Source organism: Streptomyces sp. NPDC059743, assembly GCF_042732975.1.
Classification (GTDB): Bacteria; Actinomycetota; Actinomycetes; order Streptomycetales; family Streptomycetaceae; genus Streptomyces.
In genome coordinates, this window is sequence record NZ_JBHWGS010000014.1 from 1 (window position 1) to 56,145 (window position 56,145).

The following is a 56,145-nucleotide window of genomic DNA, read 5'->3' on the forward strand; positions in this document are numbered from 1 at the left end:
GTACACGGGCGATCCTCCGCCTTGCGATCGCACGCACCGGACGCCGCGGGGCCCGCCCTGCGGGCGGACGACGCTACTTCTGAAACACGGCCTAGGTCCGAGAACGGAGAACGACCGCCGCGGGCGGGCCCGGCGTCAGCGCCCGCCCGTCCTCGGTATCCGTATCACCGCTGTCCCGCCGTCCAGATCCACCGTGGTCCGGTGCGGCGGGGCACCGTCCTCCTCGTCGTCACGCAGCAGCAGCGCCGACTGCCGCTCCTTGAGCTCGCTCTGCTTGCCCGGCGAGAACGCCGCGTGCAACTGCTCGAATCCGGTCGCCGAGACCTGTCCCTGCCGCGCGCCGTTGCGCCAGGGCAGCATTCCGGCGCGTCCCGCGCGCAGCAGAAGCTGATCGACGAAAGCCACGACGGTCAGCAGGATGACCAGCCCCGGCAGCGTCATGAACACCATCGTCTCCATGCCCTCATTCTCCGGCATCCCGAATCTTCCGGGAACCACCTGTGGACAACGGCCGACTACTCACAAGGAAGTGACAAGGAAGCGGCGATCAGAGAAGAGGGCAGCACGGTTGAAGTGGTACGAGGACGACTCCCTCTGGTCCGACTTCGCGCCCACGATGTTCTCGGCCGCACGCGGCGAGGAGGTCGCCGGCATCGTCGCGGATTCTCCGCTGCTGGACTTCCCTCCCGGCTCCCGGGTGCTGGATCTCTGCTGCGGCCCCGGGCTCTTTCTGGTGCCGCTGGCGCGGCGCGGTTACACCGTCACCGGTGTCGATCTCAATCCGTCCATGCTGGAGCGCGCGGAGACGGCCTGCGCGGAGGCCGGGGCCGATGTGCGCCTGGTCAAGGCGGACATGCTGGACTACGTCGAGCCGGGGTCCTTTGACGTTGTGCTCAATGTCTTCACCTCCTTCGGCTACTTCGACAATCCCCATGACAATCTGCGCGTCCTGCGCAACGCCCGCGAGTCCCTAGCGCCCGGCGGCCGGCTGCTGGTGGATGTGATGGGCAAGGAGGTCCTGGCGGGCTGGATCGGACGACCGCAGGCGGTCGACCTCCCGGACGGCTCGTATGTCGTCCAGCGCGACACGGTGCTCGACAGCTGGCGCCGGCTGCGGACCGACTGGACGCTGGTACGCGGCTCGACCGCGCGTACGGCGTCGATCACCTCGCACCTCTACAGCGCCGCCGAGCTGCACGATCTCTTCACCGCGGCCGGATTCACGGACGTCGAGTGCTTCGGAGGCTTCGACGGCTCCGGCTACGACCAGCGCTCGCGCCGGCTGATCGTACGGGGGACACGGAAATGACGGCGCGTGCAGCGATACACGAGCACATCACCGACGCGATGAAGGCGCCCGATCTGATCCGGCTCGGCGGCGATGTCGTCCTCGCCCGCTTCGAGACGATGAAGGTGTACGCGGCGCTCGGCGCGGTCCGTACGCTGCTGCGGCGCGGCCGTATCGTCCCCGGGCAGACTCTCATCGACAGTTCGAGCGGTATCTACGCGCTGGCGCTCGCCATGGCCTGCCACCGCTACGGACTGCGCTGCCACATCGTGGCGTCGACAACCGTGGACGCTGTGATGCGCGCCCAGTTGGAGGTCCTGGGTGCGACGGTCGACCAGATGCCTCCTTCGGAGAGTCTCCGGCTCGACCAGGAGCGCCGGGTGCGCCATGTCCGTGAACTCCTCGCCCGCAGACCGGACTTCCACTGGATGCGGCAGTACCACGACGCCGTGCACTACGCCGGGTACCGGGAGTTCGCGGCGCTGGTCGCCGAGGCGCTGCCCGACGGCCCGCTGACCGTGGTCGGCGCCGTCGGCACCGGCGCGTCCACGGGCGGTCTGGTGGAGGCACTGCGCGGATCGGGGCGCGCGGTACGGCTGGTGGGAATCCAGCCGTACGGAAGTGTCACCTTCGGCAGCGAGCGGTTCAGCGATCCCGAGGCGATCATCGCGGGCATCGGAAGCTCCATCCCGTTCGACAATGTCCGGCACGAGCTGTACGACACGCTCCACTGGGTGGACTTCCGCCATGCCATGGCGGGCGCGGTCGGTCTGCTCCGTGAACACGCCGTGTTCGCCGGGCTGTCCACGGGAGCCGCGCATCTTGTCGCGGGCTGGGAGGCGGACCGCGATCCCGGACGGCAGCATCTTGTCATCGGCGCGGACACCGGACACCGGTACGCGGAGCGGGTGTTCGCCCGGCACGCCGAGGCACTGGACGTACGCGCCCTGCGGCCACGCCGGATCCACACCCTGGACGAGCTCCGGCCGCCGTGGTCGGTGATGGAGTGGGAGCGCCGCTCCCACAAAGAACTTGTCGTGGCCGACGTGGGACCGGAGAGTGGATCCTCCGTCGTCCGGCCGGAACCGTTGTCGCAGGGAGAGCCGTCATGACGATCGCCGCGCTGGAGTCACTGTCCTTCGGACTGGCCAGGATGGCCGCCGCGTCGGCCGACGCGGGACACGGGCTGACACTGCTGACCGGCGACCGGGCCGTGTACCGCCATGAGCTGGACACACTGCCGGACGGCGCGCTCACCGTCATCGATGTCGACACCTTCGACCGGACGGCGACCCGGCGCGCGCTGGCGGCCCTGCCCGATCTGACCGGTCTCATCAACACCACGGACACCTGGAGCGTTCCGGCCGCCGATCTGGCGGCCGAGTTCGGACTGCCGGGCCCGGATCCGGCGGCGGTACGGGTGCTGCGCGACAAGGCACGCGTACGGGCGCTGCTGCACGGCGCCGGACTGAGCAAGGGCCCTGCCGTACCGGTGCCGTTGGGCGCAGAGCCCTCGGCCACGGAGCCGTCGGCCACGGACACGGCTGCCGCCGAGGTGCTCCGTACGATCGGGCTGCCGGCCGTCCTCAAGGACTCCGCGGGCACCTCGTCCCGCGATGTCTGGGTCGTCAGGGACGAGGAGGCGCTGCGCGCCGCGCTCGCCGAGGCCGGCCGACGCTCCTTCAACGGCAAGCTGTTCGCGGAGCCCTTCCTCGCCGGGCCGCTCTACAGCGCGGAGACTCTGAGCTGGGCCGGGGAGACGCGGCTGCTGGGCGTGCTCAGCCGGCAGACCTCGCGGGAGCCCGCCGTACGGGAGGAGGCCGCCGCCTTCCCGGTCGCGCTGCCTCACGGCGAGTCGGCCGGGATCGAGGAGTGGGTGGGCCGGGTGCTGCATACGGCAGGGCACCACAGCGGTTTCGCCCATGTGGAGTTCATCCTCACCGCCGAAGGTCCCGAACTGGTCGAGATCAACCGGAGGATCGGCGGCGCCCTGGTCGGTGAGGCGCTGTGCCGGTCCCTGCGGACGAATGTGTACGACGCCATGATCGACACCGCGCTCGGCCGCCGTCCCCGGCTGATGGACTCGGCGCTCGAACACACCGGTCCCGCCTGCGGATTCGTCCTGGTCTATCCGGACCGGACCGGTGAACTGGCGGGCTGGCGCGGGCTCGGCGGACTCGGCGCCTATCCGGGCGCGGTGCGCTGGTATCCGGTGCGCGCGCCCGGCGACACGATCGCCACGGTGGCCGATCAGCGCGGCTGCACCGGGATGGTTTTGGCGGAGGCGGCCACCGCGGAGCTGGCGCTGCACCGGGCGGCGAGCGCCGCGGCGGGTGTGCGTCCCATCCTCGTGGACGACGGTGGGCGGTGAGCGCGAGGGCGGCGCACGGGACCGTACCCGTACCGCCACCCGGCAGCGCGGCTCGGGCCGATGGCGGCCGACCGGGCCGCAGTCGTTCCTGCTGGGCTGCTCGTTTCTGATCACGCTGGGCAGCTTCGCCGTACTGCCGTACATGTCGGTGCTGCTGCACCAGCGGCTGGGGCTCGGCCTCGGTACGGTCGGGGCGGTGCTCGCCGTCGCCTCGCTGGTGCAGTTCTCCGGTGGAGTGGTGGGCGCGGTGCTGGCGCGGCGGATCGGGCTGCGGGCCACGATGCTGGTGGCACTGGGCGCACGCACCGCGGGATTCGCGGCGTTCGTTCCGGGGCTCGGCAGTCCGGTGCTCGCCGTCGGCGCGCTGTTCCTGGTCTCGTGCGGCGCGGCGCTCTATCTGCCCGCGAACAAGGCGTACCTGGTGGAGGGCGCGCGGGAGTCGGAGCGGCCCAGGCTGCTGTCGGCGAGTGGTTCGGCGTTCAACGCGGGAATCGCGCTCGGCCCGCCGGCCGCCGCGCCGTTCGTCCTGACGTCGCCGGGCGCGCTGTTCGGTACGGTGACGCTGCTGTTCGCCGCGGTCGGCCTCGGCCACGCGTTACTGCCGTCGGCGCCACGAACGCCGGAACCACCGCGGTCAACGCCGGAGCCGCCGCCGTCCCGGCCCTCGCGTCCGTCCTCGCCCGCCAAGCGCGAGGCGCTGCCCTTCACGGTCACCGTACTGAGCGTGTACGTCTTCATGTTCTTCCAGCACTATCTGGCCCTCTACGCCGTTCCTCGTACCTCGGCGTCGTTCTACGGCGCGGTGCTGATGGGATACGCGTGCCTCCTCGTCGTCGCGCAGCCCTTGCTGTCGGAGTGGATCGCCGGGCTCGCCTATCGCACCGCGATACGGGTGGGCTTCGGCGCGATGGCGGCGGGAACGGCGGTCATCGCGGCCGGTGGTCATCTGGGTATCGGCGCGGGCGCGGCGCTGATCTGTCTGGGCGAGATCGTTCTCTTCCTGAAGAACGATCTGGAGGCGCTGGCCCGGTCGTCCGCCGAGCCCGCCACGGTCTTCGGCCGCCAGCGACTGGCCGCCGGGATCGGCGCGTTCGCCAGCGGAGTGGCGGGCGGTCAGCTCTACGGGATCGCGGAGGGCGCGCAAATGGTCCCGGGCTTCTGGCTCGCGGTGTCGCTCCAGTGTCTGGTCCTGCCGCTGCTGCCGGCCCTGATGGCAGAGGTGAGGCGCCGCCGGTCCTGACGACCGGTCCGGCGGCGCTGACGGCGCGCGGTCACCACGCGCGGTTACGAGAGGACCGCCGAGGCGGGCTGCCAGACCGAGGTGAGATCACGTCTGGCGCGCGCCACACGGGAGCGGACCGTACCGACCGGACAGCCCGCGGCGCTGGCGGCCTCCGCGTACGAGAGCCCGAGTAACTGCGTCAGCACGAAGGCCTCCCGCCGCGACGGATCCATCGCGTCCAGGGCGTCGAACACCGCGACGGTCTCGTCAAAACCGGGCAGATGGCGCGGCTGCGCGCGCTCGGCCGCGGTCTGCCAGTCGGTGGTGTCGGCGACCCGTGGCCGGGCGGCGGCGCTGCGGTAGCGGTCGATGACCACGCACCGCGCGATCGACAGCAGCCAGGTGCGCGCGCAGGACCGGCCCGCGAACTTCGCCAGGCTGGTCAGGGCCCGCAGATAGGTCTCCTGGGCCAGATCGTCGGCGCCTGGTACATCGGCGCTGAGATGCGCGACGAACCGCCGTACGTCGTCGTAGGTCGCGCGCACGAAACGCTCGGCCGCCTCGCGGTCGCCGGTACCGGCGGCCAGTGCCCACGCGGTGATCTCCACGTCGCGGTGGGCGGATCTGACGGTGCGTGGATGGGTCGGTGGGGCAGGGAACATCTCACTCGGTCCTTCGCGTCCTCGCGGCGCCGCACCGCGCCGGGCAGAGCAAGGCAGGGCAGGGCGCGGCGCCATCGGTGGCCGGCTTCCGCGGTGGCGCGGCGGTGTACCGGCAGGCCTGTGAACAGGCACGCGTGCGTGCCTGAGAGACCCTCGGCCGCGGTGTACGGGCACGCTGACGGCCCGGCTCGGTCGCCGGAGTCGCAGAGCACGCGGAGCACCGGAGCCCGGAACGGGCGGCGGCGAAGGGTCAGTCGAAGGACGGAACGAAGGGCGGGCCACGGCGGGAGATGCCGTACAGCACCACGAGCCGGCGCGGACGGCGGTGGCGCCGGTGGAGCACCACGGTCCGTGTACGCGGCAGCGGGGCCACGGCGCCGGACAGCACCCGCCAGGCCCGCCGCAGCGGAGCGCAGACGAACAGCGCGAGCGAGCGCCCGAGTTGGCGGACCGCCGCTTCGCCGCGCCACAACCACCAGCCGCAGAGCAGCCCGGCCACCAGATGGGCCAGGGCCATACCGGACGTCAGGGAGTGACCGTCGTAGGCCAGGACGAGGGCCAGTAGATCCGTCGGCCCTTCGGCCATCCCGGAGTGCGCGTGCGCCGCCGTCTCCGAACGGCCCATCCCCGGCATCTCCATGGCCCGCCCGGCACCGGCCCCGGCGCCCGGCAGAAGGACATGGGTCCAGCTGAACAGGGCGTGCAGTGTCACCTGTCCGGCCGCGCTCGCGCCCACGATCGCGGGCGCGCCGCGCTCACGCCCGGCCAGCCACCAGCCCGCGGCGCCCGTGGCGATCAGCGCGAGGGCGAGGGCGGGCCACGGCAGCGGGATGTCGGACTGGAGCGCGTGGCCGAGTCCGGACACCGCGACGCACACGGCCGCGAACACCACGGCACGTGTGAGTCGGAGTGCGGGCCCGGCTCTCATGGCCGTCATCGTGTCACCCGTGACGGAGCCTCGGAAAAGGGCTGCTGATCCGGATACGTCGATGGTTCGGCCGCTTTAGGAGGACACTTAGACGATGTGATCCATGTCACATGAACTTGTCGGGAACTTTCCCGGGCCGGGACCCGACTGCTCCGGTAACCCGCCGAAGCCGTCGAGAAAGCCGCCCAGATGAAGCCGTCCTCCACGCCCGCCGTCCCCGAGCCGGCCGACCCGCCCGGCACTACACGTACAACCGATACGAACACCACGGACCGGTCGCAGCCCAGAGTCACTCTGAGATCGGATCTCAGAGCGTCGATACCGGACGGTCTGATCGCCCTGGTGGTGACCGCCGCCGTCTTCGCCCTGCTCTACGCCCGTATCAAGGCGAAGACCTCCTCCACCGTGACCGTCATGCCCTTCATGGCCGACGCGGGCGGCTTCTGGATGTACTTCCTCAGCCAGGCCTTCGGCTGGTCGGCTCTGCTCTGGGCATGGACCACCGTCGTACTGGGCCTGCTGCTCTCCGGGCCCCGGCCGGGCCGGCTGCCGCTGTCGGCACAGCGCCTGGAACGGCTGCACCGTACGACCAGTCTCAACACCATCGCGCTGATCCTCGCCCACGCGCTGCTGTTCGCCGCGGAGTTGGTACGGCACGACACCACGCGCTGGTACTCCCGGCTCTACACGGCCTTCGTGGAGTCGTTCGTGCCGGGCGGCTACGACTCGGGCACGGGCCAACTCGCCATACCTCTCGGCCAGGCCGCGCTGTATCTGGCCGTCCCGCTCGGGCTGCTCTTCTACATCCGGCACCGCATCGGCCCCAAGACCTGGCGTGTTCTGCACCGGTTCGTGATCGTCGTCTATGTCCTGAGCGTGTGGCACACGCTGCTGTACGGCACGAACGTCTGGTACGACGGCTGGTTCCGCACCACGGTCTGGCTGCTGCAACTGCCCATCGCCGCGCTGCTGCTCGCGCGCCTGCTGCGTCCCGCGCGCCGCTCCGAGCGGCTGTCGAGCCCCGGCGCCCACACCGGCTCGCGCGCGGGCTGGGGCCTGCGCCTCGGCGGACGCCTCGCCGCGGCGGGAGCCGTCATCGCCCTTCTCGCCGTCATCATCAGCGGAAACGACGGCGGGCGTACGGTCCCTCCGGACGACACCTCGTCCACCCACAACCACGACTGAGCGCCGGGCGGTCCCGATCAGCGGGACGGGAGCCGGCTCAAGGAACCGTGGCCGCCCTCCACGACGTTCCCTCAGCAGCGCCGCGCGAAGCCGGCGCTGCTGAAGATGCTCCTGAAGATACGGAACAGAACGGAACGGGCGGTGGCGATGATCGAGCTGGTTCCCGGAGGGAATCTGGCCCTGCCGGACACGGCGCTGACAATCGATGTGCCGGGGCCCTTCGACCTGTCCGTACTCATCACCGACGACAGCGGGAAGGTGGGCGGCGACGGCGACTTCGTCTTCTACAACCAGCCGTCGGCACCGGGCGCCCGGCTGTACGACGGCGGTGTCGGTGTGGATCCGCGGCGGCTGCGGGCGGGCGCGAGCCGGGTCACGGTGGTCATCAGCCCGGCCGATCCCGGCATCGCGCTGGGCCGGCTGCCGGTGCCGACGCTGACCGTACATGGCAGTGGCGGCCGAGGCGTGCTCGCCCGGTTCACTCCCGCGCGTCCGGCGCACGAGACGGTACTGCTGCTGGCGGAGATCTACCGGCGCGGCGCCGGCTGGAAGCTGCGCGCGCTCGGTCAGGGATACGCGGACGGGCTGGCGGGCATCGCCCGGGACTTCGGTGTGGAGGTGACCGAGGAGGCCGCCGGAGAAGCCACCGCGGCCACCGCAGCCGTCGGATCCACCGCGCCCGTCGGACCTCCACCGCCGCCGGCCGTCCGCGCGAACGGCGGGCCGACGAGGTACAGCAGCGGCATGTCCGCCGAGTCGGCCGAGGCGACGGAATTCGCGGCGCTCGTCCGGGCCGAACGGCTCAGGGCGGGCGTACCGGCCGTCGCCCTGGACGGCAGACTCTCGGCCGCGGCCCAGGCCCACGCGGCGGCGATGGCGGGACAGCGACGGCTCGGCGCGGAGAGCGCCGACGGGATCTCCGTCTTCCAGCGGATCACCGCGGGCGGCTACCACTATCTCCGTATCGACCAGCATCTTGTCTCCGGACCGCGTACGCCGCGCGCCTTCGTGGAGTACTGCCTCGGCGGTGAGGCGATCCGTGGGCCGCTGTTCGATCCGGCGCTGACCGACGCGGGGCTCGGCCGCGCCGTCGACGCCCGCTCGGGCGAGGTCTACTGGACGGCCCTCTGGGCCCGCCCTTTCACCTCCGACGGACTGATACGGACCGCCGCCGAGGTCGTCGCCCTCACCAACGCGGAGCGGACGGCGGCCGGCTTGCGGCCTCTGGCCGACGATCCGCGTCTGGCCGCGGCGGCGCAAACCTACAGCGCCGACATGGCGGCGCGCGCCTTCTACTCGCACACCTCGCCCGAGGGACTCGCGCCCTGGGACCGCGCAGCCGCCGCGGGCGCCACGCACCGGGGCATCGGCGAGAACATCGCCTGCGGCCAGCGCAGCCCGCGCGAGGTGGTCACGGGATGGATGAACAGTCCGGGCCACCGGGCCAATATCCTCAAACCGGACTTCACCCATCTCGGTATCGGCTTCGCGGGCGGCGGCCCGGCCGGCACCTACTGGACGCAGCTCTTCGGCCAGATCTGACCATCGGCCCAGGCGGTGTCCGGCCGGGCGGAACCGCTCCGGTGGTGTGAAACTGCCAGTGAGGAGGTCCGGCGATGGCGACTGATTCCCCCGCACCCCCGTGCGAACGCCTGCTCGAAGAGCTGCTCGCCGAGGCCCATGCCGTGGCCCCGATGGATCTGCCTCTGGTGGTGAACCGGTGCGCGCTCGCGATCGGTGTCGAGGAGCTCGTCGTCTATCTCGTAGACATCCAGCAGCGCCATCTCGTCCCGCTCACCGACGGGCTGCCCGCCATCGATCTGGAGACCGCCGTCGCCGGTTCCACCTACCGCGCGCTGGAGCTGCGGGTCGAGGAATCCGCGGACGGCTCTCTGATCGCCTGGCTGCCGCTGGTCGACGGAGCGGAGCGGCTCGGCGTCATCGGCGCGCGGACGAAAACGCTGGACAGCGCGCGGCTGCGGCGGTGCCGCATGCTCGCCTCCGTACTCGCCATGGCGATCACCTCGAAGCGCGCGTTCAGCGACGCCTTCGCGCGCCATGCCCGTACCGAGCCCATGGATCTGCCGACGGAGATGCTGCGCTCCCTGCTGCCTCCGCGCACCATCGGCAACAGCCAGGCCATCTCGACTGCGGTGGTGGAACCGGCGTACCACGTCGGCGGCGACGCCTTCGACCACTCCCTGACCCGGACGACCCTTTATGCCGCGATCTTCGACTCCATGGGCCACAATCTGGCCTCCGGTCTGACCAGCGCGGTCGCCATGGCGGGCTGCCGCAACGCCCGTCGCGCCGGTGCCGAGCTGCCCGAGCTGGTCCGCACCATCGACGAGGCGCTGGGCCGCTGGCTGCCGGAGCAGTACTGCACCGGTGTCGTCGCCCAGCTCGATCTGGCGGACGGGACCTTCCGCTGGTGCAACTGCGGACATCCGCCGCCGCTGCTCATCCGTGATCAGCGGGTGCTGGACCGGGCGCTCGAACGGACACCGCAGCCTCCGATGGGAATGCCCGCCGAGCTGGCCGGGACACCTCGCGAGGCCCATGAGGTGACGCTCGAACCGGGCGACCGCGTGCTTCTCTACACGGACGGAGTGACGGAGGCGCGGATCGAGGGCGGCAGTGAGTTCGGGCTCGACCGCTTCACCGACTCGATCATCCGGGGAGCCGCGGCGGGCGAGCCGGCCCCGGAGGCGCTGCGCCGGATCATCCACTCGATCCTCGACCACAAGAAGAACCAACTGCGTGACGACGCCACACTGCTGCTCATCGAATGGCGCCCGCCCCGCCCGTGAGTCCGCCGGTGACCTCTCCCTCTGTCTCTCTCCTGGCTTCCGTCTCGTCGTCTCCGTCGGCCGCGTCATCGGGCTGCCTCCGGGCCACTCCCCCGGCCTTCTCGCCGGCCACGGCGCTCGCCTCCGGCAGCGGACGGTTCTGCGGCGACAGCCGTACGAACAGCAGGCCGAGCGTGATCCATACATAGGCGTTCGCACCGAGGAAGGCGCCGAGACCGGTCGAGTTCCAGCGCCAGAGCCAGACCACACTGCTGCACAGGATCACATACAGCACGGCACACACCGCCAACAGCGCCCGGCGCTCACGGCGTTCGCCGCGCAGGGCGGTGTCCGTCAGTACGACGAGGGCGGGAATCACCCAGACCAGATGGTGGACCCAGGTCACGGGACTGACCAGACAGGCTGCCAGCGCGGTCAGGGCGAACCCGGCCCGGTCGTCCCCGTCACGGACGGCCGCGCGGGCCCGGTACGCCCAGAGCGCGAGGACGGCGAGGACGCACACCAGCCACACCACGCGGCTGGGATGATCCGGCTGGAGACGGGCCAGTACGCCTTGCAGCGACTGGTTGGAGACATAGCTGAGGGAGCCGACGCGGTCGGTGTTCCACAGGGCGTCGGTCCAGAAGGCACGGCTGGCGCCGGGATCGATCAGAGCGGCGAGCAGCGTCGCGGCGCACGCGGTGCCCGCCGCCACGCCCGCCTGCCGCCGGCGCCCGGTGATCAGCAGATAGAGGATGAAGAGCGCGGGCGTGAGCTTGATCGCGGAGGCGAGGCCTATGCCGATGCCCGCGTACCGGCCGCGGCCGGTGGCCAGCAGCCAGGCGTCGGTGAAGACCAGCGCGACGAGCAGCAGATTCACCTGGCCGAAGCTGAAGGTGTCACGGACCGGTTCGAACAGCGCGAACAGACAGCCGGCCACGGTGAAGGCGAACCACCGGCTCCGGCAGGTGCGCCGGATGAGCGGGCCCACCAGCCAGTGCAGCAGCAGCGCCGACGCGGCGACACTCAGCGCGATGCTGATGCCCACGGCGACCGGCCAGGAGACCAGTGCCATCGGCAGCATGGAGACCGCGGCGAAGGGCGGATAGGTGAAGCCGTAGTGCGTGCCGGGCTTGAGATAGTCGTAGATCCGGCCGTCGCCGTGGATCCAGTCGTCGACGGTGCCGTAGTAGACACCGACGTCGAAGAAGTCCCGGTGCAGAGGGACGGTCGCGAGAAAGACCGCCGTGGCCACGACCAGGCAGACCGCAGTGGTGATCCGCCCGGCGGGTCTCGCCAGGACGGAGTTGGGCCACCTCATGACACCACCCGGGGCCGGGAGGCGACGCCGCTCGGGGCCGACATCTCGAACATCCACCAGAGCGCGAGCAGCGCGAGCGCGCCTCCGCCCACGGCGAGCGTCAGTTGCATGCCGTCCGGTGGATAGCCGCTGGGCAGCAGTCCGAGGGCGAGTACGCCGCTGCCGGCCGCGGCCCAGCGCCGTACCCGGCCGTCGGGCGCGGCGGCGGCGATCAGGAACAGGCCCCACAGCGCGTACCACGGCCGGAAGGCCGGGCCCAGCGCGAAGACCGCGAGCAGGCTCAGCGCCAGCGCGTAGACCGGGCCCAGCCGCACCCGGCGCAGCCACAGGACCACTACGACCACGGCGGTGGCCAAGAGGCCGAGCCACCGCCACGCCGGTACGGCCAGATCGGCGAGCCCGCTGCCCACGGAGTCCAGCAGCGCACCGCAGAGCCGGCCGAGTCCGCTGGTCAGCGACCAGTTGTCGGGCGACACGGGCGTGCTGAGCGCACCGAGCCAGCCATAGCCGGTACCGGTCACGGCCGTGACGACCACAGTGGTGGCGAGGGCGATGGCACAGGTCAGCGCGGCGGCTCTGAACGTACGGGCCCGTCCGGTGAAGTGGCCGGACCAGAGCGCGGCGACCGCGAGCAGACCGAGCGCCGCGGGCGCCTTGACCAGTGCGGCGAGCGAGACGAGAAAGGCAGCTCTGACGGGCCAGCCGCCCAGTGCCGCCACCAGTCCGGCCGCGAGCAGCCCCAGCATGAGGGCGTCGTTGTGGGCGCCCGCGACCAGATGGAGCAGCACCAGCGGATTGAGCGCGCCGAGCCAGAGCGCGGCGGAGCGCTCCACACCGCAGCGGTCGGCGAGCAGCGGCAGAAAGGCGATCATCAGCCCGACGCCGAGCAGCGCGACCAGCCGCATCCCGAGGATCCCGGCGTTCATGTCGACATGGGCCAGGTCGGCCGCCTTGGCCGCGGCGGCGAGGAACACGGGACCGTACGGCGCCGGTGTGTGCTGCCAGACGGGCGGCACCTCGGTGGCGAGCGGGCCGCCCAACTGCGCGGGCCCGTAGGTGTATACGTCGATCCGCGCGTCGACCATGGCGCCCTGCGCCAGATAGCTGTACACGTCCCGGCTGAACAGTGGCGGTCCGAGCAGCAGCGGCGCCGCCCAGGTTCCGAGTGTCACCAGCAGCGAGCGTGGCGTGGGCGGCCGGGGCCCGCGTACGGCGCGGCCCAGCCACCACCAGGCCGCGATCAGCAGGACGAGTCCGAAGTACGCGCAGAGCACGCCCAGCGCGGCACGGCCGGAGGTGGGCAGAAGCTCCTCGCGTACCGGCAGCGCGCCCGCGGTCAGACCGCCGGCGGTGAGCGCGACGGAACCCGCGAGCCCCAGCGTCCGGCATCGGTTCGGGTCCACATCCGCGTTCAGGGCGAGCATCTGTGGAGGCTCCCAGGAGGTGGTGGCCGGAAGGCGACGCCGCCACCACGGGCCGGTGGCCTACGCATATCCACCGTGTTAAGCCCGGACGGGAACGGGCGCCGGATACAGGACGGAACGGGCACCGGAGCGCGCCCGCACACGAATACGGAACCGGATACGGGGACGGGCCCCGGGTTTCCCCGGGGCCCGTCCGTGTGCATGGCCGTTGGCCGTTGGCCGTTTTCCTATTTCCTCGCGTCGGTGATCAGCGCACGCGGCGCGTGGCGAACTGGCCGACCCAGTACTTCGTCCGGTCGAGATAGGCGTTCTCGGCGTCCGCACCGGTCTTGCCGTACGCGCCCGAGAAGGTCTGGTAGCCGAAGCCACCGGGCGGCGCGGACGAGGCCGGTTCGATCGAGCTGCCTTCGTGCCACTCGTTGAAGGAGGTGACGGAGACCCAGGTGGGCGATCCGCCGATGGCGGGGTCGAGCGCGTTGTTCCACTCCTTGTCGTAGGTCGCGCCGTTGTCCCTGCCGAGGGTCGGGGTGGTGTTGCCCGGTACCGCGCGGTCGTCGATATAGCCGGGAGCGACCGAGGGCGCCCAGATCAGCCCGTTCGCGCGCGCGTAGTCCCCGGCCTGCTTCCAGCCGGGTGCCGTGGCGCCCGCGATGCCGTCATAGGTGTAGAGCCCCGAGAAGTGCGCGATCTTGGTGGTGTCGGTGGTCTGTGCCAGGACGGTGTTGTTCTGCGTGACCTGGTCGAGGGCGGCCCAGTCGGTGGTCCTGAGGCTCTCGAAGATGTAGAAGGCCGCGCGGTTGTTGTGCTCGGCGTCCCGGTAGAAGGCGGGATGGCTGCCGTAGGTGGTGTTGATGTACTGGATGTCGGACACCACGGAGGCCGCGGTGCGGCCCGCGTAGGGCTCGATGTGCCAGGCCACCTTCACGCCCTCCCGCTGGGCCGCGTCCAGCACACCCTTGGCCAGGGTGTCCTCGTAACCGCCCTTGCCCCACCAGCTGTAGACGATGACTCCGGCGCCCGACTGCTTAACCCACTTCATGTGCTGCGCGACGGCTCCGGTGTAGTCACCGGAGTCGTACGCCCCGAGCTTCGGGTAGAGATCGGCGCCAATGTCCTGCGGCGGCGTACGGCCGCCCTGCTGCCAGTGGCGGTAGCTGCCGTACTTGGCGGGGCTGCCGTACCACGGGTAGTAGAAGAGGTGGACATTCGCCGACGTGGCCTCTAAGGACGCCTGCTTCTCCAGCGTGAAGGTGTCGATGTCGAACAGGGAGCCCGCCCCGCCGGTGAAGGTGAGGAAGACCGGTCCGGTCGGAGTGCCGGTCAGCGGCGTGGAGACGGTACGGAAATTCTCCCAGCCGCCGGTGTTGGGTACGGCCACCGAGCCGAGCAGTGGTCCGGTCGCCGATCCGGAGCGGACCTGGAGCGTGCCGCCCGAACCGCCCGAGGAGACCTTCGCGCTGAAGCCGGTGGTCCCGGTGAGCGAGGCCTGGGAGTAGCCGGCCCAGTCGCCGTTCTCGATGTAGCCGAGCGTCCTGCCGCCGCTGGCCGACGCGTGGTCGGCGGGCTGGACACCCGCCGAGGAGGTGTACGACTCGCCCTCGAAGGTCGAGGGCGTGGGGTCGGGGCCGGGACCGCTGCCGCCCAGCTCCTTGATCCGGATATTGCGGAAGGACACATCGTCGCCGGTGCCGTGGTTCTGGATGCCGATGTATCCCTGCTGCAAGGACCGTACCGGGTCGGTGTTGGTGAAGTCATTGATCTTCACACCGTTGAGGAAGACCTGGAGCCGCTCTCCCTCCACCCGGATCTCGTAGGTGTTCCAGGCGCCCGGCGGATTGAGCGCACCGTCGCGCGCGGCGATGTCGGCCGACTTGAAGCCGTAGATGGAGCCGGTGGTCTTGTCGGCCGTGTCGGTGGCGTCGATCTGGATCTCGTATCCCTGGTTCACCGCCGAGTTGGGATCGGTGGAGGCCGGGAAGCCCACGAACACACCGGAGTTGTCGTCCCCGGGCATCTGCCAGTCCAGCTTCAGGGAGTACGAGGTGTACTGCTTGGCCTGGTACCAGTACAGGCCCATGCCGCCCGTGGAGGTGAGGGTGGCGTTGGTGTTGGTGAAGCTGCCCGGGCCCGCCTGTGCCCAGCCGGTGGTCGAGCCGTTGTAGATCGGTGTGTAGCCCGTCTCCGCACGGCAGTCGGCCTTGGCGAAGCCGGCCGCGTAGCGGATACCGCCGAGCAGCAGATTGCGGAAGGCCGGGTCGGCGTAGGACTCGGCGGTGTGGCCGAGTCCGGTGTAGAAGGACCGGCCGTTGCCCTGCGGGTGGCACCAGGTGATCGGGTGGTCACCGCTCATCTCGCCACCGCTGTAGCTGGATTCGTCCAGGCTCTGGAGCACCCGGACATTGCCGCGCGGATTGGCGCGGTAGTTGTACCACTCGTCGCTGCGCGACCAGGTCTGGCCGAGATGCGCGGTGGCCGCGTGGGCCCGGTCCTCGTTCTTCAGCGTGGCCTGCTGGATCGCCGGGTGGCTCTTGAACCAGGCGCCGACGATCTGTTCGTACTGCGGCCAGCCGTACTCGGTGTCGGCCGCGGCGTGCACTCCGACATAGCCGCCGCCACCGTCGAGGTACGACTGGAGCGCCGACTGCTGGGTGTCGTTGAGGACATCGCCGGTGGTGCTGAGGAACACCACCGTCTTGAACTGGGCCAGATTGGCCGTGGTGAAGGCCGTGCTGTCCTCGGTGGCCGTGACGGTGAAGTTGTTGGCCGCGCCGAGGTCACGGACGGCCTGCGTACCGGCCGGGATGGAGTCGTGGCGGAAGCCCGCCGTCTTGGAGAAGACGAGCACCTTGTAGGCCGGATCGGCCGCCTGCGCGGTCACGGCCGGTGTCAGGAACGCCCCCACGAGTGCGAGGGCGACGACAAAGGCCGAGGCAGCGGCCGACGGAAGCCGACTTAGCTGACGAAGCATCACTGTCCCTTTCCCGTACGTCACTTGGTGAGGGTGAGGGTGTCGATGTCGAACAGGGAGCCGGCGCCGCCGGTGAAGGTCAGGAACAGAGCTCCCGAACCGGCCGTGCCGGTCAGGGGGGTGGTGACCGTGGTGAAGGTCTCCCAGCCACCGGTCACCGGTACGGCCACGGAACCGAGCACCGCTCCGGTGGCTGATCCGGAACGGACCTGGATGGTGCCGCCGGCCCCGGCCGAGGAGACCTTCGCGCTGAAGGCCGTGGCCCCGGCGGTGGGAACGGAGGCATAGCCCGCCCAGTCACCATTCTCTATGTAGCCGAGCGTCTTGCCACCGCTGGCCGCGGCGTGGTCGGCGGCCTGGACGCCCAGGGACGAGGAGAACGACTCGCCCTCCACGGTCTGGCTCGTCGGCGTGCTGCCGGTGGCGAAGGTGAAGGCGTCGAGGTCGAACAGGTTGCCCTGGCCCGTCGGTCCCTTGAAGACGAGGAAGAGCTCCGTGGAGGCCGTCGGGGCGTTGGCCAGATTGGCCGAGACATCGGTGAAGGTCTCCCAGCCGCCTGTCACCGGTACGGTCACCGTACCGAGCAGGGTGCCGGTGGCCGAGCCGGCCCGTACCTCGATGGTGCCGCCGGTGCCGCCGGACGAGACGCGGGCGGTGATGCGGTTGGCGTTGCCCAGGGCGTAGGGCTTGAAGGAGATCCAGTCGCCGTTGTCGGTGAAGCCGACCGTGTTGCCGCCCTCGGCGGTGCCGTGCGCGGCCACCTGGATGCCGGACTGCGCGGAGAAGTGCTCGGCCTGCCGGTGGCGGGGCTGGAGGACACGGGCGCTGTGCGTGGTCAGTCCGGCGCCGTCGGTGTACTCGGCGTCGAAGACACCGTAGATATTGGCGGCACTGTCGTGCTCACCGTCGGTCGGGACGGCGATCGTACCGGTGCAGCCGTTCTTCGAGGTGATCGCGTGACGGTGCTCGTCATGGCCGAGGAGATAGGTCACCTTGACCTTGGCACAGTCGATGGCGCCGTCCTCCGGGTCGCTGACGGTGACCGAGAAGGGCACGGTGTCACCGAAGGAGAACAGTTCACCGTCCTTGGGACCGGTGAGATTGACGGTGGGCGCCGTGTTGCCCGCCGTCACCACCAGACTCGCCGTGCCGGTGAGGCCCTCCGGGTCCCTGACGGTCAGAGTCGGACGGAAGGTGCCCGCGGTGGTGTAGGTGTGCGACGGGTTGGCGGCGGTGGAGGTGGTGCCGTCGCCGAAGTTCCAGGAGTACGTCAGGGCCTTGCCCTCGGGGTCGGAGCTGCCCGCCGAGGAGAACGCGACGGTGAGCGGGACCGCTCCCGAGGTCTTGTCGGCCGCCGCGGCGGCGATCGGGTTGCGGTTGCTGCCGCCGATGTACTCGATCCGGTACAGGGCCTGGTTGTTGGCGCCGGTGCCGTAGTCGAGCACGTACAGCGCGCCGTCCGGGCCGAAGGCCTGGTCCATGACCTGGGTGCCGGTCCACGGGAAGCTCTCGATGACACCGGGGGTGCCGTCGGCCTTCACCTCGATGGGCTTGATCCACTTCCGGCCGTACTCGGCGGCGAAGAAGTAACCGTTGAGCGACTGCGGGAACTTCACATTGGAGTTCAGGTTCGGGTCGTAGCGGTAGACCGGTCCGCCCATGGGCGACTCGGAGCCGCCGCCGAACTCGGGCGGGGAGCCGGCGTCGCCGCCGTACTTGATCCAGCTCGGCTTGGCCGGAGGCAGAGTGGCCTGACCGGTGTTGCGGAAGGAGTTGTTGGTCGGGCCGCCGGCGCAGTTGTACTTCGCTCCGGAGGGACCGTTCGGGAAGGTGTACTCACCGTAGGTCTCGGCGGCGGTGTTCGTGCCGGTGCAGTACGGCCAGCCGTAGTTCCCCGGCGCGGTGATGCGGTTGAACTCGACCTGGCCGCTGGGGCCGCGCCCGCCGCCGTCGGTGCCTCCGGCGTCGGGGCCGTAGTCGCCGAGGTAGACGATGCCGGTGGCCTTGTCGACGGACATCCGGAACGGGTTGCGGAAGCCCATCGCGTAGATCTCGGGCCGGGTGTTGGCCGTACCGGGAGCGAAGAGGTTGCCGGCCGGGACGGTGTAGCCGCCGGCGGCCGTCGGCTTGATCCTGAGGACCTTGCCGCGCAGGTCGTTGGTGTTGCCCGAGGAGCGCTGGGCGTCGAACTGCGGGTTACGCTCGGTCCGTTCGTCGATCGGCGAGTAGCCGGCCGACTCGAACGGGTTGGTGTCGTCACCGGTGGTGAGGTACAGGTTCCCGGCGGCGTCGAAGTCGATGTCACCGCCCACGTGGCAGCACTGCCCGCGGTCGTTGGGCACTTCGAGGACGACCTTCTCGCTCGCCATGTCGAGCGTGCCGTCCGTCTTCAGCGTGAACCGCGAGAGGTTGAGGTGGCCCTTCCACGGCTCGAAGGAGGCGGCGTTGCCGGTGACCGGCGCGTCGCCGCCCGGAGTGGTCAGCTTGGGCGAGTAGTACAGGTAGAGATAGCGGTTCGAGGCGAAGCCCGGGTCGGCCGCTATGCCCTGGAGCCCTTCCTCGTCATGCGTGTAGACGTCCAGCTTGCCGGCCGTCTTCGTGTTGCCCGCGGCGTCCGTGTACCGGACCGTGCCATCGCGGGCCGTGTGGACGACCGCGCGGTCCGGCAGGACCGCGAGGGACATTGCCTCGCCCAACTCGGCGCCACCGAGGGCGAGTTGTACCTGCTGATAGTCGCCGGGCGGAATGACGGCGGGCGCTGCGGGCGCTGCGACGGCCGCCGGGGCGCCGGCCGCGGGCACCGCGACGGCGCCACCGCCGACGATCAGCGCCAACGCGGTGAGCCATCGTGACCAGAGGCGTCTCGGCCTCTGTCCTGACAGTCGTGACGGTCCTGACATGGAGCATCCTTCCTGACCTTGCGGGGGGTGTGAGCAAGGCATGGGCGCGCGACATCGCGCTGCCGTGTCACTGAGGGAAGAACCTGCGCTCGGGTGATGTCCCGTCACCCGTGCAACAGCCGTACCGGTCTGGCGAAGTGGATTCGATGCGGCGTCAACGTAATTGCGAGAACTCGCTAAGGTTTTGCAGCCTGGCAATGGGATCTTAATTTGTCAAGGCAATGTCAAAATTCCGGAACCGGCTCCCCGGACACGGCTGACGGCCCGTCGGCACGGTTCGGGGCATCACGGTCCACACATCGCACACGGCACACAGGCCTCATAGGGCGCACTCGGGTGCCAAGAGGCTGATCCACTCATCCTTTGGGAGGAAGCACCCGGAGTCCCCACAGCGCCTGTCGGCGGGGTACCGGCCGCTGCGCTTGGATGAGGCGAATGGACCACATCACCTTTCTTGTGGGCGTGGTGATCCTGACCGCCCTGGCGTTCGACTTCACCAACGGATTCCACGACACCGCGAACGCCATGGCGACCTCGATCGCCACCGGGGCGTTGCGTCCCAAGGTCGCGGTCCTCATCAGCGGCGTACTCAATCTCGTGGGGGCGTTCCTCTCCACCCAGGTCGCCAGAACGATCTCCGGCGGCATCGTGAACGACAGCCTGGTCACTCCGGGCATGGTCTTCGCCGGGCTGATCGGTGCGACCCTGTGGAATCTGCTGACCTGGCTGGTGGGCCTGCCGTCCAGCTCCTCGCACGCCCTGTTCGGAGGGCTGATCGGTGCCGTATGGGTGGGCGCGGGCCGGCACGGTGTGCACTTCGATGTGGTGCTTGAGAAGATCATCCTTCCGGCCGTCGCGTCCCCGCTGGTCGCCGGTCTCGCCGCGCTGCTGGCGACCTATCTCGTCTACCGGATCACCGCCCGGGGCCGGGAGACCTCCGTCAACCGCGGATTCCGGCTCGGCCAGGTCGCCTCCGCCTCGCTGGTCTCCATCGCGCACGGCACCAACGACGCCCAGAAGACCATGGGCGTCATCACGCTCACGCTGATCTCCGCGGGCGCGCTCGCGCCGGGCTCGGGACCGCCGCTGTGGGTCATCGCCTCGGCCGGCCTGGCGATCGCCCTCGGTACCTATCTCGGCGGCTGGCGGATCATCAGAACCATGGGCAGAGGTCTCACCGACATCCGCGCCCCGCAGGGCTTCACCGCCGAGTCCTCCGCCACGACCGTGATCCTGACCTCCGCGCACCTCGGCTTCGCCCTCTCCACCACCCAGGTCTGCTCCGGCGCCATCCTCGGCGCGGGACTCGGCAGAAGGCTGGCGGAGGTGCGCTGGGGAATCGCGGGACGTATGGCCATCGGCTGGTGTGTCACGCTTCCCGCGGCCGCGGCCGTGGGCGCGCTCGCCGCCACCATGGTCGTATACGGCGGCACCGTCGGCACGATCGTCGTCGCCCTGGCCGCCGCCGCCGTGGCGGCCTTCATCGTGATCGTCTCCCGCCGCAATCCGGTGCATTCGGGCAATGTCAACGACGAGAACACCGTCACGATCCGCTCCCGGGCCGCCAAGGCGAATGTCTGATGGAAGAGGACCACATGGCCCCGCAGAACCGCATGGCGCCGCAGATCCATTTGGCCCCGCAGAACCGTTCGGCGCTGGACTGGAGCGGGCTGGGCGAGGTGGCCCTCGTCAGCATCGGCGCCACCGTGGGAGTCGTCTTCGTCTTCGCGCTCGGTGTGCGCCTCCTCTCGCAGCGGGACGAGCCCGACGGCCGCCCGCGCCTCGCCGGAGGCCGCCGACGGCCTTCTCCGCTGGCGAGGGCCGTCGCCGGGCTGTGCTTTCTCGCCTGCGCGGCGGCCGTCGCGTACGGCCTGTATCTGATCGTTCCGCAGTTCCACTGAGCCGTCACCGGCCCGCAGTGTCACTGAGCGGCGTCACTGCGCCGCGTCACCGGCGCAGATGGTCTGTCCCTTCGGTGACGAGCACGGCAGATGGCCATGTGCGCGGACCACATCCTGACCGCTGCCGCGCAGCAGATAGTTGAGAAAGCTGGCCACGAGGGAGTCGGCGGGCGGGTTGCCGTAGGTGTACGCGTACTCGACCTCCCGGAACGGGTAGTCGCCGTCGGCGATGGTGTCCGAGGACGCGGCCTCTCCGTTCAGGCTCAGCGTGTGCAGTCCCTTCGGCAGGGCGCCGGAGCGCAGCTCGGCGTATCCGATGGCTCCGTCGGTGCCGGCGACGGTGGCGAGGACCCGGTCGGTGCTGTCGAGTTCGCAGCGGAAGACCTTGGCGGACGTGTCGTCCTTGCTGCCGCAGTCGGCCGAGGAGTAGGCCGGTTCGTAGACGCCGCCGAGCACACGGTCGCGGAAGATGTCACGGGTGCCGGAGCCCGATTTCCGGCTGGCGAGGATGATGGGCAGGCCCTTCGGACCGCCCAGCCGCTCGTCGTCCCACTCGCTGATGTCGCCTCGGTAGATGGCACGGACCTGCTCGGTCGTCAGGTCGCGCAGCGTCACCTTGTCGTTGGCGACAAGGGTGTAGACGGAGACGGCGACCGGATTCTCGCTCAGCTCGGGAAAGCGGCCGTCACCCTTGGGCACGTCGGACAGTGCGATCAGTGCGGGGGTGCCGCCCTTCGCCGCGGCGCCGCGCTCGTCCAGCTCCTGGAGGCCCTCCTCGCTGCTGCGCGCGTCGACGGTGACGGTGGAGCCGGCGCAGTCCCGCATGTACTTGGCCGCCAGGTCCTCGGCGACCGGCTCGAACGCCGTGGAGCCGGTGATGGTCAGCTCGCCCTTCGCGCAGCCCATCGGCGGCCTGACGTCGTCCCGTACGACGATGATCGAGGCCAGTACGACCACACAGGCCGTGAGCAGTACGGTGATCATCCGGGTGGCCCTGCTGAACACGGGCGGAGTGTCGTCGGGCGTCGTGCTGCGGTTCGGATAGACCCCGCCGTCCCTGATCCCTCCGCTGACCCGGATCGCGTCACCGACCGCTCCACCGGTGAGCAGGACGAGCAGCTTGAAGTGCTGGCCGTGGTTGAGCGGCACACGTGGCAGATACACGGTGCCGTCGGCGTAGCGCAGCCCGGCCGCCGGTGAGAAGTGGTCCAGCAGATGGTCGGCGCCCAGCGTCGTGGTGACCGCGATGCCCCGGACCGTACGGCCGGTGAACTCCGCCATCAGACCGTGGAGTTCGCGCCCGGTGTAGTCGGAGTCGGCGATGCTCGTGGAGCCGTCGTTCTCGATCCGCAGCAGGACGAGAGTGGCGTCGGAGAGCTGTGGATTGTCCTGGAAGAGGCCCAGCCGTACGCCGGCCCTGCCGGTGCGCTCCGCGCTGCTCACCGGAGTGTCGAGCTGGACCCGGTATCCGATACGGGTACGGCGCGGCACCCGGCGTTCGTACCAGAGCACACCCAGTGAGGCGATGATGCCCAGGGCCGCGGTGACCACGGCGATGACATTCTCCGCGCTGAGCCATTCCATGGCGGAGCGCCCCCCTCCGAACCCGAAGCCCCGAACCGAATCCAAAGCTCGAACATGCGACCGACGAAGAATCGTCCGGTCACCGTACGGTCGCCCTGGCCGGTGAACCGCCCACTTCGCCGTCCGGTGCGCTGTTGTTCGCCGAAGGTTCACGGGAGTTCGTTCATGGAAGCCCAGTTCGCGGAAGTTCATAGGACCGTCCCGCACTTACCCAGCCCGCCCGATTCGGTTATCCAGGGAGGGACGCTCTTCACCGATGAGGAGGGCATGATGGATACCGCCGCATCAGTTGCCAAGGATGGCGCGACACCCGCCGGATCGAACGCGGAAGAACTTCCCACCGTCCATATCCTCTGGATCAACGCCGGTCTGAGCTGCGACGGAGACTCCGTCTCGCTCACCGCGGCCAGTCAGCCGAGTATCGAGGAAATCGCCCTCGGCGCCCTTCCCGGACTGCCCAAGGTGGCCGTGCACTGGCCTCTGATCGATTTCGAATGCGGGCCCGTCCAGGGCGCGGACAATTTCATCGAATGGTTCTTCAAGGCGGACCGCGGAGAGATCGAGCCATTCGTTCTGGTCATCGAGGGATCCATTCCGAATGAGGCGGTCAAGAGCGAGGGTTACTGGTGCGGATTCGGGGACGATCCCGAGACCGGCCAGCCCATCACCACGAGTGAGTGGATCGACCGGCTCGCGCCCAAGGCACTGGCCGTCGTGGCGATCGGCACCTGTGCCACCTACGGCGGTATCCACGCCATGGAGGGCAATCCCACCGGAGCGATGGGCGTGCCCGACTATCTGGGCTGGGACTGGAAGTCGGGAGCGGGCATTCCGATCGTCTGTATCCCCGGCTGCCCGGTGCACCCGGACAATGCCTCGGAGACACTGCTCTATCTCCTCTACCAGGCCGCCGGATCCGCGCCGATGATCCCGCTCGACGAGCAGCTCCGCCCGACCTGGCTGTTCGGCGCGACCGTCCACGAGGGATGCGACCGGGCCGGCTACTACGAGCAGGGCCAGTTCGCCACCGAGTACGGCTCACCGCAGTGTCTGGTGAAGCTGGGCTGCTGGGGTCCCGTGGTCAAGTGCAATGTCCCCAAGCGCGGCTGGATCAACGGGGTCGGCGGCTGTCCCAATGTGGGCGGCATCTGTATCGCCTGCACGATGCCCGGATTCCCGGACAAGTTCATGCCCTTCATGGATGAACCTCCGGGCGGTCATGTCTCCGCGGCGGCCAGCGGCGCGTACGGCAAGGTCATCCGCCGGCTGCGCGGTGTCACGGCCAGGACCGTCGACAAGGAACCGAAGTGGCGCCGCAAGGGCGAAAAGGTCCTGACCGGCTACCACCCTCCGTGGTGATCCGCCCGGCATCCGAAGCCCGACGCCTGACATCCGATCACCCGACGCCTGAGAGAGCGAGCCCCTCCCCACCGCCCGGAAAGGTGCGCAGCCCATGGTGCCGACGACCAAGCAAGCCGAGGACGGCAGCGGCCTGACGGAGATGTCCTGGGATCCGATCACCCGGATCGTGGGCAGCCTCGGTATCCACACGAAGATCGACTTCCAGCGCAAGCGGGTGGCGGAGTGCTACAGCACCTCCTCCGTCTTCCGCGGCTACAGCGTCTTCATGCGCGGCAAGGACCCGCGTGACGCGCACTTCATCACCAGCCGTATCTGCGGTATCTGCGGCGACAATCACGCGACCTGTTCGGTGTATACGCAGAACATGGCGTACGGCGTGAAGCCTCCGCACCTCGGCGAGTGGATCATGAATCTCGGCGAAGCCGCGGAGTACATGTTCGACCACAACATCTTCCAGGAGAATCTGGTGGGTGTGGACTACTGCGAGAAGATGGTCCGCGAGACCAATCCCGGTGTCCTGGAGCTGGCCGAACGAACCGAGGCGCCGCACGCGGGCGACCACGGCTACCGCACCATCGCCGACATCATGCGCTCGCTCAATCCGCTGGAGGGCGAGTTCTACCGTGAGGCGCTGCATGTCAGCCGCTACACACGGGAGATGTTCTGTCTGATGGAGGGCCGCCATGTGCATCCCTCCACGCTCTACCCGGGCGGCGTCGGCACCGTGGCGACCATCCAGCTCTTCACGGACTATCTGACGCGCCTGACGCGGTACGTGGAGTTCATGAAGCGGGTCGTCCCGCTCCACGACGACCTGTTCGACTTCTTCTACGAGGCGCTGCCCGGGTACGAGGAGGTCGGCCGGCGCCGGGTACTGCTCGGCTGCTGGGGCGCGCTCAACGACCCGGCGCACTGCGACTTCACCTACCGGAACATGTCCGAGTGGGGCCGGCGGATGTTTGTCACACCGGGCGTGATCGTCGACGGCAGACTGGTCACCAACGATCTGGTCGACATCAATCTCGGTATCCGGATCCTGCTCGGCAGTTCGTACTACGACGACTGGGCGGGCCAGGAGACCTTCGTGGACCGCGATCCGCTGGGCAATCCCGTGGACCCGCGCCATCCGTGGAACCAGCACACTCTCCCGGCGCCGCAGAAGCGGGACTTCGCGGACAAGTACAGCTGGGTGATGTCCCCGCGCTGGTTCGACGGCACGGACCATCTCGCGCTGGACACCGGCGGCGGGCCGCTCGCCCGGCTGTGGTCCACGGCCCTGTCCGGACTGGTCGACTTCGGCTATGTCCGGGCCACCGGCCACAGCGTCGAGATCAATCTGCCGCGCACCATGACCAAGCCGGAGACCACCTTCGAATGGCGGATCCCCCGGTGGAGCAACGCCCTGGAGCGCAACCGCGCGCGGACATACTTCCAGGCGTACGCGGCGGCCTGCGCCCTGCACTTCGCCGAGCAGGCGATGGAGGAGGTCCGCGCCGGCCGCACCCAGACCTGGGAGAGCTTCGAGGTCCCGGACGAGTCCATCGGTGTCGGTTTCACGGAGGCGGTACGCGGTGTGCTCTCCCACCACATGGTGATCAGGGACGGCAAGATCGCCAACTACCATCCGTATCCGCCCACTCCGTGGAACGCCAGCGTGCGCGACTCGTACGGCACGCCGGGACCGTACGAGGACGCGGTGCAGAACACACCGATCTTCGAGGAGAACCCGCCGGACAGCTTCAAGGGCATCGACATCATGCGGACGGTGCGGAGCTTTGATCCCTGTCTGCCGTGCGGCGTGCATATGTACGTCGGCGGCGGCAGGACCGTCCGGGAGACCCATCTGCCCACCGGGCTCAGCGGTTTGGGCGGCTGACACCGGTCCTGGTCCTGGTCCCGAGGTCCTGACCGAGGTCTCCCACCGGAGGAAAGGCACCGTGACATGGCAGCAACGGCCAAGGAGCAGCGGGCCGGTGAACACATCGGCGCGCTCCTTGATGAACTGGGCAGATCGGTGGGTCCGTCGGGCCGCGATCTCGCGGACGAACTCGTGCGGAGCATTGTCGAGTTCTACGGTTCGGGCCTGGCCCGTATCGTCGAGCTGCTGGGCGACCGGCCGGACGGCACCGATCCGCTGGCTCTGCTCGGCGGCGACGAACTCGTCGGCGGGCTGCTGATCCTGCACGATCTGCACCCGGACAACACGCTCACCCGGGTGGAGCGGGCGCTGGAGGAGGTCCGTCCATATCTCGGCTCGCACGCCGGTGATGTGGAGATCGCCGGAATCGGCGCGGAGGCGGACGACGACGGGACCGAGGGCCGGACCTTGCGGCTGCGGCTGCGCGGGAGTTGCGACGGCTGTCCTTCCTCCGCCCAGACCGTGCGCTGGACGATCGAGGAGGCCGTGGCGCGCCACGCGCCCGAGATCGGGTGCGTGGAGGTCGACGGTGTAGCGGAGGAAAAGCCGCAGCCGAAGCTCCTCCAGATCATGTCCCGGCCGCCGGACGCGACGGCGGGCGCTGTCCCTTCGGGCGGGACCGCCACCGGAACCACCACCGGGGACGCTCCGGCCGAGTGGCATCCACTGCCGGATCCGCCCGCCACCGAAGGCAGGACCAGAGTGTGCGAGGTGGCGGGCACGGCGCTGCTGCTGGTCCGGCTGCCCGGCAATCTCTACGCCTACCGCGACCACTGTCCGGTCTGTGCGGGCGGGCTGGGCGGCGCGGCGCTGGTGGACGGCGAGCGGCTGCGCTGTCCGGACTGCGCCGAGGAGTACGAGATCCGTGGCGCGGGACGAGGCGCACGGGGCCGGCTGGAGCCCGTACCTCTGCTGGAGGAGAACGGCTCCGTACGGGTCGCCCTGCCGGGCACGCTGCTGACGGCAAAGCCATGAGCACCCGCCCTGCCCGTATCCCGGGCATACCTCCCGGGCTGCGCGGATTCACCCGTCGACCACCGCGCGCCGAGGAGCGGTGCGAGCTGTGCGCCGAGTCGCTGGCCGGGGAACACCGGCATCTCGTGGACATCGGGAAACGCTCGCTGATGTGCGCCTGCGCGGGCTGCTATCTGCTCTTCACCCGGCCGGGCGCGGGCGCGGGACGCTTCCGGGCGGTGCCCGACCGGTATCTGTCCGACCCGGACTTCACCCTGGACGAGGAGAGCTGGAACCGGCTCCAGATCCCGGTGGGACTCGCGTTCTTCTTCCGTAACTCGGAGTTGGACCGGCTGGCCGCGTTCTATCCGAGCCCCGCGGGCGCCACGGAGAGCGAGCTGGATCCGGACACCTGGCGGGAGGTCCTCGGCTCCGGCCGGCTGGCGGCCCTGCTCCAGCCCGACACGGAGGCGCTGCTGGTCCGGCGGGAGCGCGGCGCGGACGGAATCGGCGCGGGCGAGTGCTATCTGGTGCCCGTCGACGCCTGTTACGAGCTGGTGGGCCGGATGCGGCTGCACTGGCAGGGATTCGACGGCGGCGCCGAGGCCCGCGCGGATCTGACGGACTTCTTCACCCGGGTCAGGGCGAAGGCCCGGCCACCGACCGGACGGGAGGACGGCCGATGACCGATCTCACGTTCACCTGTGCGGACGTACGGCCGGAACCGTACGGCACGGGCCCGACGCTGCTGTTCCGGCTGCGGATCGAGGCGGACGATCCGGCGGCACGGATCCATGCGGTCGCCCTGCGCTGTCAGATGCGGATCGAGCCCGTCCAACGGCGGTACACACCGGCCGAGATGGAGATGCTGGGCGATCTCTTCGGTGAGCCGGAGCGCTGGAGCACCACTCTCAAGCCGCTCCAGTTCGCGCATGCCTCGGTGACGGTGCCCGGCTTCACGGGCGCCATTGAGATCGAACTGCCGGTGGTCTGTACGTACGACATGGAGGTGGCCTCGGCCAAGTACTTCCGCGCGCTCGCGGACGGCGAGGTACCGCTGCTCCTGCTGTTCTCGGGCACGGTCTTCTCCGGTGACCGTGGCTTTGTGGCTGAGCCGGTCGCCTGGCACAAGGAGACCGCGTTCCGTATGCCGGTGAAGGTCTGGCAGAACATGATCGAGCAGTACTTCCCGGGCTCCGGCTGGCTGCGTGTCCGCGACGACTGTCTCGACGCGCTGCGCCGGTTCCGTTCGGAGCGTGCCCTGCCGTCCTGGGAGCGGACCTTCGAGGAACTGCTGCGCACGGCCGGTGCCACGGACACCGGTGCCACGGACGCCGACGGCACAGACGCCGGCGGCACCGGTCGAGGAGACCGGTCATGACGGCGGGCTTCGAGGAGGCGCGCCGGGTCGCCGACGCCCTGCTGTTCGAGGGATATGTGCTCTATCCCTACCGGGCGTCGGCCCGCAAGAACCAACTGCGCTGGCAGTTCGGCGTACTGGTACCGCCCTCCTGGGCCGAGGCGCACGGCGAGCACGCGGAGCAGCGTACGGAGTGTCTCCTCGAACCTCGCCGGGCCGACCGTCTCGATGTCGAGCTGCGCTTCCTCCAGGTGCGCCGCCGCACGGTGGAGCGTCGCGTACCGGGCGGCGACGGCTGGAGCGAGGTGCCGCGACTCGACCTGGCCGACCGGGTGCTGGTCCCCTGGGACGAGGGCGAGGAGGAACGGGTCGAGCACCGGATACCGCTCGGTCAACTCGCCGGAGAAGGATGGACGTTGCGCTTCGACCGTCCGTGCGGTGTGGCGCGCGAGCCGGTCCGCGACCACGACGGTACGGGACGGACCGTCGGACGGCTGGTACGGCGCAGCCGGGCGCTGGCGGGCGAGATCCGGCTGGCCACCGAGCCGTTGCCGGGCCCGTACGGCGCGCTGCGGCTGACCGCGACCGTACGCAACATGTCGGAGTGGGCGCCGGAAGGGCGCGAGAGCGACGATCGCGAAGCCGCCCTGCCGTACAGCCTGATCGGCGCGCATCTGCTGCTCGGGCTGCCCGGAGGGCGGTTCCTGTCGATGACGGACCCGCCGGAGTGGGCCAGGACCGCCGCGCGGAGCTGCCGGAATGAACACACCTGGCCGGTACTGGCCGGTGGTGCGGGACGTGATGATGTCCTGCTCTCCTCGCCGATCATCCTGGACGACCATCCCGAGATCGCCGCCGAGAGCCCTGGGCCGCTCTACGACGCCACCGAGATCGACGAGATCCTCTCGCTGCGGACCGCCGCGCTGACCGAGCAGGAGAAACGGGAGGCGCGTGGGACGGACGCGCGGGCGGCCGAGGTGATCGATCTGGTGGACGGTATGCCGGCCGAGGTGATGGAGCGTCTGCACGGCGCGATCCGCGGTCTGCGCGAGGTCACCGGCGAGCGACCGGCTCCGGGGACGCGCGGTCCGGGCACGCCCGATCCGGGGACACGTGGTCCGGGAACACCGGCCGTGCCTCCGGCCGGACTTGAGCTGCCGACCGGTCCGGGGCTGCCCTGGTGGGATCCGGCCCAGGATGTGTACGACCGGCCGGGACAGGACACCGTGACGGTCGGCGGGCGGCTGATCGGCACGGGCAGCAGAGTCGTTCTACGGCCCGGGCTGCGCAGATCCGACGCCCAGGACATCTTTCTGGCGGGCCGTGGCGCGACGGTCGAGGCGGTGCTCCAGGATCTCGACGGCGAGACGCATGTCGCGGTCACCGTCGACGGCGATCCCGGCAGCGACATACGCCGGCAGCAGGGCCGGTTCCTGTACTTCCGCCCGGACGAGCTCGATCCCGATCCCGCCTGCGACGAACCGGCCCGGGAAGGAGGCGGCTGACATGGAGTCCGTACCCCTCCCCGAGGCCTCGGACGCCTCGTACGGCTCGGACGACGCATACGCCTCGTACGGCCGGACCCTGGTCGCCGGGATCGGCAATATCTTCCTCGGTGACGACGGCTTCGGCGTCGAGACACTGCGCCGGCTGAGCGGACGCCAACTGCCTCCGGACGTCGACCTGATGGACACGGGCATCCGAGGCGTCCATCTCGCCTACCGGCTTCTCGACGGCTATCGCAGGCTCATCCTCGTCGACACCGTCGACCGCGGCGCTGCGCCGGGCACCGTCCATGTACTCGAAGTCGACCCGGCCGACCCGGGAACGGCCCCAGCAGCAGCCCCGAACGCGGCCCGGCTGGACGGACACGGTATGGACCCGGCGTCGGTCCTGCGGTTGGTCCATGAGCTGCGCGCGGGAGCCGGCGGCACGCTCCCCGAGCGGATCCTGGTGGTCGGGTGCCAGCCGCTCACCGCCGAGGAGGGCATCGGGCTCAGTGCGCCGGTGGCCGCCGCCGTGGGACCCGCGGCGGAACTGGTCCTCGATCTGGTAGGAGGAGATGAACGTGATCCACGCGATGCACGAGATACGGGCGAGAAAAGGGATGAACCACGCCAAGGAGCCGGATCTGACCTGGCTGTGGGTCTGCGCCGGCGCGGTCATGGCCGCGGTGGCGTACGAGACGGCGAGGTCCGTCCCGGACCTGCGCCGCTATCTGCGGATCCGCCGGATGTGAGCGCTGCGCGCGGTACGAAGGGCGCGAGCGGTACGAGCGGAGGCGCGGACCGGTGAGCCGGGCCCGTGTCCGGCGTTCAGACGGAGCCCGTCCTGCCGGTCGTCGGCGGATGCCCGGACAGCGGATGCCCGGCCGTCGGCCGTGCCTCACCGCCGACGGGACCGGAACCGGGACCGCTCAGTTGCACATAGCGCTCCAGGAACAGATGGAGCGTGCTGTGCAGTTCGCCCAGCCGGACGAACCAGAGCGACAGACTCATCGAGCCCGCCGGAGTGATCTCGTACTCACGGCGGGCGGGCCCGGAGACGGACGCCCGCCACTGGGAGGAGATCTGACCGCCTTTCTCCATGCCGCGCAGCAGCCGGTACACATGCGCGGACTCGGCCTCGGCCCAGCCGAAGGCGCCCAGGCGCTGGGTCAGCTCATATCCGTGGCCCGGCCGCTCGGCGAGCAGCAGCAGGATGACGGGATTCATCAGCGCCCGTCGTTCGGTGTCGTGCGTCGTCATGGCTGCGCTCTCCTGATATGGCCGTGCGACATATGGCCTTTCGACATGTGGCCTTGCACCATGTGGCCGTGGCACACGAGGCCCTGCGACATATGGCCGTGCAACGGTGCCGCTCACCCCGGTCCCACGCTAACCACGCCCGACCACACCGGCCAGCCGTCGTCCGCCGACGCGGCGGCGAGCGCCCGGGCCTCGGAAGCAAGGTGAGACCCGTGCATGAACTGTCCATCGCGACCGCCGTGGTCGCCCAGGTGGAGGAAGCCGTCCGTACCAATGGCGGCGGGCAGGTCACCTCGCTGCGGCTGCGGATCGGTGAACTGGCGGGCGTGGTGCCGGAGGCCCTGCGGTTCTCGTTCGGTCTGGCGAGCGAGGGCACCGTACTCGCCGGTGCCCGGCTGGAGATGGACACCGTTCCCGGTGTGGCCCGCTGTGCCGGCTGTGGCCGGGAGAGCGAGGTGGGAGTGCCACCACTGCTCTGGTGCGCCGACTGCGCGCGGCCTCTGGGCGAGCTGCTCTCGGGCCGGGAACTGGAGATCGCCGAGGTCGTCCTCGCGGATTCCTCGGATGCGCGCCGCCCGGACAGCGGTGACGATCGAGGTACGCCCGAGGAGGCCCCCCATGTGCCGAGTCGTTGATCTGCGCCAGGCCGTACTGGCCGAGAACGACGCCAGTGCCCTGGCGCTGCGCGAGCATCTCGCCGCCCAGGGCACCGTCGAGGTGAATCTGCTGTCCAGCCCGGGCAGCGGCAAGACGGCCCTGCTGGAAGGGCTGCTCTCCCGGGCCGTCGCGGCGGGCACCGCCGTGGCCGCGATCACCGCCGATCTGGCCACCGAGAACGACGCCCGGCGGCTGGCGCGGGCGGGCGCTCCCGTCAAGCAGGTGCTCACGGACGGACTCTGTCATCTGGAGGCGGGCATGCTCCGCGGGCATCTCGACGGCTGGCTGCCTCAGGGCACCCGGGTGCTCTTCGTGGAGAACGTCGGCAATCTGGTCTGTCCCGCCTCGTACGACATCGGGGAGAGCCTGCGGATCGTGCTGGGCTCGGTGACCGAGGGCGAGGACAAGCCGCTCAAGTACCCCACGGCGTTCGGCCTCGCCCAGCTCGTGGTCATCACCAAGACGGACATCGCGGAGGCCGTCGAGTTCGACGGGACGGCGTTCCACCGGAATGTCCGCCAGGTGAATCCGGGAGTGCCGGTGCTGGAGACCTCGGCCCGGACCGGCGCCGGTGTCGACGAGTTGCTCGCGTTCATCCTCGGCTGCGCGGCCGGTGTCCCCGTACACCGGCCGGTACTGGCCCGTCAGCACCACAGCCACGCCGAGGACCCACACCACGGCCACGCCGGCGGCCTCGACCACAGCCACAGCCGTCCCGCACCGTCCGCCGTCCGCGGCACGGCAGAGGCGCCATGAGCGGACGCGTCACCACCGGCACCACCGTCCTCACCTCATCTTCCGCTCCTCGCGAGCGCCGCCATGTCCTCGTGCGCGGAGTGGTGCAGGGCGTCGGCTTCCGCCCGTTCGTCTATACGCTCGCCACCGAACTCGGGCTGACGGGCTGGGTCACCAACAGCGCCGAAGGCGTCAGTACGGAGGTCGAGGGACCGCCTCAGGACGTGGCGGCGTTCTGCGAGCGGCTGGCCACCTGCGCGCCGCCGCTCGCGGTCGTCGAGTCCGTACGCCACAGGCCCGTACCGGCCGTCGGCGGCAGCGGGTTCACCATCCGTCCCTCGTCCGGCGGCCCGGGACGCACCCTGGTCTCTCCCGACATGGCGACCTGCGACGACTGTCTCGCCGAGCTGGCCGATCCCGCCGACCGCCGCTACCGTCATCCCTTCATCTGCTGCACACACTGCGGCCCGCGCTTCACGGTCGTCACCGGACTGCCGTACGACCGGAGCCGGACCACCATGGCCGGCTTTCCGCTCTGCGCCGACTGCGCGCGTGAGTACGAGGATCCCGCCGACCGGCGCTTCCACGCCCAGCCGGTCGCCTGTCACGCCTGCGGGCCACGGCTCTCGCTGATCACGGGAGGGCCCGGCTCGGCCGCCGCGCCCCGGCTGTTCGGCGAGGAGGCGCTGGCCAGGGCCCGTCGGCTGCTGGCCGCGGGAGCGGTTGTCGCGGTGAAGGGACTCGGCGGCTACCACCTCGCCTGTGACGCCTCGGACGCCACCGCCGTACGCCTGCTGCGCGCCCGTAAGAACCGAGGCAGCAAGCCGTTCGCCGTGATGGCCCGTTCGCTGGAGACGGCCGAGCGGCTCGCGTGCGTCGGTCCGGCCGAACGCGCGCTGCTGACCGGCCGGCGCCGGCCCGTCGTACTGCTGCGGCGCCGTGAGGGCGGTGGCTCTCTGGTGGCGGACGGTGTGGCGCCCGGCAGTCCCGATCTCGGTGTGCTGCTGCCGTACACGCCGCTGCACCATCTGCTGCTGGGCCTGCCCGGCGATCCGGCGGGCCCGTCCGTCCTGGTGATGACCAGTGGCAACCGGTCGGGCGAGCCCATCGTGACCGACGACAAGGACGCCCTGACCAGGCTCGGCGCGCTCGCGGACGCCTGGCTCACGCACGACCGGCCGGTGCATGTGCCGTGCGACGACTCGGTGGTACGGATCTGCGCGGGCCAGGAGCTGCCCGTACGCCGCTCCCGCGGCTATGCGCCGCTGCCGATCGCGCTGCCCGTGCCCGTGGAGCCGGCGCTCGCCGTCGGCGGAGATCTGAAGAACGCCTTCTGTGTCGCGGAGGGCGGTTACGCGTGGCTGTCCGCCCATGTCGGCGACATGGACGACCTCGCCACGCTCACCGCCTTCGAGGCGGCCGTCGGCCATCTGACGGAGCTGACCTCGGTGGCGCCCGAAGTGCTGATCGCGGACCGGCATCCGGGCTACCGCTCGGGACAGTGGGCCGAGCGGCACGCCCGGGGCCGTCCGGTCCGCCGTGTACAGCACCACCACGCGCATGTCGCCGCCACGATGGCCGAGCACGGTCTGGACGGCTCGGCTCCGGTGATCGGGGTGGCCTTCGACGGTACGGGGTACGGGGACGACGGCGCGGTGTGGGGCGGCGAGGTGCTGCTCGCGGACTACGACGGCTTCCGGCGCTTCGGCCGGCTGGCGTACGTACCGCTGCCGGGCGGCGACGCCGCCGTACGGAATCCGTACCGTATGGCGCTCTCCCATCTGCGGGCGGCGGGCGTGCGCTGGTCCGAGGCGCTGCCGTGCGTCGCCGCGTGCGCTCCCGGTGAACGGCGGCTGCTGGAGCGGCTGCTGGACCGGAGCGTCGCCTGTGTGCCGACGTCCAGCATGGGACGGCTCTTCGACGCTGTCGCCTCGCTCGCCGGGCTCTGCCACCGCGTGGAGTACGAGGCCCAGGCGGCGATGGCGCTGGAGAGCGCGGCGGTGGCGGCCGGCGGCCCGGCCGACGGCTACCGGTTCGCGCTGCTCCCGGGCCGTCCGGCCGACGGCGCCGAGGTGGTGGCCGATCCGGCTCCGGTCCTGGCCGCGGCGGCACATGACATACGGGCCGGTGCGGACGCGCCGACGGTGGCCGCGCGCTTCCATGGCGCGGTGATCGGTCTGGTGCGTGATCTGTGCCGCGCGGCCCGTGACCGTACGGGCCTGACCACCGTCGCGCTGAGCGGCGGCGTGTTCTGCAACGCCCTGCTGACCGCCGGCTGTACGAAGCGGCTGGAGCGTGACGGCTTCACCGTACTGCGGCACCGCGCGGTGCCACCGAACGACGGCGGGCTGGCACTGGGCCAGTTGATGGTCGCCGCCCGGATCACGACAGGCTGAGACGGCAGACGGCACGACAACGGCTGAGGCAGCACAGGACCGGCCGGGACAGGCCGAGCGGCAGGCGGAACAACCGATGTGTGAGGAGGAAGCAATGTGCCTTGCTGTGCCCGGCAGAGTGCTGGACATCGAGGAGCGCGACGGAACCCGGATGGCCCATGTCGACTTCGGCGGCGTGGTCAAGGACGTCTGTCTGGAGTATGTGCCGGAGATGAACGTCGGTGACTACGCGATCGTCCATGTCGGCTTCGCGCTCCAGCGGCTCGACGAGGAGTCCGCGAAACAGACGCTCAGGCTGTTCGAGAATCTCGGCGTGCTGGAGGAGGAGTTCGGGGACGCGTGGGGGCGGGCCGCGAAGGAGGCCGGAGCCGAACGGCCGCGTGGCGCGGGGAAATCCGGCCGCCGTACGCCACAACCCCCACAGGAGGACCTTCGATGAAATATCTCGACGAGTTCAGCGATCCCGATCTCGCCGCCCGGCTGTTCGACGACATCCGGACCACCGTCACCCGGCCCTGGGCCCTGATGGAGGTCTGCGGCGGCCAGACCCACTCGATCATCCGCCATGGCATCGACCAGCTCCTCCCGGAGGAGGTCGAACTCATCCACGGTCCCGGCTGTCCGGTCTGTGTGACACCGCTGGAGACCATCGACCAGGCGCTGGAGATCGCCTCCCGTCCCGGGGTGATCTTCTGCTCCTTCGGCGACATGCTCCGGGTGCCGGGCAGCGGCCGGGATCTGTTCAAGGTCAAGAGCGAGGGAGCGGATGTACGGGTGGTCTACTCGCCGCTCGACGCGCTCAGGATCGCCCAGGAGAATCCGGACCGTCAGGTGGTCTTCTTCGGGATCGGATTCGAGACGACGGCACCGCCGAACGCGATGACCGTCCATCAGGCCAAGAAGCTCGGCATCGAGAACTTCAGCCTGCTGGTCTCGCACGTCCGGGTCCCTCCGGCGATCGACGCCATCATGAACGCGCCCGGCTGCCGGGTCCAGGCGTTCCTGGCCGCAGGCCATGTCTGTACGGTCATGGGGACCGGCGAGTATCCCGAACTGGCCGCGCGGCACCGGGTGCCCATCGTCGTCACCGGCTTCGAACCGCTGGACATCCTGGAGGGCATCCGGCGCGCCGTACGCCAGCTGGAGGCCGGCGAGCACACCGTCGAGAACGCTTATCCGCGTGCGGTACGGCCCGAGGGCAGTCCGGCCGCGCGGGCCATGCTGAAGGATGTCTTCGAGGTCACCGACCGGGCCTGGCGCGGTATCGGCATGATCCCGGCCAGCGGCTGGCGGCTGTCTCCCGCCTACCGTGCGTACGACGCGGAGCACCGCTTCTCGGTGACCGGTATCCGCACCCGGGAGTCCACGGACTGCCGCAGCGGCGAGGTGCTCCAGGGACTGATCAAGCCGCACGAGTGCGAGGCGTTCGGCACGGTCTGTACGCCGCGTAATCCGCTCGGCGCCACCATGGTCTCCAGCGAGGGCGCCTGCGCCGCGTACTACCTGTACCGCAGGCTGGCGACACCGGACGCGGCGGGCACCGCCGGTCCCCAGGAAGAGGTGACCTCCGTTGGCTGAGCCGACATCGACCGGGATCCGTGAGGTGGACGGTGTCCGGCCCCGGGTACGGTCTGCCGCCGCCGTACCGGACTTCTCCGGCTGGACCTGTCCCGCTCCGCTCCGTGACCACCGGAAGGTCGTGATGGGACACGGCGGCGGCGGTCAGCTCTCCGCCGAACTCGTCGAACATCTCTTCGCGCCGGCCTTCGGCGGTGAGGTCCTCGCGGAGCTGGGCGACTCAGCGACGGTCACCTTGGGCGGCGCGCGGCTGGCGTTCTCCACCGACTCGTATGTGGTGCGCCCGCTCTTCTTCCCGGGCGGCAGCATCGGCGATCTCGCGGTCAACGGAACGGTCAACGATCTGGCGATGATGGGCGCCAGGCCCGCCTATCTGTCCTGCGGTTTCATTCTGGAGGAGGGCGTCGAACTCGCCACGGTGGGCAGGGTGGCCGAGGCACTGGGCGCCGCCGCCCGGGCGGCCGGAGTGACGGTCGTCACAGGCGACACCAAGGTGGTGGACGCCGGGCACGGCGACGGCGTGTTCATCAACACGGCCGGGATCGGGCTGATCCCGGACGGCGTGGACATCCGGCCCCGGCGTGCCGCGCCGGGCGATGTGGTCATCGTCAGCGGTGCGATCGGTGAGCACGGTGTGGCCATCATGAGTGTCCGCGAGGGCCTGGAGTTCGGTGTGGAGATCGAGAGCGACACCGCGCCGCTGGCCTCGCTCGTCCGGGCGATGCTGGATGTCTGCCCCGATCTGCACGTACTGCGGGATCCGACCCGTGGCGGACTGGCGACCTCGCTCAACGAGATCGCGTCGGCGTCCGGTGTGGGGATCACTCTCAGGGAGCGTGCGCTCCCGGTGCCGGACGCCGTCGCCAACGCGTGTGCCTTCCTCGGTCTCGATCCGCTGTATGTGGCCAACGAGGGCAAGCTCGTGGCGTTCGTACCGCCCGCGCACGCCGAGAAGGTGCTCGCGGCGATGCGCGCGCATCCGCGGGGCGCGGGTGCGGTGGTGATCGGTACGTGTACGACGGACCATCCCGGCATGGTGGTGGCATCCACCGGACTGGGCGGGACCCGGGTGGTGGACATGCCGCTGGGTGAGCAACTGCCGCGTATCTGCTGAGGTGTGAGCGGGTGGTTACGAGACGGCCGGCGCGAGGGCCCGGGCGGAGGCTACTCCGGTGGTGGCACCGTGTTCGTACGGGTCACGCGGGCGTACCAGTGGGCGCTGGACTTGAGGGTGCGGCGCTGGGTCGGGTAGTCGACATGGACCGTGCCGAAGCGTTTGCCGTAGCCGTACGACCATTCGAAATTGTCGAGCAGCGACCAGAGGAAGTAGCCACGGATGTCGGCGCCCGAGGCGATGGCCCGGTGGACCGCCGCGAGATGGTCCCGGAGATAGGCGATCCGCTCCGGATCACGGACCTCGCCGTCGGGAGCCGCGTAGTCGTCGAAGGCCGCGCCGTTCTCGGTGATCATGACGGGCAGTTCCGGGTGGTCCCGCCGTACCCGCATCAGCAGTTCGTACAGACCGCTCGGGTCGATCGTCCAGCCCATGGCGGTCCGGTCGCCGGGAGTCTGGTGGAAGGCCACCTGATCGGCGCCGGGCCAGGGACTGTGGTCGCTCGCACCATGTCCGTCGGACCCATGTGCGGCGGGTCCTGTGTGGTGGGAGACCAGGGTCGGTGAGTAGTAGTTGACACCGAGGAAGTCGAGCGGCTGGTGGATCAGCGCGGTGTCGCCGTCCCGGACGAACGACCAGTCGGTGATCTCCGCGGTGTCCGCCAGGACATCGGCCGGATAGGCCCCGGACAGCATGGGGCCGGTGAAGACGCGGTTGGCCACACCGTCGATCCGGCGGACCGCGTCCCTGTCCGGCTCGCTGTCGGTCAGCGGCCGTACCTGGTGCAGATTGAGCGTGACGGACACCTTGGCGCCGGCCGGCAGCCGCTCGCGCAGCGCCCGGACCGCGAGCCCATGGCCGAGATTGAGATGGTGTGCCGCCCGCAGGGCGTCGGCGGCGGCGGTACGGCCCGGGGCGTGGACACCGGAACCGTAGCCGAGGAAGGCGCTGCACCACGGCTCGTTGAGGGTGGTCCAGGTCCGTACCCGGTCGCCCAGGGCGTCGGCGACGATCGCCGCGTACTCGGCGAACCGGAGGGCGGTGTCGCGCTCGGGCCAGCCGCCCGCGTCCTCAAGATGCTGGGGCAGATCCCAGTGGTAGAGGGTGGCGACCGGCTCGATGCCCTTCTCCAGCAGTCCGTCGGTCAGCCGCCGGTAGAAGTCGAGGCCCTTCTCGGACGCGGGTCCGCTGCCGGTGGGCTGGACACGGGGCCAGGAGACCGAGAAGCGGTACGCGCCGACACCGAGGCCGGACATGATCGCGATGTCCTCGGGCCAGCGGTGGTAGTGGTCGGTGGCGACATCACCGGTGTCGCCGTTGCGTACCCGGCCCGGAGTGCGGGAGTAGACGTCCCAGATGGACGGTGTACGGCCGTCCTCCTGGGCGGCGCCCTCGATCTGGTACGCGGCGGTCGCGGTGCCCCACAGAAAGCCGGGCGGGAAGCTCAGAGGTGCCGCGGGTGCCGCGGGGTCCAGGGCGCGCCCGGGAGTGGGTGCTGAGGTGGCCACAGAGGTCCTTCCGCAGAGTGGTTCGAACGCCCCTGGGAGCGCTCCCATGGATTGTGGAAGACTCTCCGCTGACACCCGGCTCTGTCAAGAGCCATATGTGGTTCCGGCGCCCGAACGGGCCCGGCGCCGCCCCCGGGCCGCCGGTTCTCCGGCGACCCCGCACAATTTCCTGGTGGGCGCCGTGCTGCGGCACCAGGAAAGCACAAGTCAGGAGACGTGATGAGCAGCGCCGAACGGGCGGCCCGCAGGCCGACCCTGGAAGCCGTCGCCCGGCTCGCGGGCGTCGGCAGAGGTACGGTCTCCCGGGTCGTCAACGGCCTCCCGGGCGTCAGCGCGAAGGCCCGCACCGCCGTCGAGGCGGCCATCGCGGAACTCAACTACGTACCGAATCCCGCCGCCCGCAGTCTGGTCACCAGCAGGACCGACAGCATCGCGCTGGTGATCCCCGAGTCGGAGAGCCGGCTGGCCACCGAGCCGTACTTCTCGGCCGTCATCCGCGGGGTGAGTACCGAACTCGCCGACACCGAGATGCAGTTGCTGCTGATCCTGGTACGTGATCAGCGCGAGCTGGACCGGCTGATCCGGTTCGTGGAGGCGCGCAGGGTCGACGGAGTGCTGCTGGTGTCGGTCCATCGCGACGATCCGCTGCCGGCGTTCCTGGAGAAGACGCGGATACCGACGGTCCTGGTGGGACGGCGCTCACCGGACGAGCCACTGAGCCATGTCCACTCCGACAATGTGGGCGGGGCTGCGCTGGCCGTACGGCATCTCCTCGGCCTGGGACGTATCACCGTCGCCACCATCGCGGGACCGCTCGACATGGATGTCGGCCACGGCCGTCTCCAGGGCTGGCGCGATGCCCATGCCGAGCAGGGCGTTGAGCCGGACGCGTCGCTGATCGCACCGGCCGACTTCACCGAGGAGGGCGGTCGCGCCGCCATGCGGGCACTGCTCGACCGGCGCCCGGACATCGACGCCGTGTTCGCCGCGTCCGACGTCATGGCCGCGGGCGCGCTGACCGAGCTGCGCGAGCGAGGGCTGCGGGTCCCGGAGGATGTGGCGGTCATCGGGTTCGACGACTCGATCGTCGCCCGCCATACGGTGCCGCCGCTGACCAGCGTCAGCCAGCCGACCGAGGAGATGGGACGCGCCATCACCCGGCTGCTCCTCGACGAGATCAATGATCCGGCAGGGCCGCGCCGGCAGCTCACGCTGCCCACGACTCTTGTCGAACGCCGGACCACCTGAGCGGCGTCAGGTGCGGATGGCCGGGTGGCGTCAGGTGCGGATCCAGAAACAGAAAGGGTGTCCTGCCGGGTCGAGACAGACCCGTACATCGTCCTGGGGCTGAAAGCCGTGGAGTGTCGCGCCCAGCTCCGTGGCGTATGCGACGGCGGGATCCAGATCGTCCACCTCGATGTCGAGGTGGATTATCATCTGCTGCCGGCCGGGCTCCGACGGCCAGACGGGCCGGATGTACCCGGGCTCGCTCTGGAACGCCAGACCCGCGCCACCGCCCGGTGGGACGAGCTTGACCCAGTCGGACTCCTCCGCCGCCACCGTCCAGTCGAGCAGCCGCCTGTAGAACGCGGCCAGCTCGCCCGCGCTCGGCCCGTCGAGCACCGCGCCGGTGAGCGTCATCCGTGGTCGTTCCGTCATCGGGCCACCTCCCGGCCCGGTGGGCCGCGATCGATCGTGCCGGTCGGCGCTCCGGCCACCGTGCCGTAACGCCCTCGTCCCAAGTCTTACGGGTCCCAAGGGCCGACGGATGGTCCGGCACACGGACGGGCGAGCCGCTGGACCGCCCGACCGGCCGCATGGCCCGGCCACTCGGACGAGGGCGTTCAGACGGTGGGCGCGAATGCGTCGACGCCGGTCAGCTCGGCCGAGAGCCGCCACAGCCGCGCGGCCTGCTCCGGGTCAGTCGCCCAGTCGCGTACACCGCCGGGCACCGACGGGTCGGCAGACGCCGGCTCCGCGATGTCGCAGTCCTCACAGAAGACTCCGCCCGCCTCCGCCAGCTGAGGTGAGGTCGCCGCCCACACCTGGGTGGCCGCACCCTGCTCCGGCGACTTGAAGGAGGGATGCACGGCGTTGCCGTCCTCGTCGATCCAGCCGGCCGCGACCATCTCCTCCTTGGGCAGATGGCGCTGGAGCGGTGTGAGGATGCCGCCGGGATGCAGCGAGAACGCCCGTACGCCGGTGTCACGACCGAGCGCGTCGAGGTGCACGGCGAAGAGCGCGTTGGCCGTCTTCGCCTGGCCGTAGGCCTTCCACTTGTCGTAACCGGTCCCGAACCACATGTCGTCCCAGCGGATGGGCGAGTTGCGGTGTCCTGACGAGGACACGGAGATCACCCGTGCGCCGCCCGGCTCGATCGCCGGCCAGAGCCGGTTGACGAGCGCGAAGTGGCCGAGGTGGTTGGTCGCGAACTGCGCCTCCCAGCCGGGACCGACCCGGGTCTCCGGGCAGGCCATGACGGCGGCGTTGTTGATGACGATGTCGATGGTGCGGCCCGAGGCGAGGAAGCGCTCGGCGAACGCGCGGACGCTGTCGAGATCGGCGAGGTCGAGTTCATCGATCTCGACGCCCTCGATGCCCGCGAGCGCCTCCTCGGCGGTCGCCCGCCGCCGGGCGGGCACGACGACCCGGGCACCGGCTCCGGCGAGCGCGCGGGTCGTCTCCAGTCCCAGGCCCGAGTAACCGCCGGTGACGACGGCGAGCTTTCCGGTGAGGTCGATACCGCGCAGAACGTCCGCCGCGGTGCTCCGGGCTCCGAACCCTGATCCGATCTTGCGCTGAGGCGTGGTCATGTCCCGAAGGCTACGAATTGGAGCGCGCTCGAAGTCAAATGCGCCGACGAGACCGCGGCCGGGTTCACCCTCGCCGAAAGGGCGACTGGCGAGCGAGGTTCGAATCCACCAGCGGGCCGCGGCGCGCGAACCGCCCACGATCGGGTAAGCGATACGTGGTCCGGACGGATCAACTGCTAGGCAGGGACGTTGTTGTCCCTTCCGGAGCTCTGGAGTCACCCATGTCCATCGACGCCGTCCTCGCCCAGGACCAGGAATCGCCCAGTGCTCGCCCGTTGATCCCGGGGCAGGAGGCCGACGAGGGAACGGGCGCGGGAGGGACGACGGCAGGGCAGGTGGAGGAACGGGACCTCATGTTCGACGGGTTCCGCTACACCTGCCGTGTCGTGCGCCACGACCGGCGGCTGACCGAACCACTGCTGGTGCTGGGCGGCTCGTCCCAGGACCGCAACTCCTGGGTACGGCACGAGAAGTGGCTCAGCCAATTGGGTCAGGTCATCACGGTGGACCTGCCGGGTTACGGCACCGCGGACTTCCTGCCCGCGTCGTACGGCGTGGATTTCCTCGCCGCGGCCGTCCGGCAGCTGCTCGACGAACTCGCCGTACCGCGCGTCAACTTGGTCGCCGCGTGCTACGGCGGCGCCGTCGGGCTGCGCTTCGCCCAGCACTACCCGGGGATGCTCGCCCGTCTTCTGCTGGTCGGTATGACCACCCGGATTCCGGCGGACTACGCGGCGGCGATGGAGCGCTGGTCCGTCATGATCGACCGTGGCGAGACGGAGTCCATCGCCCGTGAGCTGGCCGACCGCTTCATGTCGCCGCCCGGCACGGGCCGGGTCCGTAAGCACGCGGCCGTCTCCCGGCTCGTGTACCAGCAGATCGCCGGGCAGGATCCCGAGCAGCTCCGGAAGTCCGCAGAGCACAACACCCGGCTGATGCGGCACGAGTGGTACCGGCCCGAGCCGGTGCCCGCGGTGCCGAGCCTGGTGGTCACCGGCGAGCACGACACCCTGTGCACGCCCATGATGGGACGCGAGGTGGCCGCGCAGCTTCCGCGGGCCCGGTTCATGACCATCGACGAGACCGACCATCTCGCCCCGGTGGAGCGGATCGCGGACTTCGCGGATCTCGTGGCCCGCTTCTGCACCGACCGTCCACTGGACGATCTGCCCTATTGCAGCAGGCCCGAGACGCTGGGAACGGCCGTCACCGACTCGGTCTGACCTCGGCCGGCCGGTGCCGTCAGCCGACCGGTGTCGTCAGCCGCCCAGCAGACGCAGCGCCTTCAACTGCCCGGCGCGGCGCTCTCCCACTTCCCGGGCGAGACCTGTCGCGGCGGGCGCGGCGCCCGAGTCCTCCTCACCGCGTGAGACCAGAATGCCCTGTTCCAGATGCTCGCGGAGATAGGTCATGGCGAGGGCGTCGAAGGCCTTGCCCCGGCTCTCGGCCACACTCCGCAGTTCGTCGTCGGTGACCATTCCTTTCATGTCGTGGCCCTCGTGCGGATTGGTTCCCGCCGCTCCCGTCTCCCGCAGAAGCCCGCGCAGCCGCGTCAGCTCGTCCCGGTGTGTCACTTCCGTACGCCGCGCGAGATCCGACAGACCTTGGTCGGCCGCGCGTTCCGCGACCAGATCGAGCAGGAGCAGGGTCCGTTCGTTCATGGGTGCCATGAGCTGGGCCCAGCCACGGTCGGTGGCGTTGTAGCCACCAGGCTCGGTGGTGTCGGTGGTGTCGGTGGTGGGGGCGGAGAGGGACGGCGTACCGCTCCTCGCCGCGGGCCCGGCGCCGGGGACGGTACCGTCACCGCCGCAGCCCGCAGAGCCGAGCAGGGCCACCACCAGCAGCGTGGCCGGCAGCGCGCCCGACAGTATCTTCCGAATCTTCATCTTCCGAACCGGACGGGGCGGCGGCCCGCCCTTGCGCGGCCGGCCGCCGCCCCACACCATCACGGATTCCCGTTGGCGCCGCATTTGATGATCGGGTTGATGCAGTTACGGACGCGACGCTCCATCTCGCCCGCCGGCCAGGCGTTGAAGAAGTCACCGTGCATCGTGTAACCGGGTCCCGAGGCGAGCCGGAATCCCGACGGGTCCCCGTTCACCGGGTACCGCAGGACCTGGCGCAGCTTGGGCACCGGGACCGGGTGGCTCGCCGGGCACGCGTTGTTGACCGGGTAGGACATATGGCTCTTGTGGTCCGCCGAGTCGAGGTCCCTGCCGTTCCAGCACTGCGGGAAGTCGAGGTACGACTCCAGCATCGTGCCGGCCGGGCAGTTGACGAAGTCCTTCGACGGGTTGACCTGGCCGGCGTGCAGGCACGACCAGCGCGAACGGGTGTCGCCGTCGTTCGGTCCTGTCGCCTTGGCGTTGCCCGCCACGATCTTCAGGCCCTCGGGTATGGGCTGGGTACGGGCGATGATGTCGTCCGACACGCCCTCACCGAGGTAGTAGAACGTGGTGCCGGTCGGTTCGACGGGCTGGTTGTTCACATAGAGGGTCGGCACCCAGTACGCGGAGAGGTCGACGACCGGGTCACAGGTGGTCCCGGCTCCCTTCAGATCGCCGAGGTTGGTGTACGCGTTGGTCGCGTGGCTGCCGAAGAAGCTGTGCATGTGGGAACCGCCGGGCAGGCCAGGGACCACGATCGGGTCGTCCGGCAGCCGGTGGCTGAACTTGCACTCGGCCAGGAACTCGGCCACACGCACGACCTCGGGCGCCGCGGCGGCCTTGGCCGGAGCGGCTTGCCGGGTGACTTCACTCTCCACCTGGGCGACGGCCCCGGTGGAACCGAAGACGAGCTGAGCGGCGACGGCACACACCGCCACCAGACCGGCGAGAAGCGCTCGCACGCGTCCCCTGCTGACGCGGCGGCCGTTCTCGGACCGCGGTGTTCTCATGGGTACTCCAAACGGAGTCGAGGATTCCGCACACTGTTCACGCCGGCCCGGGGCCGGTGCGCCGGTGGTGCGGATGTCCGAGGGTGGGGGGCGGGGAGCTCCGGAATCGGGACTCCCCTCGACTGCCGGACGCTAGAGTCGCCCCCAGGTGCCGTCAAGGTGTTGCGTCAAGTTCCGGAACTGACACTTCGTCAGAAAAGAAGCATGCCGACGAGGTTGACGCTCCCTCGGTGATCCGGTGGCAAGGCCGGCCGGGCTGTTCGTACCAGGTGGCCCGAACCGTCGGGTCGGGCCGGCCGCCGTCATCGGTACGGTGTGGGCCGGCGACCCACCGTGCCCGCCCCTTCAGTTGGTGAACGTTTCCGGCCACCGTGTTGGACCGTACCTTCGACAAACGAATCAGGGCGAAGGCGACATGGAACGACCGAGCCCCCGCCGGCAACGGCGGGGGCTCGGAGGCGCGCTCAGTGCGGGTCGGGTCCGGGTTCCGGTTCCGGTTCGGCTTTGGATTCCGGTTGTCCGAGCGGTGATCCGGACCTGAGGGAGATCACTCCTCGGTGTGCGGAGGAAGGCGTACGGGCGTGGCGAAGGCACCGTCGTGGTGGACCAGGGCGGGTCCTTTGCCATGGCCACCGCCCGCTTCGACCTCGCCGACGACAAGGACATGGTCGCCGATCCGCTGACGCAGCGTCACCCGGGCGGTGAGCCAGGCCGGTACGCCGTCCAGCAGCGGCAGACCGTCCTGGCCCCCGGTCCACGACAGTCCCGCGAACCGGTCTGTGCCGCTGCGCGCGAACTGCCGGGCCAGCGCCGCGTTCCCGGATCCCAGCACATGGACGGCGAACCGGTCGGCGGCCTGTACCGCGGGGAGCGTCGAGGCCGTGACACCGAGGCAGAAGGAGACCAGCGCGGGTTCCAGCGAGACCGAGGTGAACGAGGTCGCGGTGAATCCGGCGGGTCCCGGCACGGTGATCACGGTGACGCCTGCCGCGTGCCGGCGCAGCGTGCGGCGCAGTATCTCGTCGGCCGGGACGGCGGTGGAGCCGGCGGTGGGGCCGGCCGAGGTGCCGGCCGAGGTGCCGGCCGAGGTGCCGGCCGAGGTGCCGGCCGAGGTGCCGGCCGAGGTGCCGGCCGCGGTGCCGGCCGCGGTGCCGGCCGCGGTGCGTTCGGTGGACACGGTCATACCGCTTCCCTTCCACTGGGTGATGGTGACGGTCACAGGACGGCGCCCTGCTCGACGGTGAGGATCGGGGCCGGTCCCGGGTCGGCACGGAGCCTTTCCAGCCACAGCACGAGCACAGCCGCCGTGGTCCGGTGCGATGCGTCGTTGAGTACGTCGTGCAGCCCTTCGCGCACCACACCGAGGGTGGCGCGCGGCAGCCGGGCCGCCAGTGCGCGTGCCTGCTCGGGCGGAGTGACCGGGTCGGTCCCGCCGTGCAGGACCAGAGCGGGTACGTCGGGCCGGGCATCGGCGAGCAGATGGGCGGGCACGGCGTCGGTGAGCCGTCCCCGTACGAAGCCCTCGTCCTCGGTGAGCCGCTTACGGTGGGCCGGGCACGCGGTGCGCGCCGCGAGCTCGTCGTCCCACGCGGTGGCTGAGCCGCGTTGTGGCTCGGCCACTTCCGACGTCGGAGCGGCCCCGGCGACGACGATGCCTCCGACCGGGAGCCGTGGGCCGGCCGTCACGGCGGTATGCAGGGCCTGGAGGGCTCCCGTATCGCTGCCGACAAGGACAACGGGCCCGACGGGTTCGGGACCGGCGGCATCGGCCGCTCGTTCCAGAATCTCTTCGGCGTTGTCGTCCGGGGTGGTAGCGAGCGCGTGCACGACATATCCATCGGCGGACAGCCGACGCCCGAAACGCTCATAGACGAAAGGGTGTTCGCCACGGCCGGGCAGCAGAAGCAGAGTGCCGCGCGGAGCGATCCCGGCGGGCGGCTGCCAACTGCGGGCATCCGCCGCGCCGATGGGAGCAGGTGCGCTGTACAGGTCGGTCATCGCAGGCTGCCCAGCGCATCGAGGGCGGCGACGGGGGCGGGGGCAGCGGTCGCGGCGCGGTGGGCGAGTTCCTGGCGGACGAGCGGGATCAGCTCGCGTCCGTAGTCGATGGCGTCTTCGAGCGGGTCGTATCCGCGGATGAGCAGCGTGGTCGCGCCGATGTCGACATAGTCGAGCAGCGCACACGCCACCGTCTCCGGCGTACCGACCAGCGCGGTCGTGTTGCCGCCCGCTCCGGTGGCGGTGGCGGTGGGCGTCCACAGGGCACGGTCGTGCAGATCGCCCTTGGCGGCTGCCGCGAGCAGCCGCCGCGAGCCGGTGTTCTGCGGTCCGCTCTGCCCAGGCTGATGACGGGCCTGGTCGAAGAAGGCCCGTCCGGCGCCGGACTTGATGGTGTCCAGAATGCGATGGGCGCGTTCCCAGGCGAGTTCTTCGGTCGCGCCGAGGATCGGGCGGAAGGAGACGCTGATACCGGGCGGTTCGGTACGTCCCGCCGCCGTGGCGGCGGCGCGTACGGAGGCGATCTGCTCGGCGGTCCCGGCGAGCGGCTCGCCCCACAGCGCGAAGGTGTCGGCGTGCCGTCCGCCCACCCGGTACGCGGCCTCGGAGGAGCCGCCGAAGTAGAGCGGAATGCCCGACTCACGCACCGGCAGAACGCCGGAGGCGTACTCCTCGAAGCGGTAGTGGCGGCCCTCGTGGCTGAAGGGCTCGGCGGAGGACCAGGCACGGCGCAGGATGGACAGATACTCGTCGGTGCGGTCGTAACGCTCCTCCTTCTCCAGGTAGTCGCCGTCCCTGCGCTGTTCGGTGTCGCTGCCGCCGGTGATGGTGTGGACGGCGACACGGCCTCCGCTGAACTGGTCGAGCGTGGCGAAGGAACGGGCCGCGAGCGTGGGCGCGATGAAGCCCGGACGGTGGGCGACGAGCAGACCGAGCCGTTCGGTGTGCCCGGCGACATACGCGGCCACTTGGACGCCGTCGGGCCTGCTGGAGCTGTAGCCGATGAGGATCCGGTCGAATCCCGCGTCCTCGTGGGCACGGGCGAAGCGGGCCGTGTACGCCGGATCGACGGCCGGACCGCTGGGCGGCCTGGTCTCCGAGGCGTCCTGGGTGCCGATCATGCCGATGAATTCGACGCTCATGAGTCAGTTGCCTTTCGGTGCGGACGTGCGGTCGAGCGCGCGGTCGAGGGCGGCGCGGCCGGTGGTGAGGAGTACGGAGTCGTCCTGCGGTGTGTGCACACGGGCGCACAGCACATCGCGGTAGTGCCGCTGGAGCGGATTGGCCCGGGTGAGACCGTGATTGCCGATCAGGGCGACGGCCTGTTCGACGGCCGTGATGGCGGCGCGGGTGCCGAGCACCTTGGCGGTGCCGGCCCGGTCGGCGGCCTCCTGGTCGCCGGTGTCGATACGGGCGGCCAGGGTGTCGACGAGTGTGTCCGCGCCGAAGAGCGCCGTCTCGATCTCGCCGACGGCCATCTGGAACCGGGACAGCGTCGCCAGAGGCGCGCCGAGGGCAGTCGGGACCCGTTCGTGCAGAAAGTGGACGAGCCAGTCGCGGGCCGCGCCCGCCACGCCGAGATAGAGGGCGGTCAGACCGAGGGCGTTCCAGGCGCCGGTTTCCGGATCGGGCCGGGCACCGGGGATGTCTCCGGCCTCGTCCAGTGCGATGACATCGCCGGCCGGTACCGGAACGGAGTCGAGCACGACATCGTCGCTGCGGCTGGCCCGCAGCCCGACATGGTCCCAGGTGGGTTCGACGGTCAGCCCTGGGCTGCCCGCGCGCACGATGAAGGAGCCGACGCGTACCGGGTCCTCGTCGGTCCGCGCGAAGACCAGCATCCGGCTGAGACCCACCGCGCCGGTGGAGTAGATCTTGCGGCCGGTCAGCAGCCAGTGGTCGCCGTCGCGCCGTGCGGTGGTGGCGGGAAGTCCGCCGCGGACCGGGCTGCCCAGTTCGGGTTCCACCCGCAGCGCGTTGACCAGTGCGGGACCGGTGGCCGACGCGTCGAGGAGTGCGGCGTACGCGGCGGGCGGCCAGCCGGGCGTACGGGCCTCGGCGGCGTGGGTGAACAGCGTCATGGCGGTGACGAGCGCCACGGCCGGATCTCCGGCGCCGAGGGCGCGCAGGATACGGACGGTGTCGGCGAGTCCGGCGCCGGGACCGCCGTAGCGGGTCGCCACGGTGGCGGTGAGCAGCCCGGCCTCGTGGGCGAGCACAAAGCCCTCGGCCGGGAAGGACGCGTCGTGGTCATGTTCGGCCGCGCGGGCTGCGAGCGCCTCGGTGACGGCCGGAAGCCGGGCGAGGTCCGGAGTCGGCAGCGCGGTGGCGCCTGGGCGGTGTTCGGTGGACAGCGCGGTACGGGTCACGAGATCTCCGGCCGGTCGGCATGGTGGGCGAGTCGCGGACTGGGAGAACTCATACCGGGACCACGGCCTCTCCGGCGGGCTCCGCGGTCCCGGTCCGCTCGGCCTCGGCGCGTACGAGACCGATCAGCGTGCCGTAGTCGCGGGCATCGGCCAGCGGCGCGAAGCCGCGGATCAGCAGGGTGCTCACGCCGAGGGCCACATAGTCGAGCAGGGATTCGGCGACCTGCTCGTAACTGCCCACCAGCGCGGTGGAGTTGCCCGCCGCTCCGGTGGTCTTGGCTATCTCGGTCCAGAGCCGCTTGTCATGGATCTCGCCCTGGGCCGCGTACTCCAGCAGCCGCTGGGAGCCGCGCTGTTCGGCGTGGTCGAGATGGAACGCCTTGCGCACCTCGCCCACTCGTTCCTTGGTCAGCCGCAGGATCTCCTTCGCCCGCTCCCATGCCTCGGCCTCGGTGGCGGCGGGGATGGGACGCAGACTGACACTGAACCGTGGGTCGCGGCCGTACGGCGCGGCGGCGGCCCGTACCTCACGGATACGCTCGGCGATCCCGGCGAGCGGTTCGCCCCAGAAGGCATAGACATCGGCGTGCCTGCCGCCGACGCGCACGGCGTCCTCGGAGGCGCCGCCGAAGTAGACAGGGATGGGAGCGGCGGGCCGTACGGCGGAGAAGCCGCCGCGTACCCGGTAGAACTCGCCGTCGTGGTCGAAAGGTTGGGCGGAGCTCCACTCCTTGCGGACCACATCGAGGAAGTCGTCGGTGCGCCGGTAGCGCGTCGGCTTGTCGCTGAAGTCGCCGTCACGGGCCTGGTCCGCGTCATCGCCGCCGGTGATGACATGCAGAGCGATCCGGCCGGGATGGAAGGCGTCCAGCGTCGCGTACTTCCGGGCGGCGAGCGTCGGCGAGACAAAGCCGGGACGGTGGGCGAGCAGGACGCCCAGCCGGTCGGTGTGGGTCAGGATCTGGTCGGCGACGGTGAAGCCGTCCGGGCTCGCGGAGGAGTGCGCGACCAGTACGCGGTCGAAGCCCGACTCCTCATGGGCACGGGCCAGTTCCCGCAGATAGCCGGGCTGGACGACCGGCCCACTGGCGTGACCGGTTTCGGTCCGGGTGGAGATGCCGTCGCGGCCGGACACGGGAGTGGCCGAGCCGCTTTCGCTGATCTCCTGGGTGGCGGCGATACCGATGAACTCGATGGGCATGGCGGTGGTTCTCCTGTGGGTGCGAAGCGGGTCCTATGGGCGCGAAGTGGGGAAAGAGCGGTCGTCAGCCGATCAGGTCGCGCCAGGTGGCGGTGTGGTGGCAGGCGACGGTGTGGGACGCTCCGGTGTCGTCGGAGAGCGCGGTACGGCGCGGCTCGTCCCGGCACTCGGGCCCGGCGAACCGGCAGCGTGGTGCGAAGACACAGCCCTCGTCGTCCGGCCACGGCGGACGGTCCGCGTCCGGGCGCAACTGGGCGGGCAGCAGCCGGTGTTCACGGCGTACGCTCGGCGCGGAGGCGGTGAGCAGCGCGGTGTACGGATGCCGTGGATGCTCCAGGACCTCGCCGATCGGCCCTTGTTCGACCAGTCGGCCCCGGTAGAGGACGGCGACCCGGTCGGCGATACCGGCCAGCGAGCTGAGGTCGTGGGAGATGACGACGACAGCGAGGCCGAGTTCACGGCGGAGCCGGTCGAGCAGGCTCAGTACGAGATTGCGGTTGGAGGCGTCCAGAGCGCTGACCGGCTCGTCGCTGAGGAGCAGCCGAGGCCGGGTGACGATGGCGCGGGCCAGCGACACCCGCTGGCGCTGGCCACCGGAGAGCTGTGCTGATGTACGGGCTCCGAGCGCGTCGGCGTCCAGACCCACCAAGGTCAGTGCCTCGTCTGCCCGCTCCGCGCGCTCACGCCGGCTCGCCGCGCCGACGGCGGCGAGTGGCTCAGCCACTGTCTGACGGGCCGTCAGTTCAGGATCCTGTGAGCGCAGCGGATCCTGGAACATGTACTGCACACGTCCCGAGCGCCGGAAGTCCCGCAGTTCACGGCGGTTCAGCCGGGTGAGATCCCGGCCCTCGAAGCCGATGGCGCCGCTGTCGGGCCGTACCAGACCGACCGTGGCACGGGCCAGGGTGGTCTTGCCCGAACCGGTCTCACCGATGATCCCGACGATCTCGCCCGCCCGTACGGTGAGATCGACGCCCGAGAGCACCCGGGTGCGTCCGGCGCGGCGCAGCGAGGTGGCCCGTCGGCCGTACGACACGGTGAGTCCGCTGATCTCCAGCAGCGCGTCCTGGTCGGGCCCGATGGCCGCCGCCTCGCCCTGCCGGGCCGCGAGGACAGGTCCTTGGACGGTGGTCATACCGAGGCTCCTTCCGTGACGGGCGCGGTCGCTTCGCCGAGCAGTCCGGCCGGGCGCAGGCAGCGCGCCCGGCGTCCGCCGTCCACGGAGTGCAGAGCGACGGGCCCTTCGGTGCAGCGCGCGGCGGCGTGGGCGCAGCGGTCGGCGAACCGGCAGCCGGGCAGCTCGGCACCGGTCTCGGGCGGCCGGCCAGGGATGATGTCCAGCTCACGCCGTCCCCACGCGCCGATCGACGCCACCCGTAGCAGCGCCTCGGTATACGGGTGTGCGGGCGAGGCGAGCACCTCGGCGGTGGGACCGTCCTCGACGATCTCGCCCGCGTACATGACCAGAACGCGATCGCAGCTCTCGGCGACGACGGCCAGATCGTGAGTGACCAGAAGCAGGGCGAGGCCCTGTTCGGCCCTGAGCCGCTGGAGGAGTTCGAGGATCTCGGCCTGGATGACCACATCGAGGGCGGTGGTGGCCTCGTCCGCGATGAGCAGTTCGGGCGAGCAGGAGACGGCGATGGCGATGAGGACCCGCTGGAGCATCCCGCCGGAGAGCTCGTGCGGGTACTGGTGGAAGACCTCTTCAGGGCGGTGCAGTCCGACGGCCGTGAAGAGTTCGACGGCGCGGATATGCGCCTCGGCCCTGGAGAGCGCGGCTCCCACCCGTAGCTGCTCGGTGAGCTGACGGCCCACCGTGAGCGAGGGATTGAGATACGAGGCGGGATCCTGGAACACGGCTCCGACACGGCGGCCCCGTACGGCGTCCCACTGCTTACGGCTGAACGCGGTCAGCTCGGCGCCGGGGCCGGGTGCGGTGTCCGGCTCCGCGCCGGCGGCACCAAGAGTGATCCGGCCGCCCGACACCTCGCATCCGGCGGGCAGCACGCCCAGTGCGGACCGGCAGGTCAGGCTCTTCCCGCTGCCGGACTCCCCGACGAGACCGACGGCTTCACCGCGCCCGATGGCGAAGGTCACCTCACGGACGGCGCGTACTCCGCCGGAGACGGTGACATCGAGTCCGTCGACGGTCAGTACGGCGGGCAATTGGTCAATTGGCTCAGCCAGTCGCGACACGCTGGTCGACCTCCTCCGGACGCTTCTCCACACGTGTGATCACCTGGATGCGCGGCGCGGTGCCGGCCTTCCGGTCCGGCTTCGTTCCCGCGTCCGCCGCCCCGCTGTCGCGTACGGCGTCCGCGAGGATGTTCAGGGCACCGACCGTGATCATGATCGCGGCGCCCGGGATCAGCGGCGCCCAGGGCTGTTGGGCCAGATAGCCCAGATCCGAGGCGAGCATTCCGCCCCAGGTCGGCGCGGGCGGCTGCACGCCCAGCCCGAGAAAGGTCAGGGACGCGACCACGAGGAGCGCCTGCCCGACGGCCTGCGCGGTGGTGACGGCGATCGTCGGCAGGATCTTGCCCCAGACATGGACGCGCAGGATCCACCACCGGGACGCGCCCATGAGTTCGGCCGCCTCCACATACTGCGCCTGCTTCAGTCCCAGGGCGGCGGCGCGGGTCACCCGGAAGTACAGCGGTGCGAAGAGCACGCCCAGCGCCAGCATCGCCTGGTGCATCCCGTTGCCCAGCGCTCCGACCACGGCGATGGCGAAGACCGTGAACGGCATGATCATCAAGGTGTCCGCGGCCCGCTGGGCCGTCCATTCGACGGTCCGGCCGAGCCACACGGAGGCGATCCCCGGCACGATGCCGAGCAGCATCGCCGCGCCGACCGCCTCCAGGGCGCCCACGACCGAGCGTCCCGTGCCCGCCAGCAGTCTGCTGAGGACATCACGTCCCAGATAGTCGGTGCCGAGCAGATGTCCGGCACTGGGTCCGTGCAGCATGTCGGCCGGCCGCTGGGCCAGCGGATCGTACGGTGCGAGGGCGCCACCCGCGACCGCCACCAGCGCGACGAGCGCGAGCACGGCCAGCGCCATCCGGGCCGACGGCAGCCGCCAGGTACGCCGGAGTGTCCTCATCGGGCGCTCCCTTCCGCCGCCCGGCCGCGACCGCCGTCCGGCTGTCTGCGCGCGGCCGGATTGAGCGCCGTCAGCGCCGCGTTGACGGCGATATTGGCGATGAGCACCACGGCCACGGTGACCAGCAGCGTTCCCTGGATGACCGGGATGTCGTGCTGTTCGGCCGACTGGAGCGAGAGCTGGGCGATCCCGGGCAGATTGAAGATCTTCTCGGTGACGACCGCGCCGCCCAGGATCACCGGCACACTCACGCCGAGGACGGAGAGCGCAGGTCCGGCGGCATTGCGCAGTACATGTCCGAACAGCACCCGCCGGGCGGAGAAGCCGCGCATCTCGGCGCCGGTCACATAGTTCTCGCGCAGGGCCCCGACGAGCGAGGTGCGCAACTGCCGGGCGATGGAGGCGGCGGCGTCCAGGCTGAGGGCGAACGCGGGCAGGATCGCGTACCGCAGCCACTCCCCCGGGCTCTCGCCCAGCGGTACATAGCCGCCGGTGGGCAGCGCGCCGAGCTGCACCGCGAAAACGACGATCAGCACGATGCCGATGAGGAACGGCGGGAGGGTGGCCAGGGCGGAGGAGACAAGGGTGACGGCCCGGTCGAAGCGCCCGCCGTTGTTCAGGGCGGCGACAATTCCGGCGCCACCGCCGATGACCACGGCGAGCAGCAGGGCGAGACCGGCGATGGACAGATCGACCGGCAGGGCTCCGGCGATACTGTCGGCGACGGGCACACTGGTGAACCAGGACACCCCGAGATCACCGGTGAGCGCGTGGCCGAGCCAGCTCAGATACTGCACGTACAGTGGCCGGTCCAATCCGAACTGGGCCTCCATACGGGCGATATCGGCCGGTGTCGCCTGGTCACCGAGGACGGCCGCCGCCGGGTTGGCCTCCGAGAGGGCGCCGAGCGCGAAGGTGAGCAGCGAGGCTAGGAAGAAGACCGTGGCGGTGATGACGAGCAGCCGGCCCAGCGGGCGCGGTGCTCCCGCCAGCCGTCGCCGTACGGAGGCGGATCCCACAGACCACGGCCGGCGCCCGTGGCCCGCCTTCGTCCCCGGCACCGTCTCCGTCACTATGGGCGCGGTCATGAGACCGTGACTCCCTCGAACCGCTGGACGACGGTGTACGCCGGGATCTCGGAGACCTTGGGATTGCGGGCGAGGATTCGCGGAACGGTGTAGAGGAAGACGTTCGGCATGGTCCGTACGGCGATCCCGGTGGCCTTCTGGAGAACGGCCGGATAGTCGGGCGAGTCCAGCGGCGTACGGCGGACCACATCGAGCGCCTTCTCCAGCTCGGGCGAGACGGTACGGCCCGGATTCATCAGGCCTTCCTTGCCGAAGAGCACCTGGAAGCCCTGGGTGGCGGCCTCACGTCCGGCGAACTGGTCGACGAAGAGGGCCTTGCTGCGCTGGACATAGACCAACTGGGACGCGCGGGCCGCCGGGATGCTCTCGATGGTGGCCGTGATGCCGACCTTCTTGAGCTGCGCCTGGATCAGTTCGGGTACGCCTTCGGCCTTCGATGTGGAGAGTGTGATCTTCAGACCGTTCGCGTGGCCGGCCTTCGCCAGCAGCTCCTTGGCCTTCTCCGGGTCGTACGGGAAGAGCGTGTCCAGCGCGTCGTCATGGCCCGCGTATCCCTTGGGGAAGGGCTGCCGGGACACCTCGCCATGGCCGAAGGACGCGGTCTGGAGAAGTTCCTCGCGGTTGATCGCGTACTTGAGCGCGAGCGCCACGTCCGGGTCGGTGAAGGGCTCCTTGCCGTTGTGGACATCGAGGACGGCCACCACCATGGAGGGAATGACCTGGACCTCAAGACCGGCGGCCTTGGCCGCCTCGACCTGACTGCCCGGTATCTGCGCGACGTTGTACTGCCCGGAGGTGAGGGCGGCGACGACGGTCGAGGGCTCGGGCAGCGGATACAGCTCAAAGTTCTCGATCTTGATCCGGTCCGCGTCCCAGTAGCCGGTGTTGCGGCGCAGCACGGCCTTGGAGTTCTGGACGTACGAGGCCAGGGTGTACGGACCGGATCCCGCGGGCTCGGTGGCGAGACTCGCGGCGTCGCTCTCGAAGACCTTGGGATTGACGACCATGCCGGTCTTGCCCGCGAGGAGCAGCGGAATCTGGAAGTCGGGCTCGGCGAGGCGCAGTTCGACGGTGCGGGCGTCGACGGCCGTGACCTCCTTGACGCCTGTGAGCTGGGCGGCGATCAGCGACTTCTCGTAGTCACGGCCCCGTTCGATGCTCTTCTTCACGGCGGTGGCGTCGACCGGAGTCCCGTCGCTGAACTTCAGTCCCTGGCGGAGGGTGAACGTGACGACCGTGCCGTCGTCGTTGTACTTCCAGGAGGCGGCGAGGGCGGGGACTGCGTTGCCGCGCTGGTCGAGCGTGGTGAGCGCGGCATAGACGAGGGAGAGGGAGTGCACGTCCCAGCCTGCGGACGAGGTGACCGGATCCCATGAAGTCGGCAGCGCCCAGCCCCATTTGAGCGTGCCGCCCCGGCCGCTCGCCGTCGATGTGGGCTGGCCTCCGCAGGCGGTGAGGGCGAGCGCGGCGCCCGCGCCGAGGGCGAGCCCGAGGAAGGAGCGCCGTCCCGGTCCTGGGCGGGAGAGCCGGGCGGGCGACGAGGAGATGGCCGGGCGGTCCGCGCCGGCGGTGGTGGATGAGGTACGGAAGATCGGCATGGGGACGCCACCTTTCTGGGCCGTTGTGGCGGGATGAGCTCACAACGGAGCGCGGTACCGTCCACCGCCGCGGCATTGGGGCGTGACAGCACCGGAACCGCCGACGGCGGACACGGATGAGGAGAAGCAGCCGACTCTCGGGCCGGGAAGGGCTCCGATACGGCTTGAGGCGTGCGGCTACGGCTGGGGTTACGGCTACGGCGG

At 70.3% G+C, this 56,145-nt stretch carries 48 protein-coding genes and 1 pseudogene; 25 read left to right on the forward strand and 24 right to left on the reverse strand.

Annotated elements, in window-relative coordinates; genetic code table 11:
- Positions 1-135: 135 nt before the first annotated feature.
- Entirely contained in the window at positions 136-459 is a 324-nt protein-coding gene (locus ACFV6H_RS24405; protein ID WP_384985706.1) for a DUF6191 domain-containing protein, read from the reverse strand.
- 109 nt (positions 460-568) lie between these two features.
- Here ACFV6H_RS24405 and ACFV6H_RS24410 point away from each other — a divergent pair, with 109 nt between their 5' ends.
- Genes ACFV6H_RS24410 through ACFV6H_RS24425 form a run of 4 tightly spaced genes read left to right on the forward strand, consistent with a single transcriptional unit; the run spans position 569 to position 4,899 of the window.
- Positions 569-1,309 carry a class I SAM-dependent methyltransferase gene (locus ACFV6H_RS24410; RefSeq protein ID WP_385545660.1) on the forward strand — a complete coding sequence of 247 codons (741 nt, stop codon included), beginning with the start codon at positions 569-571 and terminating at the stop codon, positions 1,307-1,309.
- Complete coding sequence (locus ACFV6H_RS24415; protein ID WP_385545663.1) at positions 1,306-2,400, forward strand: pyridoxal-phosphate dependent enzyme; 1,095 nt, start codon at positions 1,306-1,308, stop codon at positions 2,398-2,400. The genes ACFV6H_RS24410 and ACFV6H_RS24415 overlap by 4 nt, the downstream gene beginning before the upstream one ends.
- Positions 2,397-3,659, forward strand: coding sequence for an ATP-grasp domain-containing protein (locus ACFV6H_RS24420; RefSeq protein ID WP_385545666.1), 1,263 nt, complete (start codon positions 2,397-2,399; stop codon positions 3,657-3,659). Before ACFV6H_RS24415 ends, ACFV6H_RS24420 begins: the two co-directional genes overlap by 4 nt.
- Positions 3,649-4,899: an MFS transporter gene (locus ACFV6H_RS24425; RefSeq protein WP_385545669.1), complete on the forward strand. Its 1,251-nt coding sequence runs from the start codon at positions 3,649-3,651 to the stop codon at positions 4,897-4,899. The genes ACFV6H_RS24420 and ACFV6H_RS24425 overlap by 11 nt, the downstream gene beginning before the upstream one ends.
- Positions 4,900-4,943: 44 nt before the next feature.
- Here ACFV6H_RS24425 and ACFV6H_RS24430 read toward each other — a convergent pair whose 3' ends face one another.
- Complete coding sequence (locus ACFV6H_RS24430) at positions 4,944-5,543, reverse strand: sigma-70 family RNA polymerase sigma factor (RefSeq protein ID WP_385545672.1); 600 nt, start codon at positions 5,541-5,543, stop codon at positions 4,944-4,946.
- 250 nt (positions 5,544-5,793) lie between these two features.
- A complete protein-coding gene (locus ACFV6H_RS24435; protein ID WP_385545675.1) occupies positions 5,794-6,471 on the reverse strand; it encodes a hypothetical protein in 678 nt (225 codons plus the stop codon).
- Between the two features lie 189 nt (positions 6,472-6,660).
- Here ACFV6H_RS24435 and ACFV6H_RS24440 point away from each other — a divergent pair, with 189 nt between their 5' ends.
- The 3 genes from ACFV6H_RS24440 (at position 6,661) to ACFV6H_RS24450 (ending at position 10,466) form a co-directional block, all read left to right on the forward strand.
- Positions 6,661-7,656, forward strand: coding sequence for a ferric reductase-like transmembrane domain-containing protein (locus ACFV6H_RS24440; RefSeq protein WP_385545678.1), 996 nt, complete (start codon positions 6,661-6,663; stop codon positions 7,654-7,656).
- A 147-nt stretch (positions 7,657-7,803) separates the two neighbouring features.
- Positions 7,804-9,198 carry a CAP domain-containing protein gene (locus ACFV6H_RS24445; RefSeq protein ID WP_385546214.1) on the forward strand — a complete coding sequence of 465 codons (1,395 nt, stop codon included), beginning with the start codon at positions 7,804-7,806 and terminating at the stop codon, positions 9,196-9,198.
- Positions 9,199-9,272: 74 nt separating this feature from the next.
- Complete coding sequence (locus ACFV6H_RS24450) at positions 9,273-10,466, forward strand: PP2C family protein-serine/threonine phosphatase (RefSeq protein ID WP_384985498.1); 1,194 nt, start codon at positions 9,273-9,275, stop codon at positions 10,464-10,466.
- Here ACFV6H_RS24450 and ACFV6H_RS24455 read toward each other — a convergent pair.
- From ACFV6H_RS24455 to ACFV6H_RS24470, 4 genes are all read right to left on the reverse strand, one after another.
- The gene (locus tag ACFV6H_RS24455; protein ID WP_385545682.1) at positions 10,438-11,766 is read right to left on the reverse strand and encodes a glycosyltransferase 87 family protein; all 1,329 of its coding nucleotides are present in this window, start codon (positions 11,764-11,766) and stop codon (positions 10,438-10,440) included. The two genes, ACFV6H_RS24450 and ACFV6H_RS24455, sit on opposite strands and share 29 nt — an antisense overlap.
- Positions 11,763-13,190, reverse strand: coding sequence for a polyprenol phosphomannose-dependent alpha 1,6 mannosyltransferase MptB (mptB, locus tag ACFV6H_RS24460; RefSeq protein ID WP_176732734.1), 1,428 nt, complete (start codon positions 13,188-13,190; stop codon positions 11,763-11,765). Before mptB ends, ACFV6H_RS24455 begins: the two co-directional genes overlap by 4 nt.
- Before the next feature lie 247 nt (positions 13,191-13,437).
- Positions 13,438-16,158: a ThuA domain-containing protein gene (locus ACFV6H_RS24465; RefSeq protein WP_385545686.1), complete on the reverse strand. Its 2,721-nt coding sequence runs from the start codon at positions 16,156-16,158 to the stop codon at positions 13,438-13,440.
- Positions 16,159-16,178: 20 nt separating this feature from the next.
- Positions 16,179-19,058 (reverse strand): carbohydrate-binding protein, encoded by a 2,880-nt coding sequence (locus tag ACFV6H_RS24470; RefSeq protein ID WP_385545689.1) that lies wholly within the window; start codon positions 19,056-19,058, stop codon positions 16,179-16,181.
- A 435-nt stretch (positions 19,059-19,493) separates the two neighbouring features.
- Here ACFV6H_RS24470 and ACFV6H_RS24475 point away from each other — a divergent pair, with 435 nt between their 5' ends.
- Positions 19,494-20,639: an anion permease gene (locus ACFV6H_RS24475; protein WP_384985506.1), complete on the forward strand. Its 1,146-nt coding sequence runs from the start codon at positions 19,494-19,496 to the stop codon at positions 20,637-20,639.
- A gap of 32 nt (positions 20,640-20,671) precedes the next feature.
- Positions 20,672-20,959: a hypothetical protein gene (locus ACFV6H_RS24480; RefSeq protein WP_384985710.1), complete on the forward strand. Its 288-nt coding sequence runs from the start codon at positions 20,672-20,674 to the stop codon at positions 20,957-20,959.
- A 33-nt stretch (positions 20,960-20,992) separates the two neighbouring features.
- On the opposite strand, the gene ACFV6H_RS24485 is transcribed toward ACFV6H_RS24480, so the two are convergent.
- The gene (locus ACFV6H_RS24485; RefSeq protein ID WP_384985508.1) at positions 20,993-22,543 is read right to left on the reverse strand and encodes a substrate-binding domain-containing protein; all 1,551 of its coding nucleotides are present in this window, start codon (positions 22,541-22,543) and stop codon (positions 20,993-20,995) included.
- Positions 22,544-22,813: 270 nt separating this feature from the next.
- Between ACFV6H_RS24485 and ACFV6H_RS24490 the strand changes: the two genes are divergently transcribed.
- The 8 genes and pseudogenes from ACFV6H_RS24490 (at position 22,814) to ACFV6H_RS24525 (ending at position 30,376) form a co-directional block, all read left to right on the forward strand.
- On the forward strand, positions 22,814-23,902 hold the full coding sequence (locus ACFV6H_RS24490; RefSeq protein WP_385546218.1) for a hydrogenase expression protein HypE: 1,089 nt from the start codon (positions 22,814-22,816) through the stop codon (positions 23,900-23,902).
- Positions 23,903-23,996: 94 nt separating this feature from the next.
- Positions 23,997-25,781 (forward strand): nickel-dependent hydrogenase large subunit, encoded by a 1,785-nt coding sequence (locus ACFV6H_RS24495; RefSeq protein WP_093597361.1) that lies wholly within the window; start codon positions 23,997-23,999, stop codon positions 25,779-25,781.
- 66 nt (positions 25,782-25,847) lie between these two features.
- Positions 25,848-26,798, forward strand: coding sequence for a NifU family protein (locus ACFV6H_RS24500; protein WP_385545694.1), 951 nt, complete (start codon positions 25,848-25,850; stop codon positions 26,796-26,798).
- Positions 26,795-27,463, forward strand: a complete 669-nt coding sequence (locus tag ACFV6H_RS24505) for a DUF5947 family protein (protein WP_385545697.1) — start codon at positions 26,795-26,797, stop codon at positions 27,461-27,463. Before ACFV6H_RS24500 ends, ACFV6H_RS24505 begins: the two co-directional genes overlap by 4 nt.
- Positions 27,460-28,158: a DUF6084 family protein gene (locus ACFV6H_RS24510; protein WP_385545699.1), complete on the forward strand. Its 699-nt coding sequence runs from the start codon at positions 27,460-27,462 to the stop codon at positions 28,156-28,158. The genes ACFV6H_RS24505 and ACFV6H_RS24510 overlap by 4 nt, the downstream gene beginning before the upstream one ends.
- On the forward strand, positions 28,155-29,642 hold the full coding sequence (locus ACFV6H_RS24515) for a hypothetical protein (RefSeq protein WP_385545702.1): 1,488 nt from the start codon (positions 28,155-28,157) through the stop codon (positions 29,640-29,642). Before ACFV6H_RS24510 ends, ACFV6H_RS24515 begins: the two co-directional genes overlap by 4 nt.
- Position 29,643: 1 nt before the next feature.
- Positions 29,644-30,177, forward strand: a pseudogene (locus ACFV6H_RS24520) (hydrogenase maturation protease); the annotation flags it as partial.
- Between the two features lie 124 nt (positions 30,178-30,301).
- Positions 30,302-30,376 carry a DUF6893 family small protein gene (locus ACFV6H_RS24525; protein WP_370748010.1) on the forward strand — a complete coding sequence of 25 codons (75 nt, stop codon included), beginning with the start codon at positions 30,302-30,304 and terminating at the stop codon, positions 30,374-30,376.
- 76 nt (positions 30,377-30,452) lie between these two features.
- Here ACFV6H_RS24525 and ACFV6H_RS24530 read toward each other — a convergent pair whose 3' ends face one another.
- A complete protein-coding gene (locus ACFV6H_RS24530) occupies positions 30,453-30,884 on the reverse strand; it encodes a helix-turn-helix transcriptional regulator (RefSeq protein WP_384781113.1) in 432 nt (143 codons plus the stop codon).
- Positions 30,885-31,096: 212 nt separating this feature from the next.
- Here ACFV6H_RS24530 and ACFV6H_RS24535 point away from each other — a divergent pair, with 212 nt between their 5' ends.
- The 6 genes from ACFV6H_RS24535 (at position 31,097) to hypE (ending at position 37,364) form a co-directional block, all read left to right on the forward strand.
- On the forward strand, positions 31,097-31,519 hold the full coding sequence (locus ACFV6H_RS24535; protein ID WP_093601131.1) for a hydrogenase maturation nickel metallochaperone HypA: 423 nt from the start codon (positions 31,097-31,099) through the stop codon (positions 31,517-31,519).
- The gene (gene hypB / locus ACFV6H_RS24540; RefSeq protein ID WP_385545706.1) at positions 31,503-32,297 is read left to right on the forward strand and encodes a hydrogenase nickel incorporation protein HypB; all 795 of its coding nucleotides are present in this window, start codon (positions 31,503-31,505) and stop codon (positions 32,295-32,297) included. The genes ACFV6H_RS24535 and hypB overlap by 17 nt, the downstream gene beginning before the upstream one ends.
- Complete coding sequence (gene hypF, locus ACFV6H_RS24545) at positions 32,294-34,672, forward strand: carbamoyltransferase HypF (RefSeq protein ID WP_385545708.1); 2,379 nt, start codon at positions 32,294-32,296, stop codon at positions 34,670-34,672. The genes hypB and hypF overlap by 4 nt, the downstream gene beginning before the upstream one ends.
- A gap of 94 nt (positions 34,673-34,766) precedes the next feature.
- Entirely contained in the window at positions 34,767-35,111 is a 345-nt protein-coding gene (locus ACFV6H_RS24550; RefSeq protein WP_385545711.1) for a HypC/HybG/HupF family hydrogenase formation chaperone, read from the forward strand.
- On the forward strand, positions 35,108-36,250 hold the full coding sequence (gene hypD, locus ACFV6H_RS24555; protein ID WP_385545714.1) for a hydrogenase formation protein HypD: 1,143 nt from the start codon (positions 35,108-35,110) through the stop codon (positions 36,248-36,250). The genes ACFV6H_RS24550 and hypD overlap by 4 nt, the downstream gene beginning before the upstream one ends.
- 124 nt (positions 36,251-36,374) lie before the next feature.
- Positions 36,375-37,364, forward strand: coding sequence for a hydrogenase expression/formation protein HypE (hypE, locus tag ACFV6H_RS24560; RefSeq protein ID WP_384985714.1), 990 nt, complete (start codon positions 36,375-36,377; stop codon positions 37,362-37,364).
- Positions 37,365-37,414: 50 nt separating this feature from the next.
- On the opposite strand, the gene ACFV6H_RS24565 is transcribed toward hypE, so the two are convergent.
- Positions 37,415-38,920, reverse strand: coding sequence for a GH1 family beta-glucosidase (locus tag ACFV6H_RS24565; RefSeq protein ID WP_385545717.1), 1,506 nt, complete (start codon positions 38,918-38,920; stop codon positions 37,415-37,417).
- Between the two features lie 171 nt (positions 38,921-39,091).
- Here ACFV6H_RS24565 and ACFV6H_RS24570 point away from each other — a divergent pair, with 171 nt between their 5' ends.
- Entirely contained in the window at positions 39,092-40,120 is a 1,029-nt protein-coding gene (locus tag ACFV6H_RS24570; RefSeq protein ID WP_385545721.1) for a LacI family DNA-binding transcriptional regulator, read from the forward strand.
- A 30-nt stretch (positions 40,121-40,150) separates the two neighbouring features.
- On the opposite strand, the gene ACFV6H_RS24575 is transcribed toward ACFV6H_RS24570, so the two are convergent.
- Positions 40,151-40,531, reverse strand: a complete 381-nt coding sequence (locus tag ACFV6H_RS24575) for a VOC family protein (RefSeq protein WP_385545724.1) — start codon at positions 40,529-40,531, stop codon at positions 40,151-40,153.
- A 185-nt stretch (positions 40,532-40,716) separates the two neighbouring features.
- A complete protein-coding gene (locus tag ACFV6H_RS24580) occupies positions 40,717-41,685 on the reverse strand; it encodes an SDR family NAD(P)-dependent oxidoreductase (RefSeq protein ID WP_385545727.1) in 969 nt (322 codons plus the stop codon).
- Between the two features lie 221 nt (positions 41,686-41,906).
- Here ACFV6H_RS24580 and ACFV6H_RS24585 point away from each other — a divergent pair, with 221 nt between their 5' ends.
- On the forward strand, positions 41,907-42,908 hold the full coding sequence (locus tag ACFV6H_RS24585) for an alpha/beta fold hydrolase (RefSeq protein ID WP_385545730.1): 1,002 nt from the start codon (positions 41,907-41,909) through the stop codon (positions 42,906-42,908).
- 36 nt (positions 42,909-42,944) lie between these two features.
- On the opposite strand, the gene ACFV6H_RS24590 is transcribed toward ACFV6H_RS24585, so the two are convergent.
- The 12 genes from ACFV6H_RS24590 to ACFV6H_RS24645 form a co-directional block, all read right to left on the reverse strand.
- Positions 42,945-43,571, reverse strand: a complete 627-nt coding sequence (locus tag ACFV6H_RS24590; RefSeq protein WP_385545733.1) for a DUF305 domain-containing protein — start codon at positions 43,569-43,571, stop codon at positions 42,945-42,947.
- Positions 43,572-43,630: 59 nt separating this feature from the next.
- Positions 43,631-44,581, reverse strand: coding sequence for a DUF1996 domain-containing protein (locus tag ACFV6H_RS24595; RefSeq protein WP_385545736.1), 951 nt, complete (start codon positions 44,579-44,581; stop codon positions 43,631-43,633).
- A 547-nt stretch (positions 44,582-45,128) separates the two neighbouring features.
- On the reverse strand, positions 45,129-45,764 hold the full coding sequence (locus tag ACFV6H_RS24600) for a flavin reductase family protein (RefSeq protein ID WP_385545739.1): 636 nt from the start codon (positions 45,762-45,764) through the stop codon (positions 45,129-45,131).
- A gap of 32 nt (positions 45,765-45,796) precedes the next feature.
- The gene (locus tag ACFV6H_RS24605) at positions 45,797-46,579 is read right to left on the reverse strand and encodes an alpha/beta hydrolase (RefSeq protein WP_385545742.1); all 783 of its coding nucleotides are present in this window, start codon (positions 46,577-46,579) and stop codon (positions 45,797-45,799) included.
- Entirely contained in the window at positions 46,576-47,721 is a 1,146-nt protein-coding gene (locus tag ACFV6H_RS24610) for an LLM class flavin-dependent oxidoreductase (RefSeq protein WP_385545745.1), read from the reverse strand. The genes ACFV6H_RS24605 and ACFV6H_RS24610 overlap by 4 nt, the downstream gene beginning before the upstream one ends.
- Positions 47,722-47,724: 3 nt before the next feature.
- Positions 47,725-48,948 carry an acyl-CoA dehydrogenase family protein gene (locus tag ACFV6H_RS24615; protein ID WP_385545748.1) on the reverse strand — a complete coding sequence of 408 codons (1,224 nt, stop codon included), beginning with the start codon at positions 48,946-48,948 and terminating at the stop codon, positions 47,725-47,727.
- Between the two features lie 49 nt (positions 48,949-48,997).
- Positions 48,998-50,149 (reverse strand): LLM class flavin-dependent oxidoreductase, encoded by a 1,152-nt coding sequence (locus ACFV6H_RS24620; protein ID WP_385545751.1) that lies wholly within the window; start codon positions 50,147-50,149, stop codon positions 48,998-49,000.
- A gap of 64 nt (positions 50,150-50,213) precedes the next feature.
- Complete coding sequence (locus ACFV6H_RS24625) at positions 50,214-51,284, reverse strand: ABC transporter ATP-binding protein (RefSeq protein ID WP_385545754.1); 1,071 nt, start codon at positions 51,282-51,284, stop codon at positions 50,214-50,216.
- Complete coding sequence (locus ACFV6H_RS24630; RefSeq protein ID WP_385545757.1) at positions 51,281-52,348, reverse strand: ABC transporter ATP-binding protein; 1,068 nt, start codon at positions 52,346-52,348, stop codon at positions 51,281-51,283. Before ACFV6H_RS24630 ends, ACFV6H_RS24625 begins: the two co-directional genes overlap by 4 nt.
- On the reverse strand, positions 52,332-53,255 hold the full coding sequence (locus tag ACFV6H_RS24635; RefSeq protein ID WP_385545760.1) for an ABC transporter permease: 924 nt from the start codon (positions 53,253-53,255) through the stop codon (positions 52,332-52,334). The genes ACFV6H_RS24630 and ACFV6H_RS24635 overlap by 17 nt, the downstream gene beginning before the upstream one ends.
- The gene (locus tag ACFV6H_RS24640) at positions 53,252-54,343 is read right to left on the reverse strand and encodes an ABC transporter permease (RefSeq protein WP_385545763.1); all 1,092 of its coding nucleotides are present in this window, start codon (positions 54,341-54,343) and stop codon (positions 53,252-53,254) included. Before ACFV6H_RS24640 ends, ACFV6H_RS24635 begins: the two co-directional genes overlap by 4 nt.
- Positions 54,340-55,941 (reverse strand): ABC transporter substrate-binding protein, encoded by a 1,602-nt coding sequence (locus tag ACFV6H_RS24645; protein ID WP_385545766.1) that lies wholly within the window; start codon positions 55,939-55,941, stop codon positions 54,340-54,342. Before ACFV6H_RS24645 ends, ACFV6H_RS24640 begins: the two co-directional genes overlap by 4 nt.
- Between the last annotated feature and the right edge of the window lie 204 nt (positions 55,942-56,145).

What these genes read in the sequence shown, in the direction of transcription:
- ACFV6H_RS24435 (WP_385545675.1), bottom strand. Translation starts at nt 6,471, where the DNA reads ATGAGAGCCGGGCCCGCACTCCGACTCACACGTGCCGTGGTGTTCGCG.
- ACFV6H_RS24480 (WP_384985710.1), top strand. Translation starts at nt 20,672, where the DNA reads ATGGCGCCGCAGATCCATTTGGCCCCGCAGAACCGTTCGGCGCTGGAC.
- ACFV6H_RS24405 (WP_384985706.1), bottom strand. Translation starts at nt 459, where the DNA reads ATGGAGACGATGGTGTTCATGACGCTGCCGGGGCTGGTCATCCTGCTG.
- ACFV6H_RS24645 (WP_385545766.1), bottom strand. Translation starts at nt 55,941, where the DNA reads ATGCCGATCTTCCGTACCTCATCCACCACCGCCGGCGCGGACCGCCCG.
- ACFV6H_RS24635 (WP_385545760.1), bottom strand. Translation starts at nt 53,255, where the DNA reads ATGAGGACACTCCGGCGTACCTGGCGGCTGCCGTCGGCCCGGATGGCG.
- ACFV6H_RS24575 (WP_385545724.1), bottom strand. Translation starts at nt 40,531, where the DNA reads ATGACGGAACGACCACGGATGACGCTCACCGGCGCGGTGCTCGACGGG.
- ACFV6H_RS24570 (WP_385545721.1), top strand. Translation starts at nt 39,092, where the DNA reads ATGAGCAGCGCCGAACGGGCGGCCCGCAGGCCGACCCTGGAAGCCGTC.
- ACFV6H_RS24590 (WP_385545733.1), bottom strand. Translation starts at nt 43,571, where the DNA reads ATGAAGATTCGGAAGATACTGTCGGGCGCGCTGCCGGCCACGCTGCTG.
- ACFV6H_RS24455 (WP_385545682.1), bottom strand. Translation starts at nt 11,766, where the DNA reads ATGAGGTGGCCCAACTCCGTCCTGGCGAGACCCGCCGGGCGGATCACC.
- ACFV6H_RS24550 (WP_385545711.1), top strand. Translation starts at nt 34,767, where the DNA reads ATGTGCCTTGCTGTGCCCGGCAGAGTGCTGGACATCGAGGAGCGCGAC.
- ACFV6H_RS24640 (WP_385545763.1), bottom strand. Translation starts at nt 54,343, where the DNA reads ATGACCGCGCCCATAGTGACGGAGACGGTGCCGGGGACGAAGGCGGGC.
- ACFV6H_RS24565 (WP_385545717.1), bottom strand. Translation starts at nt 38,920, where the DNA reads ATGGGAGCGCTCCCAGGGGCGTTCGAACCACTCTGCGGAAGGACCTCT.
- ACFV6H_RS24605 (WP_385545742.1), bottom strand. Translation starts at nt 46,579, where the DNA reads ATGACCGACCTGTACAGCGCACCTGCTCCCATCGGCGCGGCGGATGCC.
- ACFV6H_RS24485 (WP_384985508.1), bottom strand. Translation starts at nt 22,543, where the DNA reads ATGGAATGGCTCAGCGCGGAGAATGTCATCGCCGTGGTCACCGCGGCC.
- ACFV6H_RS24530 (WP_384781113.1), bottom strand. Translation starts at nt 30,884, where the DNA reads ATGACGACGCACGACACCGAACGACGGGCGCTGATGAATCCCGTCATC.
- ACFV6H_RS24505 (WP_385545697.1), top strand. Translation starts at nt 26,795, where the DNA reads ATGAGCACCCGCCCTGCCCGTATCCCGGGCATACCTCCCGGGCTGCGC.
- ACFV6H_RS24625 (WP_385545754.1), bottom strand. Translation starts at nt 51,284, where the DNA reads ATGACCACCGTCCAAGGACCTGTCCTCGCGGCCCGGCAGGGCGAGGCG.
- ACFV6H_RS24595 (WP_385545736.1), bottom strand. Translation starts at nt 44,581, where the DNA reads ATGAGAACACCGCGGTCCGAGAACGGCCGCCGCGTCAGCAGGGGACGC.
- mptB (WP_176732734.1), bottom strand. Translation starts at nt 13,190, where the DNA reads ATGCTCGCCCTGAACGCGGATGTGGACCCGAACCGATGCCGGACGCTG.
- ACFV6H_RS24430 (WP_385545672.1), bottom strand. Translation starts at nt 5,543, where the DNA reads ATGTTCCCTGCCCCACCGACCCATCCACGCACCGTCAGATCCGCCCAC.
- ACFV6H_RS24620 (WP_385545751.1), bottom strand. Translation starts at nt 50,149, where the DNA reads ATGCCCATCGAGTTCATCGGTATCGCCGCCACCCAGGAGATCAGCGAA.
- ACFV6H_RS24610 (WP_385545745.1), bottom strand. Translation starts at nt 47,721, where the DNA reads ATGAGCGTCGAATTCATCGGCATGATCGGCACCCAGGACGCCTCGGAG.
- ACFV6H_RS24580 (WP_385545727.1), bottom strand. Translation starts at nt 41,685, where the DNA reads ATGACCACGCCTCAGCGCAAGATCGGATCAGGGTTCGGAGCCCGGAGC.
- ACFV6H_RS24415 (WP_385545663.1), top strand. Translation starts at nt 1,306, where the DNA reads ATGACGGCGCGTGCAGCGATACACGAGCACATCACCGACGCGATGAAG.
- hypB (WP_385545706.1), top strand. Translation starts at nt 31,503, where the DNA reads ATGTGCCGAGTCGTTGATCTGCGCCAGGCCGTACTGGCCGAGAACGAC.
- ACFV6H_RS24450 (WP_384985498.1), top strand. Translation starts at nt 9,273, where the DNA reads ATGGCGACTGATTCCCCCGCACCCCCGTGCGAACGCCTGCTCGAAGAG.
- ACFV6H_RS24445 (WP_385546214.1), top strand. Translation starts at nt 7,804, where the DNA reads ATGATCGAGCTGGTTCCCGGAGGGAATCTGGCCCTGCCGGACACGGCG.
- ACFV6H_RS24600 (WP_385545739.1), bottom strand. Translation starts at nt 45,764, where the DNA reads ATGACCGTGTCCACCGAACGCACCGCGGCCGGCACCGCGGCCGGCACC.
- ACFV6H_RS24465 (WP_385545686.1), bottom strand. Translation starts at nt 16,158, where the DNA reads ATGCTTCGTCAGCTAAGTCGGCTTCCGTCGGCCGCTGCCTCGGCCTTT.
- hypF (WP_385545708.1), top strand. Translation starts at nt 32,294, where the DNA reads ATGAGCGGACGCGTCACCACCGGCACCACCGTCCTCACCTCATCTTCC.
- ACFV6H_RS24515 (WP_385545702.1), top strand. Translation starts at nt 28,155, where the DNA reads ATGACGGCGGGCTTCGAGGAGGCGCGCCGGGTCGCCGACGCCCTGCTG.
- ACFV6H_RS24475 (WP_384985506.1), top strand. Translation starts at nt 19,494, where the DNA reads ATGGACCACATCACCTTTCTTGTGGGCGTGGTGATCCTGACCGCCCTG.
- ACFV6H_RS24440 (WP_385545678.1), top strand. Translation starts at nt 6,661, where the DNA reads ATGAAGCCGTCCTCCACGCCCGCCGTCCCCGAGCCGGCCGACCCGCCC.
- ACFV6H_RS24500 (WP_385545694.1), top strand. Translation starts at nt 25,848, where the DNA reads ATGGCAGCAACGGCCAAGGAGCAGCGGGCCGGTGAACACATCGGCGCG.
- ACFV6H_RS24495 (WP_093597361.1), top strand. Translation starts at nt 23,997, where the DNA reads ATGGTGCCGACGACCAAGCAAGCCGAGGACGGCAGCGGCCTGACGGAG.
- hypD (WP_385545714.1), top strand. Translation starts at nt 35,108, where the DNA reads ATGAAATATCTCGACGAGTTCAGCGATCCCGATCTCGCCGCCCGGCTG.
- hypE (WP_384985714.1), top strand. Translation starts at nt 36,375, where the DNA reads ATGGGACACGGCGGCGGCGGTCAGCTCTCCGCCGAACTCGTCGAACAT.
- ACFV6H_RS24510 (WP_385545699.1), top strand. Translation starts at nt 27,460, where the DNA reads ATGACCGATCTCACGTTCACCTGTGCGGACGTACGGCCGGAACCGTAC.
- ACFV6H_RS24470 (WP_385545689.1), bottom strand. Translation starts at nt 19,058, where the DNA reads ATGTCAGGACCGTCACGACTGTCAGGACAGAGGCCGAGACGCCTCTGG.
- ACFV6H_RS24420 (WP_385545666.1), top strand. Translation starts at nt 2,397, where the DNA reads ATGACGATCGCCGCGCTGGAGTCACTGTCCTTCGGACTGGCCAGGATG.
- ACFV6H_RS24490 (WP_385546218.1), top strand. Translation starts at nt 22,814, where the DNA reads ATGGATACCGCCGCATCAGTTGCCAAGGATGGCGCGACACCCGCCGGA.
- ACFV6H_RS24585 (WP_385545730.1), top strand. Translation starts at nt 41,907, where the DNA reads ATGTCCATCGACGCCGTCCTCGCCCAGGACCAGGAATCGCCCAGTGCT.